Genomic DNA, 52,867 nt, shown 5'->3' with positions numbered 1-52,867 from the left:
CGGCACCAGCGCCCGCCAGCGCGCATAGCCATCGCGGCGCAGCGCCTTCACCTTGGCCGGGGTGACCCGCAGCTTGCCGGCGACGATGAAATTGGACTCCGCGCGATCGATGGCGCCGTCGCGTTCCAGCAGCACGAAGATCAGCAGTTCCAGGTCCCGCTTGGTCAGCGACTGGAATCCCTGCAGCAGGGTCAGGCGCAGGAATTCGTTGCCGAACGCGGCGGGATCCTTCAGTTCGATGGGCAGCATGGGAGGGGCTCCGGGTCAGGGAAGCATCTTGCCATGCGGGCATGTCACCGCCTGAGACCCCATGCGGCGGCGCTCACAGAACCCGAATCCGGCTCCCGCTTCGGCAGGTCAGCGCCCGTGTTCACGCCCGGGCCGCGCGCTCCGGAACACCTCGACCGCGCCGCGGTCCTGCAGGGTCACGTAGACGGTGCGGCCGTCCTCGCCGCCGAAGGCGACGTTGGTGGGCTTCTCGCCCTTCAGTCGCACTTCGCGCAGCAGGCGGCCCTCCGGCGAGACCACGGCCACCGTGCGAGCGCCGTAGCGGGCGATATGGAGATTGCCGTCCACGTCGGTGCGCATGCCGTCCAGGCCATGATCCGGGAAGCTCATCAGCAGGCGCTTGTTGGAGACGTTGCCGCTGCCGTCCAGGTCGTACGCCCACAGGTTTCGCTGCACGCTTTCGTTGACGTACAGGTGTTTGCCATCCGGGCTTACCTCCACGCCGTTGGTGGTACCCATGCCGGTTTCCAGCAGGTGGACGCTGCCGTCGCGATCGATGCGCCACAACTGGCCGCCGCCGTTCTTCCAGTCCGGGTCGCTGGCGTACAGGCGTCCGTCCGGGGCCAGCGCGATGTCGTTGGGCTGGTGCATGCGCGGATCGTGCGCGAACACTTCCACGCTGCCTTCGGCATCGATGCGCAAAACGTTGTGGCCGCTGTAGTCGGCCACGTACATCGCGCCGTTCGGCGCGAAGCGGATGCCATTGCCGGTGCTGCCGGCCGGCAGTTCGACGAACAGTTCGGCCTTGCCGCTGCCATCGGCCTGCGCGCGCACGCGGCCGATGGTGCCGTCGCGTCCGAAACTGACCAGGTAGAGATGACCATCGGGACCGACGGCCGGGCCTTCGATGCCCCGCGAGAAGACGCCGTCGCCGACGTAATCGCGGGCGACGTATTCGGGTTCGGCGGCGTCGCTGGCGGAAGCGGTCGAGGCGAGGATGGCGGCGAACAGGCAGTGGCGCAGATTCATCGATGGGTTCCTCAGCGGCCCAGGGCGTACAGCGCGGTGGCGAAGGCCAGCGCCGCCACCGTGGTGGCGATCGCGGCCAGGCGGTTGGCGCGATGCAATTGGTGTTCCATGCGATCGGCACCGACCTGCAACACCTCGATGGTCTTCTGCATGTCGGTGGCGAGCCGGCTGATCGAATCGGCATTGCGGGTCGCGGCGGCCTGAAGCTCGGCAATCTGCTCGTCGATGATCGCCAGTCGCTGCACCTGGGTGGTATCGATAGGGGGCGTGCGGGTGAACAAGGGCCTGGCAAGCCGGATGATTTCCGGCAGCGAGGACGCGGCGATGGTGATCCAGGTGGCGGCCATGTGACTCCTGCGCACGCCAGGAGGACGTGCCTGATGAACTGGCACCGATACTAACCCGCGGGTGGCGGACGTGCGGTCGATCAGGAATGCCGCGTAGCGAACACCGTGATCTCTTCGCGGTCGTGATAGAGCTGGCGCGCACGTACCGTCAGTGGCCGCGATGCCTGCTCGGCGAACAGATCCAGGCACAGCCGGGTTTCGTCCCAGCGCTTCTTCATCGGCAGCTTGAGGTTGAAGATGGCATGCCGGCACCAGCCTTCGCGGAACCATGTCGCCATCCGTTCGGCGACCCGGCGCGGCTGCTCGACCATGTCGCAGACCATCCAGTCCAGCGATTGCGCGGGCTTCCAGTGGAAGCCGTCCGCGCGCAGGTGCTCTACCAGGCCGGTGTCCAGCACATGCTGGCGCAACGGGCCGTTGTCGACGCTGGTGACACGCAGGTGCTGGCGGGTCAGCACCCAGGTCCAGCCACCCGGCGCCGCACCCAGATCGGCGGCGGTCATGCCCGGTTTCAGCAGGCGAGCGCGCTCGTCCGCGTCCAGCAGGACCAGCAGCGCTTCCTCCAGCTTCAGCGCCGAGCGCGAGGGCGCGTCCGGCAGCAATTTCAGGCGCGGGATGCCTAGCGGCCAGGGCGAGGCATCACGCGGCTGGCTGCGGGCGAGAAAGGCGTGATCGCCCTGCACGAACACCACGTGCAGCCGTGGCAGGCGCGTGTCGTCCTGGGCGCTCAGCACGCCGGCCTTGCGCAACGCCGGCCGCAGCGCGTTGCCGAAGCTGCGCGCCAGTCCGGCCAGCGGCTTGGCACTATCGGAATCGGGATGTTCGACCCACAGATCGCCGAAGCGCTGGCCCTCCAGCGCGGCCAGCATCGGGCTGATGCGGTCGCGTGGATCCAGCCCGCGCAGTTCGGCGAGCACGCGCAGTTTCTGCCGCGCGAATACCAGATCCCGCGACGGCAGGGCGCGGTCCAGCGCGTCGGCCTCGTCGCTGGCGAACAGCACGTAGCCGTCATTGCGCTGCGCGCGCGCGTAACCGGCGATGCCGGCCATCGCCGCGCGTTCGGTCAGTTCGGCGGCCAGCTCCGGCTCGAAGCCCTGGCGGCAGAAACCGAGCAGGCCGCTCATCGCCGCGCTCCGCGAGCAACGCCGGCGTCAGTACTTGTCGCCACCGGATTCGCCGTAATGCTTCAACACCGCACGCGCATCGTCGCGGCACAGGTCGCGCGCCACTTCGATGCCGCGCTTGTTCAACTCACCGACCCAGTCGGCCGGCAGCGGGCCTTCGTCGAACTCGGTCAGTTCCATCACGTCCTCGGCGCGCGCGCCGATCAGCAGGCGATCGATGCCGGCCCAGACGGTGGCGCCATAGCACTGGCAGCAGGGCTGCGAGGAGGTGGCCAGGGTGATCGGGCCGACCCGCTCGTTCAGGCGCGGCGTCTGCAGGCGCTGCTGCGCCAGCATGTAGGCCATGTTCTCGGCATGCGCCAGCGAGCAGGTATGCGGCATCACCCGATTCACGCCGACCGCGATGACGCGGTGATCCGGGCCGAACACCACCGCGCCGAACGGGCCGCCGCTGTTGGCTTCCACGTTCCGGCGCGACAGCGCGATCGCCAGGCCGACCTTGTCCTCGTCGCCCGGGTACACCGCGGCGCTGTCGATAGCGTCGTGCACCCATGCCGGCAGGGTCAGGTGGACCTGGGCGTACAGCATGCTCATGCCTTGGCCCAGGTGTCGCGCAGGGTCACGCTGCGGTTGAACACCGGATTGCCGGCGGTGTGGTCATAGCGGTCGGCAACGAAGTAGCCGATGCGTTCGAACTGGAACGCCTGTTCCGGCGCGGCAGATGCGGCGGCCGGCTCCACGTAGCCCTGCACGGTCCGGCGCGAGTCCGGATTCAGGTGGTCGCGGTAGGTCTTGCCTTCGGATTCGTCATCCGGGTCGGCCACGGTGAACAGGCGGTCGTACAGGCGGATTTCCGCCGGCACCGCGTGGCGCGCGCTGACCCAGTGGATGGTGCCCTTGATCTTGCGGTCCGCGCCGACCATGCCGGGACGCGATTCCGGATCCAGCTCACCGCGGATTTCGATGACCTGGCCGTCGGCGTCCTTGATCACTTCGTCGCAGCGGAAGATACCGGCGCCGCGCAGGCGCACTTCACCGCCGGGGATCAGCCGCTTGAAGCCTTTCGGGGGCACTTCGGCGAAGTCCTCGCGCTCGATCCACAGTTGATTGGAGAACGGCACTTCGCGCGAACCGAAGCCCTCGTCCTTGGGATGGTTCGGGAACACCAGCGATTCGCCGTGGCTGTCCGGCAGGTTGGTGATGACCAACTTCAGCGGATCGATGACCGCCATCCGGCGCGGCGCCGCCGCGTCCAGGTCGTCGCGCAGCGCGCCTTCCAGCACGCTGTAGTCGATCAGCGAGTTCTGCTTGCTGATGCCCACGCGATCCACCATCAGGCGCAGCGCGGCCGGGGTATAGCCACGGCGGCGGATGCCCTGCAGGGTCGGCATGCGCGGATCGTCCCAGCCATCCACCAGGCCGTCGTTGACCAGCGCGAGCAGCTTGCGCTTGCTCATCACCAGGTAGTTGAAGTTCAGCCGCGAGAATTCGATCTGGCGCGGCTTGCCGGCTTCGCGCGGCAGGCCCTTGTCCAGCAACGGCGCCAGCAGTTCCGGATGGTTGGCCAGATCGACCTTGTCCACGCACCAGTCGTACAGCGGGCGGTGATCCTCGAACTCCAGCGTGCACAGCGAGTGGGTGATGCCTTCCACTGCGTCGCCGAGCGAGTGCGCGTAGTCGTACATCGGATAGATCGGCCAGGCGTTGCCGGTGTTCTGGTGCTCGACGTGCTTGATCCGGTACAGCGCCGGGTCGCGCAGGTTGATGTTGCCGCTGGCCATGTCGATCCTGGCGCGCAGGGTGCGCGCACCGTCGGCGAATTCGCCCGCGCGCATGCGCCGGAACAGGTCCAGGTTCTCTTCCACGGAACGGTCGCGCCAGGGCGAATTGCGGCCGGGCTCGGTCAGGCTGCCGCGGTATTCGCGGACCTGTTCGGCGGTCAGGTCGCAGACGAAGGCGTCGCCCTGCCGAATCAGTTTCTCGGCGGCCAGGTAATACACCTCGAAGTAGTCCGAGGCGTGGCGCAGGTCGTGCCAGTCGAAGCCCAGCCAGCGCACGTCGTCCTGGATCGCGGCGACGTACTCGGGGTCTTCCTTGGCCGGATTGGTGTCGTCCAGGCGCAGGTTGCAGACGCCGCCGAACTCGGCGGCGATGCCGAAGTCCAGGCAGATCGCCTTGGCGTGGCCGATGTGCAGGTAGCCGTTGGGTTCCGGCGGGAACCGGGTCTTGATGGCGTGGTGGCGGCCGCTGGACAGGTCCTCGCGCACGATCTGGCGGATGAAGTCCCGCTTCTCGGGGGCGGTGTTCTCCGGCGTGGCGGCGGCGGGGGCGGGGGTCTCGGACATGCGGGGCAGGGTGGTTCGGGGCAAACGGGGAGTTTAGCCGGTCCGGTCCCCGCCCGCGTCGCGCCGGGCCTATCCTGTACGCCCTTTTCCGCACCGGAACCCGTGCATGAGCCGCCCCATCCTGATCATCGGCAACAAGAACTACTCGTCCTGGTCGCTCCGGCCGTGGCTGCTGCTGCGGCAGTTCGGGGTCGAGTTCGACGAGATCCGGCTGCCGCTGGACACGCCGGAGTTCTTCGCCGAGGTCAAGCGTTACTCACCGACCGGCAAGGTGCCCGCCCTGTGGGATGGGGATTTGCACCTGTGGGATTCGCTGGGCATCTGCGAGTACGTCAACGAACGCTGGCTGGACGGCGCCGGCTGGCCGCGCGAGCGAACCGCGCGGGCGCTGGCGCGGGTGGCCGCCGCCGAGATGCATTCGGGGTTCGCCGGCCTGCGCACCCAGTTGCCGATGAACAGCCGCCGCCAGCCTGACGCCTACCGCTGGGACGGGGCGGCCCAGCGCGACATCGACAGGGTGCTGGCGCTGTGGTCGGAGCTGCGCGCCCGTTTCGGCCAGGGCGGCGACTTCCTGTGCGGCGGCTTCGGCATCGTCGACGCGATGTTCGCGCCGGTGGCGATTCGCTTCGACGGCTACGGCGTGCCGGTGGACGGCGTGGCGAAGGACTACATGCAGGCGCTGTTCGCGTTGCCGGCGATGCGGGAGTGGCGCGAGGCGGGGGCGCAGGAGACCGAATCCGTGCCCGGCACCGAGGCGTTCCGCAAGGCGCCGTAAAGCCCGGACGGTGTAGCCTGCGGGCGATTGCTGGAGATGTGCCGATGCGAGTGGTCTACCTGGCCGACAACCTCTTCGATGCCCACATGGTCAAGCACGCGCTGGAGGACGCCGGCTTGCCGGCGTTCGTGTTCGGCGAATCGCTGATGGGCGGCATGGGCGAACTGCCGCTGTTCGGCGTGTTGCGGGTCTGCGTGCCGGACCCGGCCTGGCCAGAGGCGCAGGACGTGGTGGCGAGGCTGCCGTTGGCGAAGCCACCGGAAGGGGACGAGCCCGCGACGGATTCGCCGGAAGGAAGCCCGCTGCCGGCCTGACGGGCCGCGAGGCCGTGGCGGGGGCGTGCCGTGTGGTTGCTCCTGCTTTCTTTGACCTGTGCTGGTACTGCGAGGTCAACGCCCCGACAAACCGAGGATCAGCCCCGTTGACCAGCCGAATGGCTGGTCAACGGGGAGGCAAAGGCAGGCATCCGGAGGCATGCTGCTGGAGCGTCAGCGCACGCAGGTGGTGTCGTCTTCGGTGAAGTAACCGTTGACCGTCGCGATATGGCGCGCCTGGCAGGCGCCCGCGCTGTCGGTCATGCGGAAATCCTGGCGGGAATGGCCGGTCGCGCGGCGTTGTTCGCGCGGCACTTTCTGGGTATAGGCGGCCTCGCCCTCGAAGCGGTTTTCCACCTTGGTCCAACTGGCGGCCGCATCACCCTGCCGGCGCTGGTTCGTTTCGTCCGCCTGAATAACCAGATCGGTGGTCAAACGCGGATTGCCGGCTTCTGCCACGGTGCGGATACCGCCGTCCAGGCTGAAGGCCAGCGCTTTTTCCTCGATGACGGCGGATTGGCCCGCAGCCTGCGTCGAGATGCGCTGCGAATCGGTCCATTCCGCCTTGAGGCGGTCGTCATTCTCGTCCTTGTCCCAGTCGTGCCGGCTCTGCATGCCGACACGATAGGCCACCTCGATGTCGCGCCGGCCCTCTGAGGTCTCGATCCAGCCGGTCAGTTTCAGCTCGCCGGCGCCGGAAGCGCGCAGCACCGTGCGGCCGTTCTCTTCGCTGAAGGCATCGTTCCGCGCGGGCTTGCCCAGCACGTGCGAGGTCAGTTCGCCGCGCGTCCGCACGCCCTTCGGATCCCGCCAGATCTGCAGGTGGGGCAGCAGCGTCCAGCCGGTCGCGTCGTGGGCCAGCCCGACCACGCGCACCCGCAGTTCGTGCGGCTTGCCGTCGTTGAGCAGGCCGATGAAGGGCGTGAGTTCGAAGCGCTGCGGATGCAGGTCGAAGGTATGCGGCGCCGGGATCGCGTACCACAGGAATGGATTGGACCAGCCGCCGGTGTAGATGTGCGGGTACGGCGCCGCCAGGCCAGCGACCTTGCCGTCGATCAGCACCTGCAGTTCGCGATAGGGACCATGCTCGCTCGCGCAGGAATACTCCTTGCGCGCCACGCTCAGGTACCAGAACTCCTCGCAACCGCCGCCGGAACCATTGGCATAGACCTCGGCCACCAGCCGGCGGGTGTCGGCGGGCAGGGTGAAGCCGCCGACCAGATCCGCGCCGGCGCGGTGGGCCTCATCCAGCGGGACGATCCGTTCGGCGGTGGCGGCCGGCGCGTGCGCCGCGTCGGCGGGGTAGAAAGTGAGCGTGGCGCGGATGTCGAACACGCCGGTGTAGGTTTCGTTGACCAGATTGCCCAGCTCCATCACCACCGGCTGCTCGCGGGTGAACAACGGCGCATAGGCGCTCACGTCCTTCTCGACCTGCCAGCGGATGCCTTCGCGGGACGGTTCGGGCGTGCTGGTGCGCAGGAGGGTCACGCCGCCGACGCTGATCTGGCCCATGCGGTCGTACTGGCGGCCCTTCACGCTGCCCTCCATGTCCAGCACCACCTTGTGCCACGGGCCGGGACAGTCGGCCGGCGGGGTGAATGCCTGACGGTAGGGCTCGAAGTCGGCGAAGCCGTGGCGGACGATTTCCACCGTGCAGTGGCGGATGTCCGGGCGGACCACCTTCGGCTCGGCGGTGCGCGGGTCGTCCCAGTCGGCGCCGAATTCGGCGGGCGGACGGGTGTCGGCGGCGAACGCCGGGGTAGCCGCCGTGGCGGCGCACAGGAGCAGGGCGTAGCGGGAAATCATCGGTTTGTATCGATCCAATTCGTGGCGCGGAAAATGCCGGGTAGGGCGCGGGCAGTGGGGGATGGCGCAGCCTACACCGGCGCTCCCCGGCGCGACAGTCCGTTGCGCTTGAAAGCGGACCGGGCGCGCCCAGATCCGGAGACATCCATCATCTGCGGGGTGTCCCATGCTCGGAATCGGTGCCCACAAACAGCGCATGCCGCGCCCGGAGGAAATCCTGCCCGGCCGCGCCCACCCGCTGCCGCTCAACAACACCCACTTCGTCCACGGCCGGCCGCTGCGCGCGGAGGCCACCGGCCTGCTGCAGGCGGAATTCGGCATGGGCTGTTTCTGGGGGGCGGAGCGCAAGTTCTGGAGCCTGCCGGGGGTGTACAGCACGTCGGTCGGCTACGCCGGCGGCGGAACGCCCAACCCGACCTACGAGGAAGTGTGTTCCGGGCTGACCGGGCACAACGAAGTCGTGCGGGTGATCTACGACCCCAAGCGGATTGGATTCGAGGAATTGCTGCGGGTGTTCTGGGAAAACCACGACCCGACCCAGGGCATGCGCCAGGGCAATGATCTTGGTACCCAGTACCGCTCGGCGATCCTGTGCCATTCGCAGGCGCAGTACGACGCCGCGCTCGCCAGTCGCGAGGCCTACCAGCAGCGCCTGCGCGCGGCCGGCCATGGCGACATCACCACCGAGATCCTGTATCCGCCACCGGAGTTCTACTACGCCGAGGACTACCACCAGCAGTACCTGGCCAAGAACCCGAATGGCTACTGCGGACTGGGCGGTACCGGCGTGAGCTGCGCGATCGGCCTGGATGCCTAGTACGCGTCACCTGTAGGAGCGACATCAGCCGCGACCGTGCCAAGAGGTCGTCCGTCAACCCGCACCAGGCGACAAGGATCGTCCGCGAACGTACCCGTGTTTCCGTGGCGTTGACAGGTCGCGACTCACGTCGCCGTGCAGGCGAGGCGTTCGCGATCGGTTGCGAGCCTCGAATTTGCCGGTCGCCCTTTTTTTGTCATGCGGGAGCGACGTGAGTCGCGATGGGCCGCGCGACTTTCTTCCTGAGAGAGAGACGTGGCTCGTCTCCCTCCCAGTCGTCCGGGTTCAGTGCGGCTGCGGGGATTCGCGACTCACGTCGCTCCCACAAGGGGAGGTGCGCGGATTGCAGCCACGTCACCACGCGGATGCCGGACGACCTGGAACCACCGACCGGCCGGCGAGGCCGGCCAGCAGTCCCGGAATCAGCAAGTGCGCAGGCTCAGGCGGTGGCTTCGGCCAGGCGCTGGGCGATGGTGTCGCGCAGGGCGACCAGATCCTTGGCGAAGATCTCGATGCCGGTGGCGAGCTTTTCCTTGGCCATCGGATCGGCTTCGATCGCGGCGGCGAAACTCTGCGCGTTGATCGGCGCGGTGGTCACCGGCCCGGCCGCGACGGGTTCGAGCTTGCGCGGCAGCGCGCCGTGATCCTGATCCAGCTTCTCCAGCAGATCCGGCGAGATGGTCAGGCGATCGCAACCGGCCAGCGCCTCGATCTGCGCAGTAGAGCGGAACGAAGCGCCCATCACCACGGTCGGCGAACCGCGCCGCTTGAACTCGGCGTAGACGCCGCGTACGAACACCACGCCCGGATCCTCGTCAATGCTGGCGGGCGCCTGGCCCTGGGCGACATACCAGTCGAGGATGCGGCCGACGAAGGGCGAGATCAGGAACGCGCCGGCTTCGGCACAGGCAATCGCCTGGACCTGGTTGAAAATCAGGGTCAGGTTGCAGTCGATGCCTTCGGCCTGCAGTTGGCGCGCGGCCTCGACGCCTTCCCAGGTGGATGCCACCTTGATCAGGATGCGGTCGCGGCCGATGCCGCGCTCGGCGTACATGGTGACGAACTTGCGTGCCTTGGTCACGGTGGCGGCGGTGTCGTAGGCCAGATCCGCGTCCACCTCGGTGGAGACGCGACCGGGAATCAGCGCGCTCAGCATCGCGCCGACGCCGACCGTCAGGCGGTCGGCCACTTCGTTGACGATCGCCGCGCGATCGCCGTCCTGGCCACGCGCCCAGCCGAGTTCGCGCTCGATGAGGTCGGCATAGACCGGCAGGTCGAGCGCCTTCTTCACCAGCGTCGGGTTGGTCGTGCAATCCACCGGCTTCAGGCGCTTGATCGCCTCGTAGTCGCCGGTGTCGGCGACCACGACCGAAAGTTCACGCAACTGGGTCAGCTTGGACGGGGAAGCGGGGGAATTCATCGCAACACTCATGATGGCGAGAGGGGAGGCACAGTATGCCTCGCGCCGCCCGCCAGTTCAGCGATCAACGATGGAATTCGCCGTTTGCCTCGGGCTGGTAACGGATGCCGGTGACCTGCAGGCGCAGGTGGCGGCCGCCGGGCGCCTGCCAGTCGATGGTCTGGCCGAGCGACAGGCCCAGCAGGGCGCTGCCGACCGGGGCCAGCACCGAGACGTAGCCCTTGTCGACGTTGGCTTCGTTCGGATAGACCAGGGTCAGGTTGTGGTGCTCGCCGGTCAGCTCATCGATGCAGTCGATGGTGGAGTGCATGGTCACGACGCCTTCCGGAATCTGTTCCGGCGGCAGCACTTCGGCGCGATTGAGTTCATTCATCAGGGCCACCGCGGCCGGCAGGCGGCGCAGGGCGGGGGAATCGAGCAGGGCTTCCAGCCGGTTGAAGTCGCGGCTGGAAATGATCAGCGAAGGCGGCAGGCCGCTGGTATGCGCGGTACTCATCGTGTCCTCTTTTTTCGGGCGTTGAACAAGGAAAATGGGCGCCGCGTTTCCGCGTCGCCCATTCGTGGTTGGTTTGTGCGGCTTACCGTAGCCGTTTGCCGGCCACGGTTCAAGCCGGCGGCGTTCAGCCCGCGCGGAGTGCGCGCGGACCGCCGCCGCGCGTTGCGGCGGGATTCATGTCCTGTGCCGGATCGAACAGCGATTCGGGCAATTCCCGGAACACCCGGGCCAGTTCCTGCAGGAACGCGGCCATGGCCGAACTGCGGCGCCATACCATCGCGATCCGCCGGCTGGGGTGCGAGTCGGTGAAGCCCAGCAGGTGGATGCTGTCCGAACGTGCCACCGGTGGCTTCACCGCCAGGGTGGGCAGCAGGGTGATGCCGACATTGGCGGCGACCATCTGGCGCAGGGTTTCCAGGCTGGTGGCGCGGAACTCGGATTTCTCGTTGGCCCCCGAAATCCGGCACACATCCAGTGCCTGTTCGCGCAGGCAGTGGCCATCCTCCAGCAGCAGCAACTGCTGATCGGACAATTCGCGCAGCGACAGCGAATCGCGTGCCGCCAGCGGATGCGCTTCCGGTACGGCCAGCAGGAACGGTTCCTCGAACAGGAATTCGGTATGCAGCTGATCATCCTGCAGCGGCAGCGCCAGGATGCCCGCGTCCAGCTTGCCCTCGCGCAGGCGCGAAAGCAGGACGTCGCTCTTTTCCTCGATCAGCAGCAGTTCCAGTTGCGGGAAGCGCGTGCGGATGCGCGGCACCACGTGCGGCAGCAGATAGGGACCGAGGGTGGGGAAGATCCCCAGCCGCACCGTGCCCGCTTCCGGATCCTGGCTGCGGCGGGCGGCTTCCTTCATCTGCTCGACCTCGGCCACGATGCGGCGCGCGCGATCCGCGGCATCGCGTCCGGCCGGCGTCAGCATGACCTTGCGCGGGGCGCGTTCGACCAGCGGTACGCCCAATTCGTCCTCCAGCTTCTTGATCTGGGTGGACAGGGTGGGCTGGCTGACGAAACAGGCCGCGGCGGCATGGCCGAAGTGCTTGTGATCGGCCAGGGCCACCAGGTATTTCAGATCACGAAGATTCATCCGGGTGAGTCCGTTGGGAAGCCGGTGGCGGGGCCCATCCGAACCGGCGCTCGCGGCGCGGCGGGCTCGACCACCCCAGAGAGTACGCCGATTCCGGGAACGCGACGCGTCCCCGGCGCGGCCGGGCCGGCGGCCCGGTTCAGGCGGTGGCGGTTTCTTCCGGCGCCTCGACCGGGGCCGAGGTCCGGATCAGGTGGTCGAACGCGCTCAGCGCGGCCTTCGAACCTTCGCCCATGGCGATGACGATCTGCTTGTACGGGACGGTGGTCGCGTCGCCCGCGGCGAACACGCCCGGCACCGAGGTGCGGCCATGCGCGTCGACCTCGATCTCGCCACGCGGAGACAGCGCGAGCGTGCCCTTCAGCCATTCGGTGTTGGGCAACAGGCCGATCTGGACGAACACGCCTTCCAGTTCGATGCGGTGGCTGTCGCCACCGGCGCGGTCCTTGTACACCAGGCCGGTGACCTTGCTGCCGTCGCCCTGCACCTCGGTGGTTTGCGCGCTGGTGATGATGCGTACGTTCGGCAGGCTGCGCAGCTTGCGCTGCAGGACCTCGTCGGCGCGCAGCTTGTCGTCGAACTCGATCAGGGTCACGTGGTTGACGATGCCGGCGAGATCGATCGCCGCCTCGACGCCCGAGTTGCCGCCACCGATCACCGCCACCCGCTTGCCCTTGAACAGCGGACCGTCGCAATGCGGGCAGTACGCCACGCCCTTGTTGCGGTACTGGTCCTCGCCCGGGACATTCATCTGCCGCCAGCGGGCACCGGTGGAGAGAATCACGGTCTTCGCCTTCAGCGAGGCGCCGTTGGCCAACTGGATCTCGACCAAGTCCTTGCCGGGCACCAGCTTCTCGGCGCGCTGCAGGTTCATCACGTCGACGCTGTAGTCCTTGACGTGCTGTTCCAGCGCGGCCGCCAGCTTGGGGCCCTCGGTGTAGGGCACCGAAATGAAGTTCTCGATCGCCATGGTGTCCAGCACCTGGCCGCCGAAGCGTTCGGCCGCCACGCCGGTGCGGATGCCCTTGCGCGCGGCGTAGATGGCCGCCGCCGCGCCGGCCGGGCCGCCACCGATCACCAGGACCTCATACGGTGCCTTGGCCTTGAGCTTCTCGGCCTCGCGCGAGGCGGCGCCGGTGTCGAGCTTGGCGACGATCTCTTCCACGCCCATCCGGCCGGCGCCGAACACCTGCCCGTTGAGGAAGATGGTCGGGACCGACATCACTTCGCGCGCCTCGACTTCCTGCTGGAACAGCGCGCCGTCGATGGCGACGTGGCGGATGTTCGGATTCAGCACGCTCATCAGGTTCAGCGCCTGCACCACGTCCGGGCAGTTCTGGCACGACAGCGAGAAATAGGTCTCGAAAACGTACTCGCCATCCAGATCGCGGATCTGTTCGATCAGATCCTGGCCCAGCTTGGAGGGATGCCCGCCGACCTGCAGCAGCGCCAGCACCAGCGAGGTGAATTCGTGGCCCAGCGGCAGGCCGGCGAAGCGCAGGTGGATGTCCTGGCCCGGCGTGCCCAGCGCGAACGAGGGCTTGCGCTCGTTGTCATCGCGGGATTCGGTCACGCTGATCCGATCCGAGAGCGAAACCAGATCGGCCAGCAGCGCCTGCAGTTCCTTCGACGAATCGCTGTCGTCCAGCGACGCGGTGATCACGATCGGCCGGGTGACTTTTTCCAGGTAGGCCTTGAGCTGGGTCTTGAGGTTCGCGTCCAACATGCGGGGGCTCCTTGATGAAGGCGGAAGGAAGAACACGGGTGCGGTCGGGGAGACCGCAAGGGCGTTTGCAGTAGCGGCCTGGGCCGGAGGGAGGGAGCCAGGGGAGAGAGGACTGGCGCGGCGCAGGCCGCTGATGCAAACGTCCGTCTCGGGGGAAAGCGCCCGGGCGTGCCGCCCGGGCGCCGTTACAACGGGTATTGCGTGGAAATCAGATCTTGCCGACCAGGTCCAGCGACGGGGCGATGGTCTTGGCGCCTTCCTTCCACTTGGCCGGGCAGACCTGGCCGGGGTTGTTGGCGACGAACTGCGCGGCCTTCAGCTTGCGCAGGGTCTCGGTGACGTCGCGGGCGATCGCGTTGTCGTGGATTTCCAGGGTCTTGATCACGCCTTCCGGGTTGATGATGAAGGTGCCGCGCAGGGCCAGGCCTTCTTCCTCGATGTGCACGCCGAACGCGCGGGTCAGCTGGTGGGTCGGATCGCCGACCAGCGGGAACTGGGCCTTGCCCACCGCCGGGGAGGTCTCGTGCCACACCTTGTGCGAGAAATGGGTATCCGTGGTGACGATGTACACCTCGGCGCCAGCCTTCTGGAATTCGGCGTAGTTGTCGGCGGCGTCTTCCACTTCGGTCGGGCAATTGAAGGTGAAGGCGGCCGGCATGAAGATGAGCACGGACCACTTGCCCTTCAGGGTGGCGTCGGTGACTTCGACGAACTCGCCGGCGTGGAACGCGGTGGCCTTGAACGGCTGGACTTGGGTGTTGATCAGGGACATCAGGTTTCCTCTTGGTTCGGAGGGGACAGGGGTGAAGCAACGGAAGCAAGGTTAATAGGCGTAGCCTAATCAATCCAATGGATTGATAAGATTGTATCAATAGATTTTATCTATCGATTGCCGTGGTCAGCCTCCCGTTCGACATGGGGACTCGATGATTCCCGGCCAAGGTCACGGGCGATCGGTACTTTCGGCAGGGGGGTGCCGGTATCGGCCGGTCGTAAGTTCGAAGGCTTTCCACTGTGGGGTTCCGAGATGACCGTATTGCGTCGCAGCGCGTTGGCGTGTGCCTTGTTGCTGGCGGCCTCGCTGCCCGGGCAGGCGGCCGAGTCCGCCGCGGTTCCGAAGGGGCCGCTGCCCCGCACCGTGGTGCCGTCGCTGGTCAATCTCGAACTGAGGCTGGATCCGCGCCAGGAACGCTTCAGCGGCACCACCCGCATCGATGCCGAGGTCAAGGAAGCCACTTCCGTCCTGTGGATGCATGGACGCGATCTCGACATCCGCCAGGCCACCGCCCTCCTGGCCGACGGGCGCCGGGTCAAGCTGGCCGCCGAATCGGCCGACGTGTCCGGCGTGCTCAAGCTGACCGCTGCCGAATCGATTCCGGCCGGCAAGGCGGTCCTGGAAATCGTCTTCGAAGCGCCGTACGGGCAATTGCAGGGCGCCTATCGGGTCAAGCCGGACGGCCGCGACTACGTGGTCACCCAGATGGAGCCGCTCGGCGCGCGCAACACTTTCCCGGGTTTCGACGAACCCAGTTTCAAACAGCCCTGGGACATCACCCTGATCGTGCCCGAGCAGGACGTGGCGGTCGCCAACAGCCGCGAACTGAAAACCGAGTCGCTGGGAAATGGCTGGAAGAAGGTCACCTTCGCCCGCACCGAGGCGTTGCCCAGCTACCTGATCGCGTTCGCGGTCGGACCCTGGGACGTGCCGAAGGGGCCGGACATTCCGGCCACCGCCATCCGCAGCACCCCGATCGCGCTGCGCGGCGTCGCCGCGCACGGGCAGGGCGAGCGCATGCGTTACACGCTGGACAACACGCCGGTGATCGTCACCAAGCTGGAGGAATATTTCGGCACGCCGTATCCGTTCGACAAGCTCGACAACGTCGCCGCACCCGATTTCTGGGCTGGTGCGATGGAGAACGCGGGCTTGATCGTCTATCGCGACACCCTGATGTTCCCGGACGAGAAGTCCACTCCACGCGAACGCCAGGCGTACTGGGGCGTCAGCGCGCACGAACTGGCGCACCAGTGGTTCGGTGACCTGGTGACGATGAAGTGGTGGGACGATCTCTGGCTCAACGAGGCCTTCGCCACCTGGATGGGCACCAAGATCACCGGCCAGTTGCAGCCGGGCTTCCATGCCGATCGCGGCCTGCTGGAGGGCGCGCTGGAGGCGATGGGCGAGGACAGCCTGGTCAGCACCCGCCGGGTGCACGAGCCGATCAACGATTTCACCGAGATCCAGTCCGCCTTCGACGGCATCACCTACCAGAAGGGCGGCGCGGTGCTGTCGATGTTCGAGACCTATATCGGCGAGACGGCGTTCCGCGATGGCATCCGCAGCTACCTGAAGGCGCATGCGCGCGGCAACGCCACCAGCGGCGACCTGATTGCCGCGGTGGCGGCACAGAGCAAGGACCCGGCCGGTGTCGATCGCGCGTTCAAGAGCTTCATCGACCAGCCGGGCGTGCCTTACGTGAAGGTGGAAGTCGATTGCGACGGCAAGACGCCTTCGCTCAAGCTGCAGCAGCAGCGTTACCTGCCGCTGGGATCCGCCGCCAGCGCCAGCCAGACCTGGGGCATGCCGTTCTGCGTGCGCTACCAGGACGGCGATCAGGTGCGTTCCGAATGCAGCCTGGTCGAACAGGCCACCACGACCATGCCGCTGACCCAGGCCAAGAGCTGCCCGGCCTGGGTGATGCCGAACGCGCACGGCCACGGCTACTACCGGTTCGCGCTCGACGACAAGGCGGCCAAACAATTGGCGGGCGCATTCGCGCAACTGGACGAACGCGAGCAGCGCGTCTACGCGGATTCGCTGGAAGCGGCGTTCAAGGCCGGCAGCATCGACGCCGCCGGCTACCTGGCCGGCGTGCCGCAACTGGCCGCGGCCGAGGTGCGCCAGACCGCGACCGCGCCGATGGGACAACTGGCCTGGATGAAGGAGTACCTGGCCGCGGACGATGCGCAGAAGGCCGCCGTGGCCGCCTATGCGCGCAAGATCTACGGGCCACGCCTGCAGGCGCTCGGCCTGGAGCCCAAGCCGGGTGAAAGCGACGACACCCGCATCCTGCGCCGCACGCTGATCGGCTTCCTGTACCGCACCGGCGAAAGCCCGGAACTGGGCGAGGAACTGGTGCGCCGCGGCCGCGCGATCATCGGCCAGAAAGCGGACGGCAGCGCCGGCACGGGCAAGCTGGATCCGGAAGCGGTTCCGCGCGACCTGCGGGCGGTCTCGCTGGCCGCGGTCGCACGGGCCGGGGATGCGGCGACCTTCGATTTGCTGGAGAAGCACCTGCGGGCGACCCAGGATGCGGCGATCCGCACGGAACTGCTGGAGGCGCTGGGCAACATGAGCGACGCGCCGCAGGCCGAGCGCGCCCGCGGCTTCATCCTGGAAAAGGGGCTGCTGCGCCGGAACGAGCTGGCGCCGCTGCTGATGCCGCAGATGGAAGCGGAAGCAGCGCGTCCGCCCCTGCGCCAATGGGTCGATACCCACTTCAAGACCCTGGAGGCGTCGCTGGCGCCGGCGGGCGCGCGGCTGGTTTCGGTCTATGGCGCGGGCATGTGCAGCAAGCAGGAAGCGGCGGATCTGCTGTCCCGGTTCGGTGAACGCATGAAGACGGTCGAAGGCGGCCCGCGCGCGCTGAAGCAGGAAGCGGAGAACATCGGCCTGTGCGCCGACCTGCGCGACGCGCAGCGGGCCAAGGGCTTCGGCGGCGCTTTGCAGTAAGCTGCGCGCCCGCGCTGGGCGGGCCGCAGGTCGCGCGATGGGCAGTTCCGGACAACCCGATGTAAGCCAATGCCTGTCACGGGCGGTCGGCCGTCTTCCCGCCGGGGACGGCCGCCATGTCGCCGAGCATCTGCTCTCGCACGTGCTCGGACGGGATCGCGCCTGGCTGTTCGCGCACGCGCGGGATCCGCTGGGCGCGGATGAGATGGCGCGCTTCGAGGCGTTGCTGGAACGTCGCATCGCCGGCGAACCGGTCGCTTACCTGACCGGAAGGCGCGGTTTCTGGACATTGGACCTGGCGGTCGGCCCGGACACCCTGATTCCGCGCCCGGAAACCGAACTGCTGGTGGAACTGGCGCTGGCCCGCCTGCCGTTGGAAGGCGCGCCGGACGTGGCCGATCTCGGCACCGGCAGTGGCGCGATCGCGCTGGCCGTTGCCAGCGAGCGCCCGCAGGCACGGATCGTCGCCACCGACGCCAGCGCGGGCGCGCTGGCGATGGCCGGACGCAACGCGCGCGAACACGGCATCGGCAATGTCCGCTTCCTCCAGGGGGACTGGTGGCTGCCGCTGGCAGGCGAGCGCTTCGATCTGGTGGCGAGCAATCCGCCCTACATCGCCGAGGCCGATCCCCATCTGGAGCAGGGCGACCTGCGCCACGAACCGATGACCGCGCTGGCATCGGGCATCGATGGCCTGGACGCGATTCGCATCATTGTCGCTGGCGCCCCGCGTCATCTGCGCGCGGGTGGCTGGTTGCTGCTGGAACACGGCTGGGACCAGGGCGCCGCGATCCGCGAGCTGTTGCTGCAAGCGGGTCTGGCCGAAGTCGCCACCGAGCGGGATCTGGAAGCGCGCGATCGCGTCACGCTCGGGCGCTGGCCGGGCTGAGCCGACCCGGCGCGGCAGCGGGAAAAGGCCGCGCCGGCTAGAATGGGCGCCTGTTTTCCGCGGGAATCGCCATGCGCACGCTCTATCCGGACATCGAACCCTACGACACCGGCACGCTGGAGGTCGACGATCGCCACACGCTGTATTACGAGCAGTGCGGCAATCCGGACGGCAAGCCGGTGGTCCTGCTGCATGGCGGTCCCGGCGGCGGCTGCAGCCCGAAGATGCGTCGTTTCCACGACCCGGCGAAGTACCGGATCATCCTGTTCGATCAACGCGGTTCCGGGCGCTCGACGCCGCACGCGGACCTGGTCGACAACACCACCTGGGATCTGGTCGCCGACATCGAGAAACTGCGTGAGCGCCTGGGCGTCGCGCGCTGGCAGGTATTCGGTGGCAGCTGGGGTTCGACCCTGGCGCTGGCCTACGCCGAAGCGCACCCTCAGCGCGTCACCGAACTGGTCCTGCGCGGCATCTTCATGCTGCGTCGCTGGGAACTGGAGTGGTTCTACCAGGAAGGCGCCTCGCGCCTGTTCCCGGATGCCTGGGAGCACTACCTAGCGGCGATTCCGCCGGTCGAGCGTCACGACCTGATTTCGGCCTACCACCGTCGCCTGACCTCCGACGATCACGCGGTGCGGCTGGCGGCCGCGCGCGCGTGGAGCGTCTGGGAAGGCGCGACCAGCTTCCTGAGGGTCGACGCGGATTTCGTCAGCGGCCACGAGGATGCCGAATTCGCGCTGGCCTTCGCCCGCATCGAGAACCATTACTTCGTCAACGGTGGTTTCTTCGAGGTCGAGGATCAACTGCTGCGCGACGCATCGCGTATCGCCGACATTCCCGGCGTCATCGTGCATGGCCGCTACGACGTGGTGTGCCCGGTGGCCAATGCGTGGGAACTGCACAAGGCGTGGCCGAAGGGCCGGCTGGAGATCACGCCGACCTCGGGCCATTCCGCCTTCGAGGAAGAGAACATCGACGCGCTGGTGCGGGCCACCGACGCGTTCGCCTGAATTCTGCCCCACGGGGCGTTTTGCCGGCGGGCCGCGGCCCGCCTCATGGAGATGAAATGTCGGAAGAAGAAATCGTGGTCAAGGACAGCAATGGCACGGTGCTCGCCAATGGCGACTCGGTCACGCTGATCAAGGACCTGAAGGTGAAGGGCACCTCGGTGACGCTCAAGCGCGGCACCCTGGTCAAGAACATCCGCCTGACCGACGACGAGGAACTCATCGAGTGCAACGTCGACAAGGTCAAGGGCCTGGTGCTGCGCACCGAGTTCCTCAAGAAGGCCTGATCCGCAGGAAGCCATTTCTGCCGGTGGGCGCCCCCCTCGGTAGGAGCGCGGTCCCCGGCGCGAGCTCTTGGAGGACGGCGAAGCATGAAAAGCTCGCGGCCGGAGGCCGCTCCTACCTATCTGCGGGCGCGCGCTTACCGCGTCGGGTGGGCGGTTTCCAGGGACGCGGTAACGTCCTGACGCAGCCAGCGCTCACGCAGCACGTCGTAGGCCCAGTTGAAGCCCAGCGTGTAGGGCAGGAAGAACAGCAGCAGGCCGATATCGAGCACGAACGCCTGCACCAGCCCGATCGACAGCCACCAGGCGGCCAGCGGCACGGTCGCGACAATCAGACCCAGTTCGAACAGCAGCGCGTGGATGACGCGGACCTTGGGGGTCCGCTCGAAGCCCCAACGCTGCTGGGCGCGGTCGAAAGCCGCGGTGTAGGCCATGTTCCACAGCATCGCCAGGGTCGAAACCGCCAGGGTCAGCGCGCCGGTGTGCAGCAGCGACTTGCCCAGCAGCCAGGCCAGGGCCGGCGCGGACAGGGCAATGGCCAGACCTTCGAAGGCCAGCGCGTGGAGGACGCGTTCCTTGAGGCTCTTTTCGGGGGCGGCGTGATTCGGGTTCATGGCAAGCTCCTGCAAAACAACAGGCGAGCATTCTCATCGGCTGATAGGATGGATTGAAGTTGGAATCCATCGGGAAAGCCGATATATGAATCCCTCACCGGAATCCCTGCAGGCGTTTGCCCAGGCCGTCGCCCTGGGCTCGTTCAGCGCGGCCGCGCGCCGGCTGGGCAAAAGCCAGTCCACGGTCAGCGAAGCCATCGCCCGGCTGGAAATCGACCTGGGCGTCACCCTGTTCGACCGTTCCGGCCGGCAACCCCGGCTGACCGAGGCCGGGCAGGTGCTGGCGGGCCGGGTCGAGCAGGTGCTGGCCGCGTCCGATCGCCTGCAACGGGTGGCGGCGGAACTGGCGGGCGGGCGCGAGGCGCGGGTGACCCTGGGGCTGTCCGATGCCTACCAGTCGGCCGGTTACGAAGCACTGCTGGCGGAAATGGCCGAGCGTTACCCGGACCTGGAGTTCGAATGCCTGCTGGCCGAGCGCGAGGACCTGATCGAATTGGTGGATGAAGGCCGCGCCACCCTTGCCGTGCTGGCCGCCCGCGAGCACTACGCGCCGGAACTGGGCTGGGCGACGGTGGCCGAACGCGCCGAATTCGACCTGTTCGTCGCCCACGATCATCCGCTGGCGAAGTTGCCGCGGGTGCGGGTCGAGGATCTGGCGGGCTGGCGCCTGCTCGCATTGAGCACGGTGGGCCAGCCGGAGGCGCGGGACGACGCGCTGCCCGCGGGCGACGGCCGCTGGACCGCGCCGAACTACCTGCTGCTGCTGGAAATGGCGGTGCACGGCTTCGGCTGGGCCGAACTGCCGCGCTGGCTGGTCAACGGCTACGCCGGTGGCCGCCTGCGGGAACTGAAGGTGGCGGGCTGGCCGCGCAGCCAGGCGGTGGACATCATCTGGTCGCGGCGGCGGCCGCTGGGGCCCGCGGCCAGCTGGATGCTGGAACGCCTGCTGGCCGAACCGGCCTGAACGACCGCGGCTAGCCGCGCGGGGTGCCGTCCAGGTTGTGCTCGATCATCCACAGGCCGGCCCAGAGCTTGGCGTCCAGTTCGTAGCCCTCGCGCAACTTCGCGGTCAGCCAGGCCGCCGCCTGCGCGCGCGGGATTTCGTGGACGGTGATGTCCTCGTCGCCATCGCCGCCGCCCGGGCCGACCTTGCGCAGGCCGGTGGCACGCACGAAGGCGACCTTCTCGCTGCTGCTGCCGGAAGAGGTGGGACCGATCAACAGGACTTCCGCGTGCGCGGCGGTCCAGCCGGTCTCCTCTTCCAGTTCGCGGATGGCCGAGACCTCGATGGATTCGCCGGCATCGATGTCGCCGACCAGCCCGGCCGGCATCTCGATGGTGCTGGCCTGCAGCGGTACCCGGAACTGCTCGACGAACAACACCCGGTCGTCGGGAGTCACCGCGATGATGATCGCGGCCAACCCGCCGCTGTGGGTGCGCTCGGAATACTCCCAGGTACCGCGCTCGACCATCCGCAGGTAGCGGCCTTCGTAGACGGTGCGGGGTGCGGCGGTCTTGCGGTGTCGGGAAGCGTCATCCATGCGGCGATGCTAACGGCTGGCGATGACGTTTTGTAGGCGCCGGAGGGCGCCGCGCCGCGATCAGGCGACCGAAAGGCCCGCCGCTTCCAGCAGGCGCCGCCGGGTCATCGGCCCGAATCGCAGCGCTTCGGCCAGGGCGTGCAACACATCGCCGTCGGCGGCGGCGCGGCCGAACCCGGCTTCCTGCGTGCCCAGCGGCGCGTCCAGCGCGATGGTGGTCAGCTCGCGCCACAGCAGCGCGTGTTCGCGCTGTTCGCGCAGGCGCGCGGCGATGCCGGCGGCGCCACGCAGGCGCAGGAACGGCACCTCGTCGATGCGCGCGAGCAATGTGTCCAGGCTGCCGAAATGGGCCAGCAGCACCGCGGCGCTCTTGGCGCCGATGCCGCTGACGCCGGGAATGTTGTCGACCGCGTCGCCGGTCAGCGCCAGGTAATCGGCGATCTGCCGCGCTTCCACGCCGTGGCGCGCCTTGACCCCGGCCATGCCCCAGCGCTGGCCGCGGGCGAAATCCCACTGCTCGTCGTGTTCCCACAGCAACTGCGACAGATCCTTGTCGGCCGAGACGATCACCCCGCGGAAACCGGTGGGGCGCGCGCCGTGCAGCGCGCTGCCGATCAGATCGTCGGCCTCGTATTCGGCATGCGCCAGCACGCTCAAACCGAGCGCGGCGCACAACGCCTTGCAATGGCCGAACTGCCGGCGCAGTTCCTCGGGCGCCGGATCGCGATTGGCCTTGTAGGCCGGATAGATGCGGTTGCGGAAACAACTGTCGAGCGCTTCGTCGAAGGCGATGGCGATGTGCCGCGGACGTTCCTTCTCCAACAGTTCCAGCAGGAAGCGGGCGAAGCCGTGGACCGCGTTGGTGGGCCAGCCGTCGGCGTCGTGGAACTCGTCCGGCATCGAATGCCAGGCGCGGAACACGTACAGGCTGGCATCGACCAGGTAGAGCGGACGCGCCGGCGCGAGGTCGGCGTCAGCGGCCATCGGGCTGCCAATGGCTGAGCAGGTCGGCCGGATCCGGCCGTTCCCGCTCGGGCGCCTCCATCCGCGGTGTGCCGATATGGATGAAGCCGACGATGCGTTCGTTCGCGCCCAGGCCCAGCAGTGTGGCGACGGCTTCGTCGTAGGCCATCCAGCCGGTCAGCCACTGCGCGCCGAATCCCAGCGCCTGCGCGGCCTGCAGCAGGGCGAAGCAGACGCTGCCCGCGGTCAGCAACTGCTCCTGCTCGGGCACCTTGTGGCCGGGCGTGATCCGGGCGATCACGGTGACGATGTCGGGCGCATGGGAGAAGCGCGCGCGATCCTTCTCCACCGCCGCGGCCGGTGCCTCCGGATCGCGCGCCAGGGTGCGCTCGGCCAGCGCATCGCCCAGGGCGAGCCGGGCCGGACCCGAGATGTGCAGGAACCGGTACGGCACCAGCTTGCCGTGATCCGGCACGCGCACCGCGGACTGCAGCATGCGGCGCAGGGTGGCCGGGTCGGGTCCGGGTTCACCGAGCTGGCGGGACGGTACCGAGCGGCGATCGTCGAGGAACTGGAGGGGGGAGGCGGCAGACATGCCGGCAAGTTTAACTTGTCATTCCCGTTGCACCGCGCCAAAGTGCCGATCTGGTCACGCCAGGTTCGCACTGGATTTCCTACGATGTGTGAGTCGCCTGACCTTAACGGGTCGTTTGCAACTTTCGCCTGCCAAGGCGGGGAACCTTGCGCATGACGAACAGCCCTCACGCCACTGCCAGCAGTGGACACGACCCGCGCCTGCTCGGCCAGGCGCGTGATGCCGTGCTGCCGCCGTTGGCGGATGCGTTCATCCAGGCGCTGGGCCGTTTCGACGACGCGCTGTTCGATCGCGCCGAGCGCGCCGGTCCCTCGCAGATGGCCTTCCTCGACGCGATGCGCGAACTGCGCCGCCGGCGCGAGGAAATCATCGGGCGTTTCCGCAATGCCCTGCTCGAAGCCTGGCGTTCGCTGGAAGCCGGCCAACCGCTGTCCGCGGAGGAGATCCTGATACGCGGCGACAGTTCCGGACTGAGCCTGGTCACCGAGCAGGAACTGGAATCGCGCCTGGCCGCGCGCAATCTGGCGGCGGTGCTGGCGCGTGACTGCAAGCCGGTGCTGAGCCGGCTGGAGCGTCGGCTGTCGGTGCTCGCCAGCGTCAAGCTGGACGGCGAACACAATCCCATCGGCGCCGAGCACATCGGCGCGGCCATCCACACCGCCTTCGGCACCAGCGATCTGGCGCTGGAGGTCCGGCTGGTGGTGGTCAAGCTGTGCGAACGCGAACTGGTGCCGCTGGTAGCCCGCATCTACGAGGCGCTCGACCAGCGCCTGGTCCGGGTTGGGGTGGCGCCGGACCTGCCGGCGGGCCCGAAACCGGCCCCGACGCCGGTCCCGCGTCCGGAAACCTTCGACAGCGAGCCGCTGATCCAGGACGAGGAGATGCACGCGCCCGCCTGGGCCGCGCGTTTCGTCAACCGGATGGCCGGCTTCCGCGAAATGCACGGCGGCTCGGGCGGCCGTGCCGAAACCGAAGAGGGCAGCTACGGGCAGGCGCCCGGCACCCAGACCGTGCTGCTGGAAGCGTTGCACCACCTGCTGCAGGAGTCCCGCAGCCAGCGTGGTCCGGAGTCGGCGCGTGGCGCGCTCGGAACCCGCGATCTGTCGCAGCGGGAAATGCTGTCGGTCCTGTCGCTGCTGCAGTCCACCCCGAGCGCGACCCTGCGGGCCGCGATTGGCGACACCGGCGAATCGCTGGCGCAGCGGCTGAAGAACGAAGTACTCAGCAGCGCCACCCAACTGGGCGTGGATCCGTCCACCGCCCGGCTGGCCCCGGTCGACGAGGACGCCATCGATCTGGTCGGCATGCTGTTCGACGTCATGCTGGACGAGCGTGATCTGGAAGGGCGGCCGCGCGAACTGATCGGCCGGCTGGTGGTGCCGTTCGTGAAGGTGGCGCTGCTGGACCGGCGCATGTTCGTACAGAAGACCCACCCCGCCCGCCGCCTGCTCAATGCGCTGGCCGAGGCCTGCGAAGGCAACAACGGCGAGAGCGCGGCCGAGCGCACCCTGCTGACCAAGGTCGAGGAAGTGGTGGATCGGCTGGTGGCCGAGTTCAACGAGAACCTGGCCATCTTCCTGACCCTGGAAGAAGAATTCCGCGCGTTCCTGGACCAGCATCGCCGCCGCATCGAGATCGCCGAGCGCCGGGCCGCCGAGATCCAGCGTGGCCAGGAGCGCCTGGAAACCGCGCGCACGCGCATGAACGCCGAGCTGTCGGCCCGCGTCGATGGCCGCGAGTTGCCGGGCGCGATCGAGGAGTTCCTGCGCCAGCCGTGGGCCCACCACGTCACCATGACGCTGCTGCGCGAAGGCGAGGACAGCAACGCATTGCGCGACGCGCTGACGCTGGCCGACGGCATCCTCGAGGAACTGACCGAGGCCCAGCGCCAGATCATCGGCAAGCCCTGGCTGCAGGCCTGGCGTCCCGGACTGGTGCAGGTGTTCGCCAGTGTCGGCATGAATGCCGATGCCGCCCACGGCGCCGTGGACGCGCTGCACGACACCCTGCAGGCGATCGCCGCATCGCGCCCGGACCTGCAGAAATCGCTGCCGGAACTGCCGCAGGTCATCCTGCCCAAGCCGGCGGAGGACGAGAACACGCCGATCCAGATCGTCGGCGGGATCGACACGCTCGAATTCGATCATACCGACGCCGATCATTTCCGCCTGCTTGCCATCGGCACGTGGCTGGATTTCATCGACAAGGACAACAAGGTGCAGCCGGGCAAGCTTTCGTGGGTGAGTCCGATTTCCTCGCGCCTGCTGTTCGTCAATCGCCGTGGCGTGCGCTTCTGCGTGGCCTCGCCGGAAGAACTGGCGGCAATGGTGCGCCTGGGCCGGCTGCGCCGGCACATCGAGGAAGATGCGTTCGACAGCGCCATGCAGGGCGTGATCGATCGGCTGGAGCCGGCCGCCACTCGCCCCGGCGGCACGCCCTGATCCCGCGCCGCCCGGCGGCGCGCCGCATTTGCTAGCATCGGCTCCGACACAAACGGCACCGGAGTACGCATGGCGGTCGAGGTTCTGGTCCTGAAGGAAACCGCAGCGGGTGAACGGCGCGTGGCCGCCACCCCGGAAACGGTCAAGAAAATGGTCGCCGCGGGCGCCCAGGTGCGGTTCGACCCCGGTGCCGGACGCTCGGCCGGTTTCCTCGACGAGGCCTACGCCGGCGCGGGTGCGCGTCCGGCCGATGGCGATACCCTGGCCAATGCCGACGTGGTGCTGTGCGTGCAGCCGCCCGCACCGGACACGCTGGCCCGGTTGAAGACCGGCGCGGCGCTGATCGGCATGCTGCATCCGCAGGCCGATGCCGCGCGTGCCGAAGCCATCCAGGCGCGCGGCCTGCTGGCCTTCCCGCTGGAGCGCCTGCCGCGCACCACCCGTGCGCAGGCCATGGATGTGCTCAGTTCGCAGGCAGGCATGGCCGGCTACAAGGCCGTGCTCATCGCCGCCCAGCTCGCCCCGCGCTTCTTTCCGATGCTGACCACCGCGGCCGGCACCATCCGTCCGTCGAAGGTGCTGATCGTCGGCGCCGGCGTGGCGGGCCTGCAGGGCGTCGCCACCGCCAAGCGCCTGGGCGCGCAGGTGGAGGGCTTCGATGTGCGCCCGGAGACCCGCGAGCAGATCGAATCGCTGGGCGGCCGCTTCCTGGATCTGGGTGTGAGCGCGGCCGGCGAGGGTGGTTACGCGCGCCAGCTGACCGACGACGAGCGCCGCGAACAGCAGCGCCGGCTGGCGGAACATCTCAAGGGCGTGGATGTCATCGTCTGCACCGCCGCGGTGCCGGGGAGGCCGGCGCCGAAGATCATCACCACCGCGATGGTCGAGGGAATGAAGCCGGGCAGCGTGATCGTGGATCTGGCCGCGGAGACCGGCGGCAACTGCGAGGCCACCCGGCCCGGCGAAACGATCGAGCACCAGGGCGTCACCGTCGCCGGACCGCTCAATCTCGCCAGCATGGGCGCGGTGCACGCCAGCGAGATGTACGCGCGCAACGTGCTGAACTTCGTCTCGCTGTTCCTCAAGGACGGGGCGATCAGCTTCGATTGGCAGGACGAACTGCTGGCGAAGACCCGCTGGCCCGAACCGGCGGCCTGAGGCCGCCGGCGAGGCGTCGCCGCCGGTTCAGGGGCGCGCGGTCTCGTCCTTGGGACGATGCTGTTCCAGCCAGGCGCGGCGCTGCTCCGGGGTCATTTTCTTCCAGTCCTCGCGCAGCTTCTCGCGCTGCTCCGGCGGCATCTCGCGCATGCGCAGGAACAGGGCCCGCGCGCGATCGCGCTGCTCGGGATTCATGTGTTCGAAACGACGCATGCCGCGGCGTGCCTGCGTGCGCTGTTCGGGGGTCATCTGCTGCCAGCGGCGTCCGTGCTCCATCATCCGCGAGCGGCCCTGGGGATCGGCGTTCCAGCGATCCCGCAGCGGCGCGATCAGGGTTTCACGCTGCTGCGGCGTCAGCTTCTCCCATTCCGGCAGCGGCGCGGGCGCCGGGACCGCCTGCTGCGCCAGCGCCTGGCCGGTCCACAGCAACGACAGGCCCAGCAGCGACAACAGGGAACAACGCAGGGTTCGGGTCTTCATCGGTTCACTCCATCGCCAGCGGCGGCGCCTCGGAGGAGGCCAGCCACAGGTACAGATCGGGATTTTCGTCGAGCAGGGTGTTGGCGGGAAGCGCCGCGTCCGGCGTGGCCGCGGTGATCGCCGGTTCCGGGGATTCCGGCGCCGGCGCGGGGGACGACGGCAGCCATTGCAGGCCGATCATCACCGCCAGCACCGCGCTGAACGCGGTGGCGGTCAGCCACGGCCAGGCGCGCCGCTGCGACGCCGGCGCCGAGTGGCGGGCCGCGCGCAGGCGTGCCAGGGTCCGCGGGGACACCTGCGCGAGCGCCGCGGCATGCGCCTGGCGCGCGCGGGCGTCGAAATCATGTTCGTGGGCGGGGTTCATCGGAATTCCTCCAGTTGCTTCTGCAGCGCATCCCGCGCGCGCGACAGATGGGTCTTCACCGAGCCTTCCGAACAGCCCATCGCGCGGGCGGTGTCGGCGACATCGAGTTCTTCCAGCACGCGCAGGGTGAAAGCTTCGCGCTGGCGGGCGGGCAGGCCGCGCAGGGCCTGCACCAGCCGCGCGTAGGCCTCACGCTGTTCGTGCGACTGCGACGGTCCGTGCGCGGCATCGGCCCAGTCCAGCGAGGCCTCGCCTTCACCCTCTGCCTCCGGCCGCAACCAGCGCAGGCGGAAGCGCTGCCGGCGCTGCACGTCGACGATCTTCCGCCGCAGGATGCTCCAGAACAGCGGTGTCCACTCGGCGGCGGGCCGCTCGCGGTAGCCGAGCATCTTCATCATCGCGTCCTGCACCGCGTCCAGCGCGTCGTCGCGGCTGCGCAATCCGGCCTCGGCGAAACGGAACGCGCGGGTGCCCAGTCCGGCCAGGAACTGATCAAGCGACATTGCCGGCGACGCCGCCACTGGCGGCGTCGCGACATCGGTTTCTTGTCCGGGGCCGGTACTCACCAGCACAGCTTAGCTCCGGCGGTCCCAGCGGCGCTCGATCCGGTCGCCGCGGCGGTCCAGGCGCGCCTCGATGCGATCGCCCCGACCGTCCAACTGGCGGTCGATGCGCTCGCCGCGCGCGTCCAGGCGGGCGGCGGCGCGCGGGTGGCCGTGCGCGGCGGCCCGATCTGCGCGGCGATCGAAGTGCCGCTCGATGCGATCGCCGCGGACATCGAGGCGATGTTCGATGCGCTCGCCACGCACATCGAGGCGGTGGTTGGCCTGATCGCCGGGATCGGCGGCGAAGGCCGGGGTGGCGATGGCGGACAGCAGTACGGCCAGGCACAGCGGGATGCGGTGGTTCATGGCGGTTGCCTCGTGGCGGGTGGTGGGAACGGCGATGCTTGCGACAGGGGAAACGCCCCGCCGGCGCGTGCGTTGACAGGCGCGCGGCGGGGTTCCGCCGGGTTCAGGTGCGGTTATGATGCGGAAACGCCGCGGCGCGACCCGTCGGCGCAACGACAATCTGGGAGTGCGTGGATGAACGACGGTTTCGTGGCCTTGTACATCTTCATGCTGGCGGCCATCGCCGGGCATGTGATCATTTCCCGGGTGCCGGTCATCCTGCATACGCCGCTGATGTCCGGCTCCAACTTCATCCACGGCATCGTGCTGATCGGCGCGATGGTGGTGCTGGGGCACGCGGACACCACCCTGGAGAAGGTCATCGGCTTCATCGCCGTGCTGCTGGGCGCGGGCAACGCCGCCGGCGGCTACGTGGTGACCGAGCGCATGCTGGAGATGTTCAAGTCCAGCAAGCCGCAGCCGGGCAAGGAGGGCAAGTGATGAGCTGGACCCTGCCCGAACTGCTGTCCTTCCTGGTCAAGGCCAGCTATCTGGTCGCCGCGACCCTGTTCCTGCTCGGCCTGCAACGCATGGCCTCGCCGCTGACCGCGCGCAGCGGCATCCGCTGGGCCGGGCTGGGCATGCTGATCGCCACGGTGGCGACGTTCTTCCTGCCGGACCTGCACAACATCCCGCTGATCATCGCGGCGGTGGCGATCGGCAGCGCGGTGGCCTGGGTATCCGGCAAGCAGGTGCCGATTACCGACATGCCGCAGATGGTCGCGCTCTACAACGGCATGGGCGGCGGTTCGGCGGCGGCGATCGGCGCGGTTGAACTGCTGCGTTTCTCCTTCCTGGTCCATCGCGACACCACGCACTGGAGCGAGTCGGCGATCGCCGCGCTGGCCGCGCGTCAGCCGGATGCGACGACCCTCGCGCTGGCGGTGATCGGTTCGGCGATCGGCGCGGTGTCGCTGTCCGGTTCGGTCATCGCCTGGGCCAAGCTCGACGGACGGCTGGACAAGCGGGTGGTGTTCCCCGGCCAGCAGGCGTTCAACCTGCTGGTGTTCATCGCGATGCTGGCGCTCGGTGGCTGGGCGGCCTATACCTTGTCGGTCCCGTACATCATCGCGTTCTTCGTGGTGGCGCTGGCGCTGGGCGTGCTGATGACCCTGCCGATCGGCGGCGCCGACATGCCGGTGGTGATCTCGCTGTACAACGCCTTCACCGGCCTGGCCGTCGCGTTCGAGGGTTACGTGCTGGGCAACGAGGCGCTGATCATCGCCGGCATGATGGTCGGCGCGGCGGGCATCCTGCTGACCCGGCTGATGGCCAAGGCGATGAACCGGCCGATCCGCAACGTGCTGTTCTCCAATTTCGGCGGTGGCGGGCAGGCGCAGGAGATCTCCGGTTCGCAGAAGCCGATCGAGGCCGGCGACGTCGCCGCGATGATGGCCTTCGCCGAGCGCGTGGTGATCGTGCCCGGCTACGGCATGGCGGTGGCGCAGGCGCAGCACAAGATCTGGGAACTGGCGCAGAAGCTGATCGATCGCGGGGTGAAGGTGAAGTTCGCCATCCATCCGGTCGCCGGCCGCATGCCCGGGCACATGAACGTGCTGCTGGCCGAAGCCGGCGTGCCCTACGATCTGATCGCGGACATGGACGACATCAACCCGGAGTTCGCCAACACCGACGTGTCGCTGGTGATTGGCGCCAATGACGTGGTCAACCCGGTGGCGAAGACCGACCCCGCCAGCCCCATCTACGGCATGCCGATCCTCGACGTGGTCAACAGCAGGAACACCATCGTCATCAAGCGCGGCAAGGGCACCGGTTTCGCCGGCATCGAGAATGCGCTGTTCTACGCCGACAACACCCGCATGCTGTACGGCGACGGCGCGGAGATGGCCAGTGCACTGGTCAGCGAGCTGAAGGCACTGGACGGCGGCGGCCACTGAGCCGCCGCCCTTTCGCACGGGGCTTCAGCGCAGGACACGCCGCGTGATCCCGTCCGGGGCGCGCGCTACTTCGCCAGCCAGGCCGCCAACAGCGGAGACACCAGCAGGCACGCCCAATCCAGTGTGCCGTTGGCGAGCTGGGCCAGGGTCCAGGCATGGGAGAGCCCCAGCCGCAGCGCCGATTCCCAGGGCAGCAGGCCGAGCACGAAGCCGAGCTGGCTGGCGATGATGAACCAGTTCGCCAGCACCGCCATCGCCACCGTCGCCAGCGCGGCCACCAGTGCGCGGCAGCCACCCGGGCGCACGCCGGCAAAGCGCAGGAGCACGGCCGCGTCCAGCGCCGCCAGCAGCGCCATCCAGCCGGACTGTCGTCCCAGGTAGAGCGCCAGCAGCACCCAGATCAGGCTGAAGCACAGGCCACCGAGCAGCAGGATGATCGGGGCCAGCCAGCGGGAGGATGGCGTGGAAGGGACGGCGGGCGGCATGAAGGCTCCGGCAGGGGGCCGCCAAGGATAAGGCCTGCCGGCCCCGCCCGGGCTGCCGCGATACAATGTCGGCCTTGCGCGCCCCCCACGCGCCCCCATGTGAACGGCATGTATTCCCGCAGCAGCGAACCCGTCCAATTCGAGCGTGACTGTCCCGCGGTGCTGGTACCGCAGGGCGAGAGCGTGACCCTGCCGGCAGGCACCTACGGCTACATCACCCAGGCGCTGGGTGGCAGTTACACGGTCTTCGTGGAAGGCAACCTGTTCCGCATCGCCGGCAAGGATGCCGATGCGATTGGCAAGGAGCCGACCGAGCCGCTCAGCCTGCCGGACAACGCCAGCGACGACGAAGTCGAGCAGATGGTGTGGCAACAGCTGCGCACCTGCTTCGATCCGGAAATCCCGTTCAACATCGTCGATCTGGGCCTGGTCTACGAGGCCCGGCTCAACCATCGCGACGATGGCCAGCGCGAGGTCGAGGTGAAGATGACCCTGACCGCGCCCGGCTGCGGCATGGGCGAGATCCTGGTCGACGACGTACGCAGCAAGCTGGAGATGATTCCCACCATCGCCGAGGCGGACGTGGAACTGGTGTTCGACCCGCCGTGGGGCCGCCACATGATGTCGGAAGCCGCCAAGCTGGAAACCGGCATGCTCTGAGCGCCTGCGCGCTTTTCCCTTTTTTCGCAGTGGAATACAGGAAGCAAGTGATGAACGTCGCCAACGCCGCCCCCCTGGTCTACCGGGTCGAACGCTCCGCCCAGGCCCGCAGCACCGCCGAGCGCGAGAAGATCCTCGCCGCGCCGGGTTTCGGCCTGCATTTCACCGACCACATGGTCGCCATCGAGTGGGACAAGGCGCAGGGCTGGCATGACGCGCAGGTGCGTCCCTACGGTCCGCTGGCGCTGGATCCGGCCGCGTCCGTGCTGCACTACGGCCAGGAAATCTTCGAGGGCATCAAGGCCTATCGCCACGACGACGGCTCGATCTGGACCTTCCGCCCCGACGCCAACGGCGCGCGCCTGCAACGTTCCGCACGCCGCCTGGCGATGCCGGAACTGCCGGTGGCCGAGTTCACCGAATCGTTGCGCCAGCTGATCGCCGTGGACGCCGACTGGGTGCCGGACGCGCCGGAGACCAGCCTGTACTTCCGTCCCTTCATGATCGGCACCGAAGCCTTCCTCGGCGTGCGCGCCGCGCAGAAGGCCGGCTACTACGTCATCGCCAGCCCGGCCGGCGCGTACTTCGCCAAGGGCGTGGCGCCGGTGTCGATCTGGCTGTCCACCGATTACGCGCGCGCCGCCAAGGGCGGCACCGGCGCGGCCAAGTGCGGCGGCAACTACGCCGCCTCGCTGCTGCCGCAGCAGGAAGCGCAGGCGCAGGGCTGTTCGCAGGTGCTGTTCCTGGATCCGGTCGAGGGCAAGTACCTGGAAGAACTGGGCGGCATGAACGTGTTCCTGGTCTACAAGGACGGCACGATCGTGACCCCGGAGCTGTCCGGCAGCATCCTGGAAGGCGTGACCCGCTCCAGCATCCTGCAACTGGCGCGCGATCGCGGCCACAAGGTCGAGGAGCGCAAGGTGTCCATCGACGAATGGAAGCAGGGCGTGGCGTCGGGCGAGATCGCCGAAGTGTTCGCCTGCGGCACCGCCGCGGTGATCACCCCGATCGGCGAGCTGAAGGGCCGCGATTTCTCGGTCGGCGACGCGAGCGCGCCGGCCGGTGAAGTGACCATGGCCATCCGCAAGGAACTGACCGACATCCAGTACGGCAAGATTCCGGATCGACACGGCTGGCTGGTCAAGCTGCGCGACTGAGGCGCGGCGCCAGCGACATGACGAAAAGGCCGGGCATCGCCCGGCCTTTTTCGTTTGCTGGAATCGCCATGGCGGTCAGGTCGCGAACTTCTTCGCGCCCGCCACGCAGGCGACCACGCCCAGGGTTACCGCGAGCATCGTCCAGCTTACCGCTTCGCCGAGCAGCAGCGCGGCCAGGGCGAGCCCGAAGAACGGCTGCAGCAGTTGCAGCTGCCCGACCGCGGCGATGCCGCCCTGCACCAGCCCGCGATACCAGAACACGAAGCCGATCAGCATGCTGAAGAGCGAAACGTAGGCCAGCCCGATCCAGGCCGGCGTACCCACCGGGGCAAAGGAATCCGGTCGCGACGCGAACGTGATGGGCAGAACCACCGGCAGCGACAAAGCCAGCGCCCAGCAGATCACCTGCCAGCCGCCGAGCCGGCGGGACAGCCGCGCGCCCTCGGCATAGCCCAGGCCGCAGACGAGAATCGCGGCCACCATCAGCAGATCGCCGGCCCAAGAGGCTTCCGCATCGTGCATGAGCGCATAGCCGGCCACGCACAGACTGCCCAGCACCGAGAACAGCCAGAACACCGGTCGCGGACGCTCGCCGCCGCGGATCACCCCGAAGATCGCGGTGCTCAGCGGCAACAGGCCGACGAACACGATCGTGTGCGCCGAAGACACGTGTTGCAGGGCGAGCGCGCTCAGCAGCGGATAGCCGACCACCACGCCCAGCACCACCACCGCCAGCGAGGGCAGGTCGGTCCGATCCGGGCGCGGCTGGCGGAACGCCCGCAGCAGCAGCAGCGCGAGCAGGCCGGCGATCGCGGCGCGGGCGGCGGTCAGGAACACCGGATCCAGATCCAGCACCGCCACCCGGGTGGCCGGCAGCGAGCCGGCGAAGATCACCACGCCGATGAAACCGTTGATCCAGCCGCTGCTCGCCTTGTCCATTGCCTGACTCTCGGGGAATGCGGCCAGTGGACCATGCCGGCGCCGTCATCCCCAGATACAATCCAGTACAGTTGCAAGTAACTGTTATGCCTTGTTGGGCCGTACGGTTGAGAGGAGGGAGCGCGATGGGCCGGCAGTCGGGCAGTACCCGCATCGATCAGGTGATGGCGGCCATTCGGGCGCGGATCGCCGCGCGCGCCTATGGGCCTGGCACGCGGTTGCCTTCGGTGCGCGCGCAGGCGAAGGCGATGCAGGTCTCGGTGTCCACCGTGGTGGAAGCCTACGAGCGCTTGGCCGCCGAGGGCGTCATCGGTTCGCGGCCGGGTTCGGGCTTTTATGTCGCCGGACCCGTCGCGCCGCTGGCGCTGGCGCGGATGGGGCCGCGGCTCGACCGGGAAGTGGATCCGATGTGGATTTCGCGTCAGTCGCTGGAAACCGACGCGGCGATGCTCAAGCCTGGCTGCGGCTGGCTGCCGGCGGCGTGGATGTACGAATCGGGCATGCGCCGCGCGCTGCGCGCGGTAGCGCGGGCCGACACGGTGTCGCTGGCCGACTACGCCACCCCGCTCGGTGCGCCGGCACTGCGGCAACTGCTGGCGCGGCGACTGGCGGGCAACGGGGTGGAGGCGTCACCGGATCAGATCATGCTGACCGATTCGGGCACCCATGCCATCGATCTGATTGCGCGCTTCCTGCTCGAACCCGGCGACACCGTGCTGGTCGACGATCCCTGCTACTTCAATTTCCACGCGTTGCTGAAGGCGCACCGGGTCAAGGTGGTCGGCGTGCCATACACGCCCGCCGGGCCGGATCTGGAAGCATTCGCCACCGCCCTGCAGGCGCAGGCGCCCCGGCTCTACATCACCAATTCGGGACTGCACAACCCGACCGGCGCGGTGCTGTCGCCGGTGGTCGCGCACCGATTGCTGAAGCTGGCGGAGATGTCGAACCTGGTGATCGTCGAGGACGACATCTTCGCCGATTTCGAAACCGCTCCGGCGCCGCGGCTGGCCGCGTTCGACGGCCTGTCGCGGGTGATCCAGATCGGCAGCTTCTCCAAGACCCTTTCGGCGTCGCTGCGCTGCGGCTTCATCGCCGCGCGCCCGGACTGGCTCGACGCGCTGGCCGACCTCAAGCTCGCCACCGGTTTCGGCGGCAGCCGGCTGGCCGCCGATGTCCTGCTGGCGGCGCTGACCGACAGCGGCTATCGCCGGCACATGGAGGGCGTGCGGTTGCGCCTGGCCGATGCGCGCGGGCGGATCATCGCGAAGCTGGGTGAAGTCGGCATCACGCCGTGGCTGACGCCGCAGGCCGGCATGTTCCTGTGGTGCCGGCTGCCGGCCGGCGTCGATGCGGCGCAACTGGCCCGCGACTGCCTGAAGGACGGCATGGTGCTGGCGCCCGGCAATGCCTTCAGCCAGTCGCCGGAGGCGGGGCGCTTCATGCGCTTCAACGCCGCGCAGTCGCTGGACCCGCGGATCCATGCCGCGCTGAAGCGCGCGCTGGCAGGCTAGCGGTGCGTTGCCACGCGGCCCCGATCAGGCCGCTTCGAAACGGTTGGCGGCGACGTTCTTGCGGACTTTGGCCGGATCCCAGATGCGGCCGTTCATGGCGATGTAGACGCCCGGCGGCAGCGACTGCACCGCGCCGACCGCGCAGCCGATGTTGAACTCCGCGTCCGAGCCGCGAAAGCGGGCCGGATTGAGCGCGCCGGTCATCACGATGGTCTTGTCCGGAATGGACTTGAGCACATGGCCGGTCTGCACCATCGAGTCGGTGCCGTGGGTGATCAGCACGTGGCGGGCCGGCTGCGCGGCGACGGTGGCGCGGATCAGTTCGCGGTCCTCGTCGGTGATGTGCAGCGAGTCCTTGCGGATGATCGGGATGACGGTGAAGCGGAACGCCACCCCGAGTTCCTTCAGGATCTGGCCGATCTGTGGATCGCCGATCTGGTAATCGGACTTGTCGTCGAAATAGATCTTGTCGATCGTGCCGCCGGTGGTGACGATCAGAAGTTCTTCCATCTCAGGGCTCCTGCGCGGTCGCGGCTTCCGCGGCGCGCGCTTCTTCGGGGGTGACCAGGTGGTAGTCGTCGCCGTACACCTCGCACAGCGCCAGCCACGCCGCGCCCGGGGGCGCGACAACCCGCCAATTATCGCCGTTCCTGCGGCTGAAGGTGCAGCGGGCGGGCGCATCCCCGTCCTCGCTCGCGATATCGGCGCCAATGGTGATCATCAGCGCCATGTTGTCGTAGTCGCGCAGGCGCGGCGGACCGCCCAGCGGCCAGGCGTGGTATTCCCAGGCGCAGCAGCTGGCGCGCCCGGATTCGACCAGGTGGCCGTCGAGTACGCGCAGGTCCGCGTAGCCGCCGCTGAAGAAATGGAAGAGTTTGCCGGTCGCCGGATCCTGGCGATAGAGATCGCCCAGGCAGTTCGGGCCGGCTCCACACATGCCGCGTGCTTCCACTTCGAAGAAGCCGTCCTGATCGATGTCGATCAGGTCGACGTCGCGCAGGGGTTCTTCCATGGCGTCGGTTCCCAGCGTCAGCGCCGGCTGGAACCGCGAGCCGCCCGGAGCGGCAATCGCCACCTCGTAGCGGGCCGGCGACACCGTGCCATCGGCACCAGCCGCATCGCATCGAACCGCCAGGCGCAGGCGCGAGCCGTCCGCCTGGGTGACACCCTGTTCGCGAGGTCGGCATTCGTTGCCGTCTTCATCGGCGAGCGCGGGCGAGGCCGCGCACAGCGGCAGCAGAAACAACGCCGCCCAGCGCAGCAGGCCGCCTTGTCCGCCGCGCGTGATCACGGCGCGGCCCTGCGGCCGAAGCGGGCGCGCAGCGCCGGCCAGCTGGTGGCCAGCACGATGCCCACCGACAACACGATGCCGCCCCACGCATAACCCGCCTCGGCCGGCCGCGACCACGCGACCATGACCGCATGGGCGAACCAGAACAGGGCGAACACCCCCGCCCAGAACGGCGCCCGCGGCCGGCGCAGGAAATGCCCCAGCGACAGCAGGAACGGCGGCAGGCAGAACACCAGCAGCACCGCCTGATAGTGGCGGTCACCGCGGAACCACAGTGCGTACAGCGCCGACAGTGCCAGCAGCATCAGCGCGGACGGGATGCGCGGACGCGTCATCGCTGGCCCTCCAGCCGGCGTGCGACATCGGCCACGCGACGGCCGAGCGCGCGCGCCAGCGCGGCTTCATCGTCGCTGAGCACGGGGTCGTCGCTGCCGCCGGCCACGTGGCTGGCGCCGTAGGGCGAACCGCCGGTGCGGGTGGTGCTCAGCAATGTCTCGGTGAACGGAATCCCGACCAGCACGCAGCCATGGTGCAGCAGCGGCAACTGCATCGACAGCAGGGTCGATTCCTGGCCGCCGTGCTGGGTGGCGGTGGAAGTGAACACCGCGGCGGGTTTGTCGACGAGGGTGCCGCTGGCCCATTCCGCGCCCAGGCCGTCGATGAAATGCTTGAGCGGGGCGGCCATGTTGCCGAAGCGGGTGGGGCTGCCGAGGATGAGGCCGGCGCATTCGGCCAGGTCGCGCGCTTCCACGTAGGGCGCGCCTTCCTCGGGGACCGGAGGCGCGGCCTGCTGGGTCACCGGCGCCACGGGCGGCACCGTGCGCAGGCGCGCCGCCATGCCCTCGACCTCGCCGATGCCGCGCGCGATCTGCCGGGCCAGGCGGGCCACCGATCCGCCGCGGCTGTAGTAGAGCACCAGGATCTCGGCCATGCATCGGTCCATTCGCGTCAGGGCCGCCTAGTATCCCCCGGGGAACGCGGCGATGTCGCGTCGCGGACGCATCGGTTACCCTTTCGGCGTCATGGAGCCACTGGATTCCGTCAATCGCTGGACCGACCGCCTGCGCGACCGCGCGCGCGCCGGTACCTTCTTCCGTTTCTTGGCCAAGCGTTTCCTCGACGATCGGCTGTTCCAGGCGGCGGCATCGCTGGCCTACACCACCCTGTTCGCGCTGGTGCCGCTGGCGATGGTGGTGTTCGGGGTGCTGTCGGCCTTCCCGGTGTTCGATCGCTGGAGCGACCAGCTCAGCGACTACATCTTCTCCAACTTCGTGCCCAATGCGGCGCGTTCGGCGGAGATCTACATCAAGCAGTTCTCCGCCAGCGCGGGCCAGCTCACCGCGGTCGGCGTGATCGTGCTGGTGATTTCACTGCTGATCACGCTCAACAGCGTCGAGGCGACCTTCAACCGGATCTGGCGGGTGGCCTCGTCGCGGCCGAAGTTCGGCCGTTTCCTGGTGTACTGGACGGTGCTGACCCTGGGCGCACTGGTGGCGGCGGCGTCGCTGGCGATGTCGGCCCGCTTCTTCGCCCTGCCGCTGTTCGCGACCAGCGAGGGCCAGGTGCTGCGCACCTTCGTGCTGACGCTGGCGCCGCTGCTGATCGAGTTCGCCGCCATCACCATGATCTACCGCGTGGTGCCGCACCGGACCATCAAGCTGCGCTATGCGATGGCCGGCGCTTTGCTCGCCACCGTCCTGCTGGAACTGGTGAAGTGGGGCCTGGGCCTGTACCTGGGCAGCTTCAATACCTATCAGAAGATCTACAGCACGTTCGCCGCGGTACCGATCCTGCTGATGTGGATCTACCTGTGCTGGGTGGCGATCCTGATGGGGGCGTCGCTGGCGTCGGCGATGGCGGCCTTCCGCTACCAGCCGGTATCGATGCGGCTGCCGCTCGGCTACGAAATCTATGGGCTGCTGCGCATGCTGGGCCGCTTCAACGAAGCCCGCGCGCAGGGCCAGGGCCTGCACAGCGACCAGATCCTGGCGCTGGAGCCGATGCTGACCGATTCGCTGATCCAGCAGATGCTCGGCCAGTTGGCCGACATCAACCTGCTGCGGCGGGCGGAGGAGGGCGAATGGTTGCTGGCGCGGGATCTGGACGACATGACCCTGGCCGAGCTCTACGAGGCGTGCCAGTTGCGCATTCCGATCGCCGAGGCGCACCTGCCGTGTCGCGACGATTCGCTCGGCATCGCCGCGCGCCGCACGCTGGACGAATTGCGGGTGCCGCTGCGCGAACTGCTCAAGCGCCGGGTCAGCGACATCTATCTGGATTCCAACGAGGACAATCGATGAGAGTGGTGCTGACAATCCTGCTGGCGGGCACGCTGGCGCTGGCCGGCTGCAAGCCTTCGACGCCGGCCGCCCCCGCTGCGACCGGTGAACCAAAACCGGCCGCGGAAGCGCCCGCGGCCGATGCCGGCAACGGCATGCAGATCCGGGAAACCACCGCCGATCTGCCGACACTGGCGGTCGATACCATCGATGGCGGACGGTTCGAACTGTCCGCGCAGCGCGGCAAATGGGTGGTGGTCAACTTCTGGGCCACCTGGTGCGCGCCCTGCCTGAAGGAGATGCCGGAACTGTCGGCGCTGGATGCGATGCGCGAGGACGTGCAGGTCATCGGCCTGGCCTACGAGGACATCACCCCCGCCGACATGCAGGCGTTCCTGAAGGAACACCCGGTGGTCTATCCGATCGCCATACTCGACGTGATGGCGCCGCCGGCCGATTTCGCGACACCGCGCGGCTTGCCCACCACCTATTTGATCTCGCCCGAAGGCAAGGTGGCCAAGGCGTTCGCCGGCCCGGTCACCGCGCGTGATCTGGAAGCCCTGATGGCGCAGTCGGCGGGCAAGCCGGGCTGATGGACGCGGTCCGCTTCCTGATCGAAGGCAAGGTGCAGGGCGTGTTCTTCCGCGCCTCCACCCGCGAACAGGCACGCCGGCTGGGTCTGGCGGGGATGGCGCGGAACCTGCCGGACGGGCGCGTGGAAGTGATCGTGGCCGGCGAGCCGGAGGCCATCGAAACGCTGGCGGGTTGGCTGCACCATGGCCCACCGCAGGCACGGGTCGAGCGGGTGGAACGCTCGCCGTGGACTGCGCCGGTGCCGCCGGGATTCGAAGTCGGCTGAAGCGCGTCCCGCAAACAAACGCGTTCGCAAACAAAAAAGAGGCGGCCAGGTGGCCGCCTCTTTCGTTTGCGTCGGTTCGGTCCGGCTTACTTCTTGCCCTGGCCGTTGCCCTTGTCCTTGCCACCCTGTCCTTGTCCCTTGCCCTTGCCGCCGCCGCCCTGCGCCGGAGGACCGTGTTCGCCGCCGCGTCCCTTGTCGGAGGCCGCGTGGCCGTTGCCCTGCGCCGGACGCGAGCTCTTGCCGCCGCCGTTGCCGTTGCCGGCATTCGCCGGCTTGCCCTTGCCCGGACCATGCTTGGACCAGTCGACATGCACGTTGCGATCCACCGCGACCGGATAGCCCCAGCGGTCATAGGTGCGCGAGAAGCCGTTCTTCAGCGCATGGAACTGCGACGAGCCGGGCTTGATGCCCATGCGCTTGGCGATGGCGCCCCAGCCCTGGCCGGGATTGCGCTCGTACTCATGGACGACATCGATGCAGGGCAGGCGCAGGATGTGCGCGATGGCGCAGGCGTAGTAGATGTCGCCCGCCGACCAGCGCCGGCCGAACAGGTCCGTCACCAGCGAGCGCGGTGCACCGTAGTAGCCGGTCATCTCGTCGATGAAGGGCTCGCGGTAGCGCGAACCGTAGTCGTTGATCTCGATCAGGCGGGTGTCGACCCACGCATCGCCCGTGCGGAAGTTGTAGCCGACCACCTGCGCATTCGCGGCCGAAGCGGTGGCGAGCAGTAGGCCGGCGCACAGCGCCAGCAGCGGTCTGGAATGGCGGATGGTGTTCATGGGGCACTCCATTGGCGGATGTGATTCAGGTGCGGCGAGTCTTGGGAGAACGGACTGAATCGGCAGTGAAACAGGTCACGTAACTCACATTCCACATGGGAAACGTTCAGCCGCGCGGAACGAGCGCGCGGATCAGATCGGAAACGGCGCGATCGGCTTGAGCACGCCGTACTTCTCTTTCTGCGGTTTGCCCTTCAACGGCGGAAGGCCGAAGGTCTCCAGCGGCACCTGGGTGTCTGGCAGGCGATCCAGCAGATCCCGGATCAGGGTCAGCCGTCCGCGTCGCTGATCGTTGAAGTCGACCAGCGTCCACGGCGCGTCGGTGGTGTGCGTGGCTTTGAGCATCGCTTCGCGGGCGGCGGTGTAGTCGGCGTATTTCTCGCGCGCCTTCAGATCGATGGGCGAGAGCTTCCAGCTCTTGAGCGGTTCCTCGGCGCGTTCGGCGAAGCGCTCCTCCTGGCGCGACTGATCCACCGCCAGCCAGTACTTGAACAACAGGATGCCGTCGTCCACCAGCAGCTTCTCGAAGATCGGGACCTGGGCCAGGAACCGGCGGTATTCGGTGGCGGTGCAGAAGCCCATCACCTTTTCCACCCCGGCGCGGTTGTACCAGCTGCGATCGAACAGCACGATTTCACCCGCCGCCGGCAGGTGTGCGATGTAACGTTGCAGGTACCACTGGGTACTTTCGCGTTCACCGGGTTTGGGCAGTGCGGCCACATGGCACTGGCGCGGATTGAGGTGTTCGCGGATGGCGTTGATGGCACCGCCCTTGCCGGCGGTATCGCGGCCTTCCATCAGCACCACGATGCGCGCGCCCGCGTGCGCGGCCCAGCGTGCCATCGCCGCCAGTTCCAGTTGCAACGGCTTGAGCAACTGTTCGTATTCCTTGCGCTTGAGTTCTTTCATGGGGCCTTCTTCCGGCGGTTCTGGCGGGACGTGCCGGCCATGCCGCGCGCCACTTCCAGCAGCGCGCCCTGCTGGCGGGAATTCAGTTCGCGGTACGCGGCCAGGAGATCGTGTTCGCCGCGCGTGCGCGCCGGATCCAGCTGGGTGGCCAGTTCCGCCAGCAACGCGCCCGCCGGCACGCCGAACGTGCGGGCGAGGGCGGCCAGCTGATCCTTGCCGGGCAGCTTGTCGCCGCTCATCCACGATCGGACGGTCGCGGCGCCGACCCGGGGAATGGCGGTGGCGATGTCGGCGGCGCTGAGTCCGCTGGCCTTGGCGAGCATGCGCAGGGTGGCGTCGATGGACATGGCCGTTCCTGTAGTCATTCCTTGAGGCGGGGCCGCAGGGTGGCGAGGTTGCAGGGCCGGGTGCGGGCGTCGAGTTGCGCGGAGATGATGCGTTCCCAGGCCGTGCGGCAGGCCGAGGTGGAGCCGGGCAGGCAGAACAGGAAGGTGCCGTTGGCCAATCCGGCGAAGGCGCGCGACTGCAACGAGGAGGTCCCGATTTCCTCGAAGCTGATCGCGCGGAACAACTCGCCGAAGCCCGGCATCTCCTTGTCGAGCAGCGGCAGCAGGGCTTCCGGCGTGGAATCGCGGCCGGTGAAGCCGGTGCCGCCGGTGACGAGGATGCCGTCCACCTCCGGATCCGCGATCCAGCGCGAAACCAGTGCACGCAGCTGGTAGCGGTCGTCCGGAAGCAGGCTGCGCTCGGCGATCCGGTGGCCGGCGTCGGTGGCGGCGTTGGCGAGGTAGTCGCCGCTGCCGTCCTCGGCCAGGGTACGGCTGTCGGAGACGGTCAGCAGGGCAAGGCGCAGGGGCAGGAAGTCGTTGGCATGGCTCATGCCGGCAGCGTAAGGGCTGGCCGGCGCGGCTTTCAATGGTGCCCGTTCACGACCGGCACGCGCCCCCCGCCATCGCGGCGGTATCCGCGCCGCAAAAGGCCTCAGGCATCCAGCGGAAGGCGGAACCGCAGGGTGCCGTCGTACGGCTCCCAACCCAGGTGCCGGTACAGCGCCTGGGCGGTGCGGTTGTCATGATCGGTTTCCAGCTCCAGGCGCGCGGCACCCGAATCCCGGCCGAATGCCGCCGCAGCGTCCAGCAACGCCCGCGCCACGCCCTGGCGGCGGGCCTCGCGGACGACGTAAAGGTCGTTGAGCACCCAGACGCGTACCGCGCGCACGGAGGAGAACGAAGGAAACAACTGGGTGAATCCGCGCAGGCGTCCGCCGTCCTCGGCGACGAAGATCACCGACTCCTCTCGCGCCAGCCGCTCGTGGATGAACGTCGACGCCAGCGTGGCGTCCGGGGCCTGCTCGTAGAACTGCCGGTACAGATCGAACAGTGGCGCGATCGCGCCCGCGTCGGCCAGGGTCGCGCGTCGTACCGTGATGCTCATGCCGCCTCCGTCAGTCGGGCCAGTTCGTCGGCCTGGTATTCGCGGGTCAGGCGATCCACCAGCGGATCCAGATCGCCTTCCATGATGTTGGGCAGATCGTACAGGGTCAGGCCCTCGACCCGGTGATCGGTGATCCGGCCCTGCGGGAAATTGTAGGTGCGGATGCGCTGGCTGCGGTCGCCGCTGCCGACCTGCAACCGCCGCGAGGCGGCCTGGGCGGCCTGCTGCTTGCTGCGCTCGGCGTCGAGCAGTTGCGCCTTCAGCCGCTTCATCGCCTTGTCGCGGTTGGCGTGCTGGCTGCGCTCGGTCTGGCACTCGACCACCACGCCGGAAGGCACGTGGGTGATGCGGATGGCCGATTCGGTCTTGTTGACGTGCTGGCCGCCGGCGCCGGAAGAGCGGAAGGTGTCGATCCGCAGATCCGCCGGATTGATCGCGATGTCCTCGACCTCGTCCACGTCGGGGATGATCGCCACGGTGGCCGCCGAGGTATGGATGCGGCCCTGCGATTCGGTTTCGGGCACGCGCTGCACGCGATGGGTGCCGGATTCGAACTTGAGCCGCGAGAACGCGCCGCGCCCGCTGACCTTGGCCACGATTTCCTTGTAGCCGCCATGCTCGCCGGGATTGTCGGACTCGATCTCCACCCGCCAGCCCTGGCGCTCGGCGTAGCGCGCGTACATGCGGAACAGATCGCCGGCGAAGATCGCCGCCTCGTCGCCGCCGGTACCGGCGCGCACTTCCAGGAACAGGTTGCCGTCGTCGCGGTTGTCGCGCGGCACCAGCAGCAGCGACAGTTCGTCTTCCAGCTCGGCCAGGCGCGCGCGCGCGACGGCGATTTCCTCTTCCGCCAGATCGCCCAGGTCCGGATCCCCGCGCATCGCCTCGGCCGAGGCCAGGTCGCGCTTGGCCTTGGCTTCCTCCGCCAGCGCCAGCGCCACCGGTTCCAGTTGTGCGAACTCGCGCGAATAGTTGCGGAAGCGATCGTTGTCGCCGGCCACGCCGGGGTCGGCCAGCAGGCGTTCCAGTTCCTCGCGGCGTTCGGCCAGCGCTTCGAGTTTACGGCGCAGCGTCGGCGTCATCGGGTTTCTTGGGATGGGAGTAGGGCGCCTTTTCCGGGAACAGGCGATCGGCGGCGCGCGCCAACTCGGCGTCGCCGGTCAGCGCGGCCTCGCGTAGCGCGGCGGTCGGCGGATGCAACAGCCGGTTGGTCAGCGAGTGGGCCAGGAATTCCAGCACCGCGTCCGGATCGCGACCGTTGGAGAGTTGCTGGCGGGCCTTGGCCAGCACGTCGTCGCGTGCCTGCTCGCCATGCGCGCGCAGGCGCTTGAGCGGCTCCTGGCGGCTGCTGGCATGCAGGGTTTCCACGAAGCGGGCGACCTGCAGTTCGATGATCGCCTCGGCGGCGTCGGCGGCCTCGCGGCGGCTGCGGCGGTTGTCTTCCACCGCGCGCTCCAGATCGTCGACCGTGTACAGGTAGGCGTCGTTGAGCTCGGCCACGTCGGCGGCGATGTCGCGCGGGACCGCCAGATCGAACAGCAGCATCGGCTTGTGCCGGCGGCGCGCGAGCGCCTGTTCAACATGCGCGCGGAGCAGGATTGGCTCGCGCGCGGCGGTCGCCGAAAACACCACGTCGGCCTCGGCCAGGTGGCGTTCCAGTTCGCCCAGCGGCAGGGCGTAGCCGCCGTGCCGGCTGGCCAGTTCCTGCGCGTGGGCAAGCGTCCGGTTGGCGATCAGCAGCCGCCGCACCCGGCCTTCACTGAGGTGCTTGGCCGCCAGCTCGATGGTTTCGCCGGCGCCGACCAGCAGCACGGTCGAGTCGCTGAGGCGGGCGAACGAATCCTGCGCCAGGCGCACCGCGGTGGAGGCTACCGACACCGGATTGGCGCCCACGCGGGTGTCGGTGCGGGCGCGCTTGGCCACCGCGAAGGTTTGCTGGAACAGCCGGTCCAGGCGACTGCCCAGCGCGCCGTGCTCGCGCGCGTTGGCCCAGGCGTCCTTCACCTGGCCGAGGATCTGCGGTTCACCGAGCACCATCGAGTCCAGCCCGGTCGCGACCCGGAACAGGTGGCGCACGGCGTCGGCGTCGCGATGGCGGTAGAGATAGGCTTCCAGCCCGTCGGCATGGGTCGCCAGCCAGTTCGCCAGCACCTGCCCGTCATGGGCCACCGCGTACAGCTCGGTGCGGTTGCAGGTGGACAGCAGCGCGGCTTCCTCGACCTGCGGCAGGGCGCGCAACGCGGACAGCGCCGACGGCAACGCGCCAGCGTCGAACGCCACGCGTTCGCGCAGTTCGACCGGCGCGGTCTGGTGATTCAGTCCGAGGACCCACAACGTCATCGTTCAGGTGCTTGCGCTAAGCTGCTGGCTGGTAAGTGGCCGCTATTTTACGGCCCACGTGAGTCTCATGCCCGCAATATTGCGTCTCAGCCTGGTGCTTTCCTTGCTGTTGGCCCTGTCCGGCCCCGCGTTGGCCTCGCGCAAGGCGCCGCCGGCGCGGGACGATGCCCTCACCACGGTGATGGCGGGCGAGTTCGCGCTCCAGACCGGGCAGCTGTCGGAAGCCTCCCGCTGGTACCTGGAAGCGGCCCGCGCCACCGAGGATGCCGGGCTGGCCGAGCGTGCCACCCGCATCGCCCTGCTTTCCAACGACGACGCCGGCGCCACCGAGGCGCTCAAGCTGTGGCGCGCCCGCGCGCCGAAGTCGCTGGCCATGCGCGGTGCCGAAGCCACCCTGGCGCTGCGCCGGGGCGACGCCCGCGCAGCCCGCCGGGAACTGGGCACGCTGATGGCCTCGCCCGACGAGATGGGCTGGCGCTACGCGCTGACCGCGCTGGGCAGCGGCGGCAAGGATCCGGAGCTGCCGGCGAAACTGCTGGGCGAACTGGTCGACGGCAACACCATTCCCGCCCAGTTGCAGGCCTGGCTGGCGTTCGCCGGATTGGCCCAGCAGCTGGAGCAGCCGGAACTGTCGCGCCGGATCGTCGGCAGCGTGGTGGACCGCTTCCCGCAGGAGCCGCGCGTGGTGCTGCTGCACGCGGCCCAGCTGCGGCGGTCCGGTGACGAAGCCGAGGCGCGCAAGGTGCTGGGCGGGCTGGGACCGGACGTACTGGAAAAGCCCGAACTGCGATTGGCAGTGGCGGCCGAGTACGAGGCGCTGGGGGATTCGGTGGCCGCGGCGGCCACCCTGGCGAAGGGGCCGCAGGACGATCAGAGCTACGCGCTGCGGGCCTCCCTGCTGGCCAAGGCCGACAACACCACCGCGCTGACCGCGCTGTACGACGAACTGCGCCGCGAGGCCAGCCAGCCCGACGGCGGCCGGCGGTTGCTGCTGGGACAGATGGCCGAGTTCCTCAAGCGTCCGCAGGAAGCGCTGGACTGGTACCGCAGCGTGCCGGCCGGCAGCGCCCGTTCCGAGGCGCGCCTGCGCGCCGCCAACACCCTCTACGAACTGGACGACAAGGCCCAGGCGTTCCAGGAACTGCGCACCCTGCAGGGCGACGCCTCGGCCGACGACGACGCCCGCCGCAATGCCTATCTGCTGGAAGCCGAGCTGCGCCAGAAGAACGGGGACGACAACGGCGAGCTGGATGTGTTCGCGCGCGGCCTGGCGGCCTATCCGGACGACATCGAGGTCCTCTATGCGCGCGGCCTGGCCTGGGAACGGCGGGATCGGATCGATCGCGCAGAGGCCGATTTCCGCAAGATCCTGGTCATCGATCCGGAGAACACCGCCACCCTCAACGCACTCGGCTACACCCTGGCCGATCGCACCCAGCGCTACCGGGAAGCGCTGGAGCTGATTGATCGCGCGCGCGTGGCCGAGCCGGAGAACGCCGCCATCATCGACAGCTATGGCTGGGTGCTGTACCGGCTGGGACGGTTGCCGGAAGCGCTGGTGCAACTGCGCCGTGCCTTCACCCTGCAGAAGGATCCCGAGATCGCCGCGCACGTCGGCGAAGTGCTGTGGGTGATGGGGCAGAAGGACGAGGCGCGCAAGTATTTCGACGAGGCGCGCAAGCTCGACCCTGAAAACCGCTCGCTGCAGCGGGCGCTGGAGAAGACCGGAGCATGAAGTGGAACTGGCGTGGCCCGCTGCTGGCGGCCTGTGTGTTGATGCTGGCCGCCTGCGCCAGCGGGGGTGGTCGCAAATCCGCGCCGCCACCACTGGATGATCCCGAGGACGTGGCCGCCGCGCAGGCGCGCCAGGCCACCCGCGAAGCGTGGTTGCGCGGGCAACCGGAATGGGGATTCGAGGCGCGGGTGGCGGTCAGCCAGGCCGGCAAGGGCGGCAGCGGCCGGCTCGACTGGCGCCAGCAGGGCGCGCAGTACACCGCTTCGTTGAGCGCCCCGGTCACCCGCCAGAGCTGGCGCCTCAGCGCCGACGCCGACGGCGCGCGGCTGGAAGGGCTGGAAGGCGGCCCCCGCCAGGGCGAAGACGCCGATCTGCTGCTGCGCGAAGCCACCGGCTGGGACATTCCGGTGCAGACCCTCTCGGAATGGGCGCGCGGCCTGAGCGGGCAGGGCAGCCCGGAGTTCGGTCCCGAGGGCCAGCTGCAGGCGTTGCGCCAGGCTGGCTGGACCATCCGCTACACCGACTGGCTGCCGGCCGCCGGCGCTCAGCCCGCGATGCCCCGGCGAATCGAGGCCGAGCGCGGCCAGGCCCGGGTCCGCCTGATCGTGGATCGCTGGGATCTCGGGGCCGCGCCGTGACGGCATCCTCTCCGGAGGACGGCTGGTCGGCCTGGCCCGCACCGGCCAAGCTGAACCTGTTCCTCCACATCACCGGCCGCCGACCGGACGGCTATCACCTGCTGCAGTCGGTGTTCCGGATCCTGGATTGGGGCGACACCGTGCACCTGCGGGTGCGGCCGGATGGCGCGATCCGCCGGGTGGGAGCTTCCGTTCCCGGCGTGGCCGAGGCCGATGACCTGTTGGTGCGCGCGGCTAACTTGCTAAAAGAAGAGGCCAATTGCGCGCAAGGAGCGGACATCTCCGTTGAAAAGCGCATTCCAGCCGGCGGTGGCTTTGGCGGCGGCTCGTCCGACGCGGCGACGGTGCTGGTCGTGCTCAACCGGCTCTGGGGTACCGGCCTGCCGGTGGAGCGACTGGCGGCGCTGGGCCTGCGGCTGGGCGCGGACGTACCGGTGTTCGTCCGCGGGCACAACGCCTGGGCCGAGGGCGTCGGTGAACAGCTCACCCCCATCGCCCTGCCTCCGGCCTGGTACGTGCTGGCCGACCCCGGCGTCCATGTCCCCACCGCGGCACTTTTCCAGGCCCCTGATTTGACGCGAAACGCGCCACCCGCGAAAATGTCGGACTTCGTTTCGGGACACCTGCTCGGCAATGCGTTCGAGCCGGTACTGCGCCGCCGGGAACCCGCCATCGAGGCCGTGTTCCAGGCCTTGGCGCGTATCGGCACGCCGCGGCTGACCGGATCCGGCAGCGGTTGCTTCGTCGAGTTCGCCCAGCGGACCCAGGCGGAAGCGGCGCTGGCGGAACTGTCCGGCCTGCGGGCCTGGCTGGCGCCGGGCGCGCCGCGCTCGCCGCTGCAGGATGCGCTCGAATCGGAAACCTAACGCCTAGGGGCGTCGCCAAGTGGTTAAGGCACCGGGTTTTGATCCCGGCATTCGTAGGTTCGAATCCTTCCGCCCCTGCCAATCCGCGGTTTTCCTGCAGCGCCCGCGAGGGACTGCGCCGCGACTTCCCGCCGCCGCCAGAAGCCACGCCGAGAGAGAAAAATGCAAGACGACCGCAACCTGCTTGTCTTCTCCGGCAACGCCAACAAGCCGCTGGCCGACAGCATCTGCCGCGAACTGGGCGTGCGTCCGGGCAAGGCGCTGGTGTCGCGCTTCTCCGACGGCGAAGTGCAGGTGGAAATCGAGGAGAACGTCCGCCGGCAGGAAGTGTTCGTGGTCCAGCCCACCTGCGCCCCGGCCGCGGAAAACCTGATGGAACTGCTGGTGCTGATCGACGCGCTCAAGCGCGCCTCGGCCGCCAGCGTCACCGCGGTGGTGCCGTACTTCGGCTACTCGCGCCAGGATCGCCGCCTGCGTTCCTCGCGCGTGCCGATCACCGCCAAGGTGGCGGCCAAGATGTTCAGCGCGGTCGGTACCGATCGGGTGCTGACGGTGGACCTGCACGCCGACCAGATCCAGGGCTTCTTCGATATCCCGGTCGACAACGTGTACGCCTCGCCGCTGCTGCTGGCCGACATCTGGCGCGCCTACGGCACCGACAACCTGATCGTGGTCTCGCCCGACGTGGGCGGCGTGGTGCGCGCGCGCGCCGTCGCCAAGCGCCTGGACGATGCCGACCTGGCCATCATCGACAAGCGCCGTCCGCGCGCCAATGTCGCCACCGTGATGAACATCATCGGTGACGTGGACGGCAAGGACTGCGTGCTGGTGGACGACATCGTCGACACCGCCGGCACCCTGTGCGCCGCTGCCGCAGCGCTGAAGTCGCGAGGCGCCAAGAAGGTGGCCGCGTACTGCACCCACGCCGTGCTCTCGGGCCCGGCGGTGGACAACCTGAACAAGTCGGTGCTGGACGAACTGGTCGTCACCGACACCATCCCGCTTTCGCCGGAAGCGAAGGCGTGCGGCCGCATCCGCCAGCTCAGCGTGGCGGAACTGCTGGCCGAAACGGTCCGCCGCATCGCCTTTGGCGAGTCGGTGAGCTCGCTGTATGTGGATTGACGGCCGGGATTCGTGATTGGGGATTCGGGATTGGCGTTTGCGAATCCCGAATCCCGAATGCCAAATCCCGGCATTCAAACGGCTCTCCTGGTCGCGGGGGAGTCTTCAAGGCCGCCGCGAGGCGGTTCATCAACCTAGGTAGTTAGCAAACATGGCAAAGACACACGAAATCAAGGTCCAGCGCCGCGAAGACGAGGGTAAGGGTGCGAGCCGCCGCCTGCGTCACGCCGGCAACGTTCCCGCCATCGTCTACGGTGGCGAACTCAAGCCGGTCAGCATCCAGCTGAACCACAACGAAGTCTGGCTGGCCAGCCAGCACGACTGGTTCTATTCCTCGATCCTGGACCTGAGCCTCAATGGCGACATCCAGAAGGTGCTGCTGCGTGACATGCAGCGTCACCCGTACAAGCAGCAGATCATGCACCTGGACTTCCAGCGCGTGAACGAGAACGAGACCCTGCGCACCGCGGTGCCGCTGCACTTCATCAACCAGGACACCTCGCCCGCCGGCAAGTCGGCCGACGTGGTCGTGACCCACGAACTGAACGAAGTCGTGGTCGAGTGCCTGCCGAAGGATCTGCCGGAGTTCATCGAGCTCGACCTGTCGAACCTGGCCGTGGGCGCCGTCGTGCACCTGTCGGAGATCAAGCTGCCGGCCGGCGTGGAAATCCCGGAACTGAAGCTGGGCAAGGAACACGACGTCGCTGTCGTGATCGCCAAGCACGGCAAGGAAGAAGCCGAGGCTCCGGCCGAAGGCGCCGAGAAGGAAGAGAAGTAATCTTGCGCCACGGTGCGTCCGCGTCAGCGGGCGCACCGGCGTGAGGCACTGCGATGACAGGTCTTCGTCTCATCGTCGGACTGGGCAATCCCGGTGCCGAGCACGCCAGAACCCGGCACAACGCCGGGTTCCGTTTTGTCGACACCCTGGCCGAGGCACAGGGCGTGCGGTTCGGCCTGGAAAGCAAGCTGTTCGGTGAAACCGCCAAGGTCGTGGTCGCCGGCCAGCCAGTCTGGCTGCTCAAGCCGGCCACCTACATGAACCTGAGCGGCAAATCGGTGACCGCCGCCCTGCGCTATTGGAAGATTGCGCCGGAAGAGGCGCTGCTGGCCCACGACGAACTGGACCTGGCGCCCGGCGTGGCGCGGCTGAAGTTCGATGGCGGCCACGGCGGCCAGAACGGCCTGCGCGACACCCTCCAGTTGCTGGGGCACGGCAAGTTCCACCGCCTGCGCATCGGCATCGGCCATCCCGGCCACAAGGACAAGGTGACCGGCTGGGTGCTGGGCAAGCCGGGCAAGGACGACGAAATCCTGATCGGCCGCGCCATCGACGACGCCATCGACGTACTCCCGCTGGCCGTGCAGGGCGATTTCAACGAGGCCATGAAGCGGCTGCACACGAGCAGGGATTAGGCATTGGGGATTCGGGATTCGGAAAAGCGCTTTTCGAATCCCGAATCCCGAATTCCCAATCCCGGATATTTATGGGCATCAAATGCGGCATCGTCGGCCTGCCCAACGTGGGCAAGTCGACCCTGTTCAACGCGCTGACCAAGGCGGGCATCGCCGCGGCCAATTTTCCGTTCTGCACCATCGAGCCGAATGTCGGCGTGGTGCCGGTACCGGATCCGCGACTGAACCAGCTGGCCGAAATCGTCAAGCCGCAGAAAGTGCTGCCGACCGCGGTCGAGTTCGTCGACATCGCCGGGCTGGTGGCCGGCGCGGCTAGCGGCGAGGGCCTGGGCAACAAGTTCCTGGCCCACATCCGCGAGGTGGACGCGATCACCCACGTGGTGCGTTGCTTCGAGCACGGCGACATCGTCCATGTGTCCGGCAAGGTGGATCCCATCGCCGATATCGAGACCATCGACACCGAACTGGCGCTGGCCGACCTGGATAGCGTCGAAAAAGCGCTCAACCGCGCCGAACGTTCGGCCAAGGCCGGCGAAAAGGATGCCATCGCCCGCAAACCGGTCCTGCAGAAGCTGCATGCCGGCCTGAGTGAAGGCCAGCCGGGCCGCGCGCTGGGCCTGGACGAGGAGGAGCGGGCGCTGGTCCGCGACCTGTTCCTGCTGACCCTCAAGCCGGTGATGTACGTGGCCAACGTGCTGGAGGACGGCTTCGAGAACAACCCGCACCTGGAGGCCGTGCGTGCCCGCGCCGCCACCGAGGGCGCCGAGGTGGTGCCGGTCTCGGCCGCCATCGAGGAAGAGCTGGCCCAACTGGACAACGCCGATCGCGACACCTTCCTGGCCGACCTCGGTCTGGACGAACCAGGCCTCAACCGGGTGATCCGCGCGGCCTACAAGCTGCTCGGCCTGCAGACCTACTTCACCGCCGGGGTCAAGGAAGTCCGGGCCTGGACGGTCAAGGCCGGGGCCACCGCGCCCCAGGCGGCGGCGGTCATCCATACCGATTTCGAGAAGGGCTTCATCCGCGCCGAGACCATCGCCTTCGACGATTTCATCAAGTACAAGGGTGAGGCGGGCGCGCGCGACGCCGGCCGGCTGCGCCTGGAAGGCAAGGAATACCGGGTGCAGGAAGGCGACGTGCTGCACTTCCGCTTCAACGTCTGATAAAAAAGTTGGCGTTTCGCGTTGACAGCCAGTCTGCTTCAGGCCAAAATCGCTGGCTGTTTCACCCCGGTTTGATTTGGCCCCTCCGGCCGGCTCTTCCGGGTGGCTACGGAGGGATACCCAAGCGGCCAACGGGGGCAGACTGTAAATCTGCTGGCTTACGCCTTCGGTGGTTCGAATCCACCTCCCTCCACCAAAATTTGAGTTGTTTTGTGTTGTAGTGGTCTCCCGGCGCGGGAGTAGTTCAACGGTAGAACCTCAGCCTTCCAAGCTGATGGTGCGGGTTCGATTCCCGTCTCCCGCTCCACTTGAACGCCCAGCGCGGGACCTGCGGTAACCGAAGCGACAAACAGTTTCACGCTCACGTAGCTCAGTCGGTAGAGCACCTCCTTGGTAAGGAGGAGGTCGATGGTTCGATTCCATTCGTGAGCACCACCTTTCCAACTCCATTTCAACGATCCACCTCGAGAAGAAGCAGCCATGGCAAAGGGTAAATTCGAACGCACCAAGCCGCACGTGAACGTGGGCACGATTGGTCACGTTGACCACGGCAAGACGACGCTGACGGCGGCGCTGACGAAGGTGGGTGCCGAGCGCTTTGGCGGCGAGTTCAAGGCGTACGACGCGATTGACGCGGCGCCGGAAGAGAAGGCTCGCGGCATCACGATTTCGACGGCGCACGTGGAATACGAAAGCCCGACGCGCCACTACGCGCACGTGGATTGCCCGGGTCACGCGGACTACGTGAAGAACATGATTACCGGTGCGGCGCAGATGGACGGCGCGATTCTGGTGTGCTCGGCCGCGGACGGCCCGATGCCGCAGACGCGCGAGCACATCCTGCTGTCGC

General features: G+C 68.2%; 58 protein-coding genes, 4 tRNA genes and 1 pseudogene (1 of these 63 cut by a window edge). 30 read left to right on the top strand and 33 right to left on the bottom strand.

Annotation, left to right across the window (positions count from 1 at the left end):
- The 6 genes from IB228_RS06225 to IB228_RS06200 all read right to left on the bottom strand — a co-directional run.
- Window positions 1-249, bottom strand: the start of a protein-coding gene (locus IB228_RS06225; RefSeq protein WP_192197905.1) for a hypothetical protein. The gene continues 474 nt to the left of window position 1, outside the view; 249 of the gene's 723 nt are visible here — the first part of the coding sequence; its start codon is at window positions 247-249; its stop codon lies beyond the left edge, outside the window.
- A gap of 108 nt (window positions 250-357) precedes the next feature.
- The gene (locus IB228_RS06220; protein ID WP_192197904.1) at window positions 358-1,257 is read right to left on the bottom strand and encodes an SMP-30/gluconolactonase/LRE family protein; all 900 of its coding nucleotides are present in this window, start codon (window positions 1,255-1,257) and stop codon (window positions 358-360) included.
- 11 nt (window positions 1,258-1,268) lie between these two features.
- Window positions 1,269-1,604: a hypothetical protein gene (locus IB228_RS06215; protein ID WP_192197903.1), complete on the bottom strand. Its 336-nt coding sequence runs from the start codon at window positions 1,602-1,604 to the stop codon at window positions 1,269-1,271.
- A gap of 80 nt (window positions 1,605-1,684) precedes the next feature.
- Window positions 1,685-2,728, bottom strand: coding sequence for a 23S rRNA (cytidine(2498)-2'-O)-methyltransferase RlmM (gene rlmM, locus IB228_RS06210; protein ID WP_183638795.1), 1,044 nt, complete (start codon window positions 2,726-2,728; stop codon window positions 1,685-1,687).
- Between the two features lie 27 nt (window positions 2,729-2,755).
- Window positions 2,756-3,316, bottom strand: a complete 561-nt coding sequence (locus tag IB228_RS06205; protein ID WP_183641167.1) for a nucleoside deaminase — start codon at window positions 3,314-3,316, stop codon at window positions 2,756-2,758.
- A gap of 2 nt (window positions 3,317-3,318) precedes the next feature.
- Complete coding sequence (locus tag IB228_RS06200) at window positions 3,319-5,073, bottom strand: glutamine--tRNA ligase/YqeY domain fusion protein (protein WP_192197902.1); 1,755 nt, start codon at window positions 5,071-5,073, stop codon at window positions 3,319-3,321.
- A 106-nt stretch (window positions 5,074-5,179) separates the two neighbouring features.
- On the opposite strand from IB228_RS06200, the gene IB228_RS06195 reads away from it, so the two are divergent.
- Window positions 5,180-5,848: a glutathione S-transferase family protein gene (locus tag IB228_RS06195; RefSeq protein WP_183638791.1), complete on the top strand. Its 669-nt coding sequence runs from the start codon at window positions 5,180-5,182 to the stop codon at window positions 5,846-5,848.
- A gap of 44 nt (window positions 5,849-5,892) precedes the next feature.
- Window positions 5,893-6,162, top strand: coding sequence for a DUF2007 domain-containing protein (locus tag IB228_RS06190; RefSeq protein WP_183638789.1), 270 nt, complete (start codon window positions 5,893-5,895; stop codon window positions 6,160-6,162).
- A gap of 174 nt (window positions 6,163-6,336) precedes the next feature.
- Here IB228_RS06190 and IB228_RS06185 read toward each other — a convergent pair whose 3' ends face one another.
- Complete coding sequence (locus IB228_RS06185) at window positions 6,337-7,968, bottom strand: peptide-N4-asparagine amidase (protein WP_192197901.1); 1,632 nt, start codon at window positions 7,966-7,968, stop codon at window positions 6,337-6,339.
- A gap of 166 nt (window positions 7,969-8,134) precedes the next feature.
- Between IB228_RS06185 and msrA the strand changes: the two genes are divergently transcribed.
- On the top strand, window positions 8,135-8,785 hold the full coding sequence (gene msrA, locus IB228_RS06180; RefSeq protein ID WP_183638785.1) for a peptide-methionine (S)-S-oxide reductase MsrA: 651 nt from the start codon (window positions 8,135-8,137) through the stop codon (window positions 8,783-8,785).
- Window positions 8,786-9,224: 439 nt separating this feature from the next.
- Here the strand turns inward: msrA and IB228_RS06175 are convergent, their stop codons facing one another.
- From IB228_RS06175 to ahpC, 5 genes are all read right to left on the bottom strand, one after another.
- The gene (locus IB228_RS06175; RefSeq protein ID WP_192197900.1) at window positions 9,225-10,205 is read right to left on the bottom strand and encodes a transaldolase; all 981 of its coding nucleotides are present in this window, start codon (window positions 10,203-10,205) and stop codon (window positions 9,225-9,227) included.
- Window positions 10,206-10,269: 64 nt separating this feature from the next.
- Window positions 10,270-10,701 carry a nucleoside diphosphate kinase regulator gene (rnk, locus tag IB228_RS06170; protein ID WP_141455823.1) on the bottom strand — a complete coding sequence of 144 codons (432 nt, stop codon included), beginning with the start codon at window positions 10,699-10,701 and terminating at the stop codon, window positions 10,270-10,272.
- 124 nt (window positions 10,702-10,825) lie between these two features.
- Entirely contained in the window at window positions 10,826-11,788 is a 963-nt protein-coding gene (gene oxyR / locus IB228_RS06165) for a DNA-binding transcriptional regulator OxyR (protein ID WP_183638781.1), read from the bottom strand.
- Window positions 11,789-11,927: 139 nt separating this feature from the next.
- Window positions 11,928-13,514, bottom strand: coding sequence for an alkyl hydroperoxide reductase subunit F (gene ahpF / locus IB228_RS06160; protein WP_183638779.1), 1,587 nt, complete (start codon window positions 13,512-13,514; stop codon window positions 11,928-11,930).
- Window positions 13,515-13,722: 208 nt separating this feature from the next.
- Complete coding sequence (gene ahpC, locus IB228_RS06155; protein ID WP_141455826.1) at window positions 13,723-14,286, bottom strand: alkyl hydroperoxide reductase subunit C; 564 nt, start codon at window positions 14,284-14,286, stop codon at window positions 13,723-13,725.
- Between the two features lie 255 nt (window positions 14,287-14,541).
- Here ahpC and IB228_RS06150 point away from each other — a divergent pair, with 255 nt between their 5' ends.
- The 4 genes and pseudogenes from IB228_RS06150 to IB228_RS06135 all read left to right on the top strand — a co-directional run.
- A complete protein-coding gene (locus tag IB228_RS06150; RefSeq protein ID WP_192197899.1) occupies window positions 14,542-17,247 on the top strand; it encodes a M1 family metallopeptidase in 2,706 nt (901 codons plus the stop codon).
- 37 nt (window positions 17,248-17,284) lie between these two features.
- Complete coding sequence (prmC, locus tag IB228_RS06145) at window positions 17,285-18,136, top strand: peptide chain release factor N(5)-glutamine methyltransferase (protein ID WP_192197898.1); 852 nt, start codon at window positions 17,285-17,287, stop codon at window positions 18,134-18,136.
- A gap of 71 nt (window positions 18,137-18,207) precedes the next feature.
- Window positions 18,208-19,149, top strand: coding sequence for a prolyl aminopeptidase (pip, locus tag IB228_RS06140; protein WP_192197897.1), 942 nt, complete (start codon window positions 18,208-18,210; stop codon window positions 19,147-19,149).
- Window positions 19,150-19,223: 74 nt separating this feature from the next.
- A pseudogene (locus IB228_RS06135) lies at window positions 19,224-19,433 on the top strand (alkylphosphonate utilization protein); the annotation flags it as partial.
- Between the two features lie 134 nt (window positions 19,434-19,567).
- On the opposite strand, the gene IB228_RS06130 reads toward IB228_RS06135, so the two are convergent.
- Entirely contained in the window at window positions 19,568-20,044 is a 477-nt protein-coding gene (locus IB228_RS06130; RefSeq protein ID WP_192197896.1) for a multidrug/biocide efflux PACE transporter, read from the bottom strand.
- A gap of 85 nt (window positions 20,045-20,129) precedes the next feature.
- On the opposite strand from IB228_RS06130, the gene IB228_RS06125 reads away from it, so the two are divergent.
- On the top strand, window positions 20,130-21,008 hold the full coding sequence (locus IB228_RS06125; RefSeq protein WP_192197895.1) for a LysR family transcriptional regulator: 879 nt from the start codon (window positions 20,130-20,132) through the stop codon (window positions 21,006-21,008).
- A gap of 10 nt (window positions 21,009-21,018) precedes the next feature.
- On the opposite strand, the gene IB228_RS06120 is transcribed toward IB228_RS06125, so the two are convergent.
- Genes IB228_RS06120 through IB228_RS06110 form a run of 3 tightly spaced genes read right to left on the bottom strand, consistent with a single transcriptional unit; the run spans window position 21,019 to window position 23,143 of the window.
- Window positions 21,019-21,585 carry an NUDIX hydrolase gene (locus IB228_RS06120; RefSeq protein WP_192197894.1) on the bottom strand — a complete coding sequence of 189 codons (567 nt, stop codon included), beginning with the start codon at window positions 21,583-21,585 and terminating at the stop codon, window positions 21,019-21,021.
- A gap of 60 nt (window positions 21,586-21,645) precedes the next feature.
- Window positions 21,646-22,569: a 5'-3' exonuclease H3TH domain-containing protein gene (locus IB228_RS06115; RefSeq protein ID WP_183638762.1), complete on the bottom strand. Its 924-nt coding sequence runs from the start codon at window positions 22,567-22,569 to the stop codon at window positions 21,646-21,648.
- Window positions 22,559-23,143: a nitroreductase gene (locus IB228_RS06110; RefSeq protein WP_183638760.1), complete on the bottom strand. Its 585-nt coding sequence runs from the start codon at window positions 23,141-23,143 to the stop codon at window positions 22,559-22,561. The genes IB228_RS06115 and IB228_RS06110 overlap by 11 nt, the downstream gene beginning before the upstream one ends.
- A 152-nt stretch (window positions 23,144-23,295) precedes the next feature.
- On the opposite strand from IB228_RS06110, the gene IB228_RS06105 reads away from it, so the two are divergent.
- Both IB228_RS06105 and IB228_RS06100 read left to right on the top strand, forming a co-directional pair.
- Complete coding sequence (locus IB228_RS06105; RefSeq protein WP_192197893.1) at window positions 23,296-25,584, top strand: DUF1631 domain-containing protein; 2,289 nt, start codon at window positions 23,296-23,298, stop codon at window positions 25,582-25,584.
- A 69-nt stretch (window positions 25,585-25,653) separates the two neighbouring features.
- Window positions 25,654-26,742, top strand: a complete 1,089-nt coding sequence (locus IB228_RS06100; protein WP_192197892.1) for an NAD(P) transhydrogenase subunit alpha — start codon at window positions 25,654-25,656, stop codon at window positions 26,740-26,742.
- A 27-nt stretch (window positions 26,743-26,769) separates the two neighbouring features.
- Here the strand turns inward: IB228_RS06100 and IB228_RS06095 are convergent, their stop codons facing one another.
- The 4 genes from IB228_RS06095 to IB228_RS06080 form a co-directional block, all read right to left on the bottom strand.
- Entirely contained in the window at window positions 26,770-27,222 is a 453-nt protein-coding gene (locus IB228_RS06095; RefSeq protein ID WP_183638754.1) for a DUF3106 domain-containing protein, read from the bottom strand.
- Between the two features lie 4 nt (window positions 27,223-27,226).
- Window positions 27,227-27,586 carry a hypothetical protein gene (locus IB228_RS06090; RefSeq protein ID WP_183638752.1) on the bottom strand — a complete coding sequence of 120 codons (360 nt, stop codon included), beginning with the start codon at window positions 27,584-27,586 and terminating at the stop codon, window positions 27,227-27,229.
- Complete coding sequence (locus IB228_RS06085; protein ID WP_183638750.1) at window positions 27,583-28,089, bottom strand: RNA polymerase sigma factor; 507 nt, start codon at window positions 28,087-28,089, stop codon at window positions 27,583-27,585. Before IB228_RS06085 ends, IB228_RS06090 begins: the two co-directional genes overlap by 4 nt.
- Before the next feature lie 72 nt (window positions 28,090-28,161).
- Window positions 28,162-28,497, bottom strand: a complete 336-nt coding sequence (locus tag IB228_RS06080) for a hypothetical protein (RefSeq protein WP_192197891.1) — start codon at window positions 28,495-28,497, stop codon at window positions 28,162-28,164.
- Window positions 28,498-28,671: 174 nt separating this feature from the next.
- On the opposite strand from IB228_RS06080, the gene IB228_RS06075 reads away from it, so the two are divergent.
- Both IB228_RS06075 and IB228_RS06070 read left to right on the top strand, forming a co-directional pair.
- Window positions 28,672-28,977, top strand: coding sequence for an NAD(P) transhydrogenase subunit alpha (locus IB228_RS06075; RefSeq protein ID WP_141455841.1), 306 nt, complete (start codon window positions 28,672-28,674; stop codon window positions 28,975-28,977).
- A complete protein-coding gene (locus IB228_RS06070; RefSeq protein WP_183638746.1) occupies window positions 28,977-30,434 on the top strand; it encodes an NAD(P)(+) transhydrogenase (Re/Si-specific) subunit beta in 1,458 nt (485 codons plus the stop codon). Before IB228_RS06075 ends, IB228_RS06070 begins: the two co-directional genes overlap by 1 nt.
- A 65-nt stretch (window positions 30,435-30,499) precedes the next feature.
- On the opposite strand, the gene IB228_RS06065 is transcribed toward IB228_RS06070, so the two are convergent.
- Window positions 30,500-30,919, bottom strand: a complete 420-nt coding sequence (locus IB228_RS06065; protein WP_192197890.1) for a hypothetical protein — start codon at window positions 30,917-30,919, stop codon at window positions 30,500-30,502.
- A 108-nt stretch (window positions 30,920-31,027) separates the two neighbouring features.
- Between IB228_RS06065 and sufT the strand changes: the two genes are divergently transcribed.
- Together sufT and IB228_RS06055 are read left to right on the top strand one after the other, a co-directional pair.
- Window positions 31,028-31,579, top strand: a complete 552-nt coding sequence (gene sufT / locus IB228_RS06060; protein ID WP_141455844.1) for a putative Fe-S cluster assembly protein SufT — start codon at window positions 31,028-31,030, stop codon at window positions 31,577-31,579.
- 50 nt (window positions 31,580-31,629) lie between these two features.
- Window positions 31,630-32,736, top strand: coding sequence for a branched-chain amino acid aminotransferase (locus tag IB228_RS06055; RefSeq protein WP_192197889.1), 1,107 nt, complete (start codon window positions 31,630-31,632; stop codon window positions 32,734-32,736).
- 75 nt (window positions 32,737-32,811) lie between these two features.
- Here the strand turns inward: IB228_RS06055 and IB228_RS06050 are convergent, their stop codons facing one another.
- Entirely contained in the window at window positions 32,812-33,675 is an 864-nt protein-coding gene (locus IB228_RS06050; RefSeq protein ID WP_192197888.1) for a DMT family transporter, read from the bottom strand.
- A 125-nt stretch (window positions 33,676-33,800) separates the two neighbouring features.
- Between IB228_RS06050 and IB228_RS06045 the strand changes: the two genes are divergently transcribed.
- Window positions 33,801-35,189: a PLP-dependent aminotransferase family protein gene (locus IB228_RS06045; RefSeq protein ID WP_183638738.1), complete on the top strand. Its 1,389-nt coding sequence runs from the start codon at window positions 33,801-33,803 to the stop codon at window positions 35,187-35,189.
- A 24-nt stretch (window positions 35,190-35,213) separates the two neighbouring features.
- On the opposite strand, the gene IB228_RS06040 is transcribed toward IB228_RS06045, so the two are convergent.
- The 4 genes from IB228_RS06040 to wrbA are packed head-to-tail and all read right to left on the bottom strand — an operon-like array spanning window position 35,214 to window position 37,411.
- Entirely contained in the window at window positions 35,214-35,699 is a 486-nt protein-coding gene (locus tag IB228_RS06040; RefSeq protein WP_183638736.1) for an asparaginase domain-containing protein, read from the bottom strand.
- Between the two features lies 1 nt (window position 35,700).
- Complete coding sequence (locus IB228_RS06035) at window positions 35,701-36,480, bottom strand: hypothetical protein (protein ID WP_192197887.1); 780 nt, start codon at window positions 36,478-36,480, stop codon at window positions 35,701-35,703.
- Entirely contained in the window at window positions 36,477-36,815 is a 339-nt protein-coding gene (locus tag IB228_RS06030; protein ID WP_192197886.1) for a DUF2069 domain-containing protein, read from the bottom strand. The genes IB228_RS06035 and IB228_RS06030 overlap by 4 nt, the downstream gene beginning before the upstream one ends.
- Window positions 36,812-37,411: an NAD(P)H:quinone oxidoreductase gene (wrbA, locus tag IB228_RS06025; protein ID WP_183638729.1), complete on the bottom strand. Its 600-nt coding sequence runs from the start codon at window positions 37,409-37,411 to the stop codon at window positions 36,812-36,814. Before wrbA ends, IB228_RS06030 begins: the two co-directional genes overlap by 4 nt.
- A 91-nt stretch (window positions 37,412-37,502) precedes the next feature.
- Here wrbA and IB228_RS06020 point away from each other — a divergent pair, with 91 nt between their 5' ends.
- From IB228_RS06020 to IB228_RS06010, 3 genes are read left to right on the top strand one after another with little or no spacing between them, the layout of a single operon-like run.
- Entirely contained in the window at window positions 37,503-38,780 is a 1,278-nt protein-coding gene (locus IB228_RS06020) for a YihY family inner membrane protein (protein WP_183641165.1), read from the top strand.
- On the top strand, window positions 38,777-39,352 hold the full coding sequence (locus tag IB228_RS06015; protein ID WP_192197885.1) for a TlpA disulfide reductase family protein: 576 nt from the start codon (window positions 38,777-38,779) through the stop codon (window positions 39,350-39,352). The genes IB228_RS06020 and IB228_RS06015 overlap by 4 nt, the downstream gene beginning before the upstream one ends.
- On the top strand, window positions 39,352-39,618 hold the full coding sequence (locus tag IB228_RS06010; protein ID WP_192197884.1) for an acylphosphatase: 267 nt from the start codon (window positions 39,352-39,354) through the stop codon (window positions 39,616-39,618). Before IB228_RS06015 ends, IB228_RS06010 begins: the two co-directional genes overlap by 1 nt.
- 86 nt (window positions 39,619-39,704) lie before the next feature.
- On the opposite strand, the gene IB228_RS06005 is transcribed toward IB228_RS06010, so the two are convergent.
- The 7 genes from IB228_RS06005 to hemA form a co-directional block, all read right to left on the bottom strand.
- Window positions 39,705-40,397 (bottom strand): hypothetical protein, encoded by a 693-nt coding sequence (locus IB228_RS06005; protein ID WP_192197883.1) that lies wholly within the window; start codon window positions 40,395-40,397, stop codon window positions 39,705-39,707.
- A 132-nt stretch (window positions 40,398-40,529) separates the two neighbouring features.
- Window positions 40,530-41,306: a polyphosphate kinase 2 gene (ppk2, locus tag IB228_RS06000; protein ID WP_192197882.1), complete on the bottom strand. Its 777-nt coding sequence runs from the start codon at window positions 41,304-41,306 to the stop codon at window positions 40,530-40,532.
- Window positions 41,303-41,653: a helix-turn-helix domain-containing protein gene (locus IB228_RS05995; protein WP_183638720.1), complete on the bottom strand. Its 351-nt coding sequence runs from the start codon at window positions 41,651-41,653 to the stop codon at window positions 41,303-41,305. The genes ppk2 and IB228_RS05995 overlap by 4 nt, the downstream gene beginning before the upstream one ends.
- 14 nt (window positions 41,654-41,667) lie before the next feature.
- Window positions 41,668-42,186 carry a molybdenum cofactor biosynthesis protein B gene (moaB, locus tag IB228_RS05990; protein WP_183638718.1) on the bottom strand — a complete coding sequence of 173 codons (519 nt, stop codon included), beginning with the start codon at window positions 42,184-42,186 and terminating at the stop codon, window positions 41,668-41,670.
- Window positions 42,187-42,287: 101 nt separating this feature from the next.
- Window positions 42,288-42,740, bottom strand: a complete 453-nt coding sequence (locus IB228_RS05985) for a GNAT family N-acetyltransferase (RefSeq protein ID WP_192197881.1) — start codon at window positions 42,738-42,740, stop codon at window positions 42,288-42,290.
- Window positions 42,737-43,822 carry a peptide chain release factor 1 gene (prfA, locus tag IB228_RS05980; RefSeq protein ID WP_192197880.1) on the bottom strand — a complete coding sequence of 362 codons (1,086 nt, stop codon included), beginning with the start codon at window positions 43,820-43,822 and terminating at the stop codon, window positions 42,737-42,739. Before prfA ends, IB228_RS05985 begins: the two co-directional genes overlap by 4 nt.
- Window positions 43,800-45,080 carry a glutamyl-tRNA reductase gene (gene hemA / locus IB228_RS05975; protein ID WP_183638712.1) on the bottom strand — a complete coding sequence of 427 codons (1,281 nt, stop codon included), beginning with the start codon at window positions 45,078-45,080 and terminating at the stop codon, window positions 43,800-43,802. Before hemA ends, prfA begins: the two co-directional genes overlap by 23 nt.
- Before the next feature lie 67 nt (window positions 45,081-45,147).
- On the opposite strand from hemA, the gene IB228_RS05970 reads away from it, so the two are divergent.
- From IB228_RS05970 to IB228_RS05915, 12 genes are all read left to right on the top strand, one after another.
- Complete coding sequence (locus IB228_RS05970; RefSeq protein ID WP_192197879.1) at window positions 45,148-46,815, top strand: tetratricopeptide repeat protein; 1,668 nt, start codon at window positions 45,148-45,150, stop codon at window positions 46,813-46,815.
- Window positions 46,812-47,453, top strand: a complete 642-nt coding sequence (lolB, locus tag IB228_RS05965; RefSeq protein ID WP_192197878.1) for a lipoprotein insertase outer membrane protein LolB — start codon at window positions 46,812-46,814, stop codon at window positions 47,451-47,453. Before IB228_RS05970 ends, lolB begins: the two co-directional genes overlap by 4 nt.
- Complete coding sequence (ispE, locus tag IB228_RS05960; RefSeq protein ID WP_192197877.1) at window positions 47,450-48,319, top strand: 4-(cytidine 5'-diphospho)-2-C-methyl-D-erythritol kinase; 870 nt, start codon at window positions 47,450-47,452, stop codon at window positions 48,317-48,319. The genes lolB and ispE overlap by 4 nt, the downstream gene beginning before the upstream one ends.
- A 5-nt stretch (window positions 48,320-48,324) precedes the next feature.
- Window positions 48,325-48,400 (top strand) — tRNA-Gln (locus tag IB228_RS05955).
- Window positions 48,401-48,481: 81 nt separating this feature from the next.
- The gene (locus tag IB228_RS05950; protein ID WP_141455864.1) at window positions 48,482-49,441 is read left to right on the top strand and encodes a ribose-phosphate diphosphokinase; all 960 of its coding nucleotides are present in this window, start codon (window positions 48,482-48,484) and stop codon (window positions 49,439-49,441) included.
- 151 nt (window positions 49,442-49,592) lie between these two features.
- Window positions 49,593-50,219: a 50S ribosomal protein L25/general stress protein Ctc gene (locus IB228_RS05945; RefSeq protein WP_183638704.1), complete on the top strand. Its 627-nt coding sequence runs from the start codon at window positions 49,593-49,595 to the stop codon at window positions 50,217-50,219.
- A gap of 53 nt (window positions 50,220-50,272) precedes the next feature.
- Entirely contained in the window at window positions 50,273-50,854 is a 582-nt protein-coding gene (pth, locus tag IB228_RS05940; RefSeq protein ID WP_192197876.1) for an aminoacyl-tRNA hydrolase, read from the top strand.
- A gap of 71 nt (window positions 50,855-50,925) precedes the next feature.
- The gene (gene ychF, locus IB228_RS05935) at window positions 50,926-52,017 is read left to right on the top strand and encodes a redox-regulated ATPase YchF (RefSeq protein WP_192197875.1); all 1,092 of its coding nucleotides are present in this window, start codon (window positions 50,926-50,928) and stop codon (window positions 52,015-52,017) included.
- Window positions 52,018-52,127: 110 nt separating this feature from the next.
- Window positions 52,128-52,213, top strand: a tRNA-Tyr gene (locus tag IB228_RS05930).
- 37 nt (window positions 52,214-52,250) lie between these two features.
- Window positions 52,251-52,324, top strand: a tRNA-Gly gene (locus IB228_RS05925).
- Between the two features lie 52 nt (window positions 52,325-52,376).
- Window positions 52,377-52,452 (top strand) — tRNA-Thr (locus IB228_RS05920).
- 45 nt (window positions 52,453-52,497) lie between these two features.
- On the top strand, window positions 52,498-52,867 hold a 370-nt coding region (locus IB228_RS05915; protein WP_192197874.1), incomplete at its 3' end, for a GTP-binding protein.

Source organism: Pseudoxanthomonas sp. PXM04 (assembly GCF_014851695.1).
GTDB lineage: Bacteria > Pseudomonadota > Gammaproteobacteria > Xanthomonadales > Xanthomonadaceae > Pseudoxanthomonas_A > Pseudoxanthomonas_A beigongshangi.
This window is presented reverse-complemented; position numbering and strand designations above follow the sequence as displayed.

Excerpts from the sequence above, each read along its gene's own strand:
- IB228_RS06080 (WP_192197891.1), bottom strand. The coding sequence starts at position 28,497 with ATGAACCACCGCATCCCGCTGTGCCTGGCCGTACTGCTGTCCGCCATC.
- IB228_RS06130 (WP_192197896.1), bottom strand. The coding sequence starts at position 20,044 with ATGAACCCGAATCACGCCGCCCCCGAAAAGAGCCTCAAGGAACGCGTC.
- lolB (WP_192197878.1), top strand. The coding sequence starts at position 46,812 with ATGAAGTGGAACTGGCGTGGCCCGCTGCTGGCGGCCTGTGTGTTGATG.
- IB228_RS06190 (WP_183638789.1), top strand. The coding sequence starts at position 5,893 with ATGCGAGTGGTCTACCTGGCCGACAACCTCTTCGATGCCCACATGGTC.
- prmC (WP_192197898.1), top strand. The coding sequence starts at position 17,285 with ATGGGCAGTTCCGGACAACCCGATGTAAGCCAATGCCTGTCACGGGCG.
- IB228_RS06040 (WP_183638736.1), bottom strand. The coding sequence starts at position 35,699 with ATGGAAGAACTTCTGATCGTCACCACCGGCGGCACGATCGACAAGATC.
- wrbA (WP_183638729.1), bottom strand. The coding sequence starts at position 37,411 with ATGGCCGAGATCCTGGTGCTCTACTACAGCCGCGGCGGATCGGTGGCC.
- IB228_RS06005 (WP_192197883.1), bottom strand. The coding sequence starts at position 40,397 with ATGAACACCATCCGCCATTCCAGACCGCTGCTGGCGCTGTGCGCCGGC.
- IB228_RS06070 (WP_183638746.1), top strand. The coding sequence starts at position 28,977 with ATGAGCTGGACCCTGCCCGAACTGCTGTCCTTCCTGGTCAAGGCCAGC.
- msrA (WP_183638785.1), top strand. The coding sequence starts at position 8,135 with ATGCTCGGAATCGGTGCCCACAAACAGCGCATGCCGCGCCCGGAGGAA.
- IB228_RS06150 (WP_192197899.1), top strand. The coding sequence starts at position 14,542 with ATGACCGTATTGCGTCGCAGCGCGTTGGCGTGTGCCTTGTTGCTGGCG.
- IB228_RS06030 (WP_192197886.1), bottom strand. The coding sequence starts at position 36,815 with ATGACGCGTCCGCGCATCCCGTCCGCGCTGATGCTGCTGGCACTGTCG.
- ychF (WP_192197875.1), top strand. The coding sequence starts at position 50,926 with ATGGGCATCAAATGCGGCATCGTCGGCCTGCCCAACGTGGGCAAGTCG.
- IB228_RS06175 (WP_192197900.1), bottom strand. The coding sequence starts at position 10,205 with ATGAATTCCCCCGCTTCCCCGTCCAAGCTGACCCAGTTGCGTGAACTT.
- oxyR (WP_183638781.1), bottom strand. The coding sequence starts at position 11,788 with ATGAATCTTCGTGATCTGAAATACCTGGTGGCCCTGGCCGATCACAAG.
- IB228_RS06020 (WP_183641165.1), top strand. The coding sequence starts at position 37,503 with ATGGAGCCACTGGATTCCGTCAATCGCTGGACCGACCGCCTGCGCGAC.
- IB228_RS06015 (WP_192197885.1), top strand. The coding sequence starts at position 38,777 with ATGAGAGTGGTGCTGACAATCCTGCTGGCGGGCACGCTGGCGCTGGCC.
- pth (WP_192197876.1), top strand. The coding sequence starts at position 50,273 with ATGACAGGTCTTCGTCTCATCGTCGGACTGGGCAATCCCGGTGCCGAG.
- IB228_RS06095 (WP_183638754.1), bottom strand. The coding sequence starts at position 27,222 with ATGAAGACCCGAACCCTGCGTTGTTCCCTGTTGTCGCTGCTGGGCCTG.
- IB228_RS06100 (WP_192197892.1), top strand. The coding sequence starts at position 25,654 with ATGGCGGTCGAGGTTCTGGTCCTGAAGGAAACCGCAGCGGGTGAACGG.
- IB228_RS06045 (WP_183638738.1), top strand. The coding sequence starts at position 33,801 with ATGGGCCGGCAGTCGGGCAGTACCCGCATCGATCAGGTGATGGCGGCC.
- IB228_RS06075 (WP_141455841.1), top strand. The coding sequence starts at position 28,672 with ATGAACGACGGTTTCGTGGCCTTGTACATCTTCATGCTGGCGGCCATC.
- IB228_RS06215 (WP_192197903.1), bottom strand. The coding sequence starts at position 1,604 with ATGGCCGCCACCTGGATCACCATCGCCGCGTCCTCGCTGCCGGAAATC.
- IB228_RS05970 (WP_192197879.1), top strand. The coding sequence starts at position 45,148 with ATGCCCGCAATATTGCGTCTCAGCCTGGTGCTTTCCTTGCTGTTGGCC.
- IB228_RS06090 (WP_183638752.1), bottom strand. The coding sequence starts at position 27,586 with ATGAACCCCGCCCACGAACATGATTTCGACGCCCGCGCGCGCCAGGCG.
- IB228_RS06010 (WP_192197884.1), top strand. The coding sequence starts at position 39,352 with ATGGACGCGGTCCGCTTCCTGATCGAAGGCAAGGTGCAGGGCGTGTTC.
- hemA (WP_183638712.1), bottom strand. The coding sequence starts at position 45,080 with ATGACGTTGTGGGTCCTCGGACTGAATCACCAGACCGCGCCGGTCGAA.
- IB228_RS06200 (WP_192197902.1), bottom strand. The coding sequence starts at position 5,073 with ATGTCCGAGACCCCCGCCCCCGCCGCCGCCACGCCGGAGAACACCGCC.
- IB228_RS05995 (WP_183638720.1), bottom strand. The coding sequence starts at position 41,653 with ATGTCCATCGACGCCACCCTGCGCATGCTCGCCAAGGCCAGCGGACTC.
- ahpC (WP_141455826.1), bottom strand. The coding sequence starts at position 14,286 with ATGTCCCTGATCAACACCCAAGTCCAGCCGTTCAAGGCCACCGCGTTC.
- IB228_RS06205 (WP_183641167.1), bottom strand. The coding sequence starts at position 3,316 with ATGCTGTACGCCCAGGTCCACCTGACCCTGCCGGCATGGGTGCACGAC.
- IB228_RS06120 (WP_192197894.1), bottom strand. The coding sequence starts at position 21,585 with ATGGATGACGCTTCCCGACACCGCAAGACCGCCGCACCCCGCACCGTC.
- IB228_RS05950 (WP_141455864.1), top strand. The coding sequence starts at position 48,482 with ATGCAAGACGACCGCAACCTGCTTGTCTTCTCCGGCAACGCCAACAAG.
- IB228_RS06195 (WP_183638791.1), top strand. The coding sequence starts at position 5,180 with ATGAGCCGCCCCATCCTGATCATCGGCAACAAGAACTACTCGTCCTGG.
- sufT (WP_141455844.1), top strand. The coding sequence starts at position 31,028 with ATGTATTCCCGCAGCAGCGAACCCGTCCAATTCGAGCGTGACTGTCCC.
- prfA (WP_192197880.1), bottom strand. The coding sequence starts at position 43,822 with ATGACGCCGACGCTGCGCCGTAAACTCGAAGCGCTGGCCGAACGCCGC.
- ahpF (WP_183638779.1), bottom strand. The coding sequence starts at position 13,514 with ATGTTGGACGCGAACCTCAAGACCCAGCTCAAGGCCTACCTGGAAAAA.
- IB228_RS06220 (WP_192197904.1), bottom strand. The coding sequence starts at position 1,257 with ATGAATCTGCGCCACTGCCTGTTCGCCGCCATCCTCGCCTCGACCGCT.
- moaB (WP_183638718.1), bottom strand. The coding sequence starts at position 42,186 with ATGAGCCATGCCAACGACTTCCTGCCCCTGCGCCTTGCCCTGCTGACC.
- IB228_RS06055 (WP_192197889.1), top strand. The coding sequence starts at position 31,630 with ATGAACGTCGCCAACGCCGCCCCCCTGGTCTACCGGGTCGAACGCTCC.
- rlmM (WP_183638795.1), bottom strand. The coding sequence starts at position 2,728 with ATGAGCGGCCTGCTCGGTTTCTGCCGCCAGGGCTTCGAGCCGGAGCTG.
- ppk2 (WP_192197882.1), bottom strand. The coding sequence starts at position 41,306 with ATGAAAGAACTCAAGCGCAAGGAATACGAACAGTTGCTCAAGCCGTTG.
- IB228_RS06050 (WP_192197888.1), bottom strand. The coding sequence starts at position 33,675 with ATGGACAAGGCGAGCAGCGGCTGGATCAACGGTTTCATCGGCGTGGTG.
- IB228_RS06085 (WP_183638750.1), bottom strand. The coding sequence starts at position 28,089 with ATGTCGCTTGATCAGTTCCTGGCCGGACTGGGCACCCGCGCGTTCCGT.
- IB228_RS06065 (WP_192197890.1), bottom strand. The coding sequence starts at position 30,919 with ATGCCGCCCGCCGTCCCTTCCACGCCATCCTCCCGCTGGCTGGCCCCG.
- IB228_RS06115 (WP_183638762.1), bottom strand. The coding sequence starts at position 22,569 with ATGGCCGCTGACGCCGACCTCGCGCCGGCGCGTCCGCTCTACCTGGTC.
- IB228_RS05985 (WP_192197881.1), bottom strand. The coding sequence starts at position 42,740 with ATGAGCATCACGGTACGACGCGCGACCCTGGCCGACGCGGGCGCGATC.
- IB228_RS06125 (WP_192197895.1), top strand. The coding sequence starts at position 20,130 with ATGAATCCCTCACCGGAATCCCTGCAGGCGTTTGCCCAGGCCGTCGCC.
- IB228_RS05945 (WP_183638704.1), top strand. The coding sequence starts at position 49,593 with ATGGCAAAGACACACGAAATCAAGGTCCAGCGCCGCGAAGACGAGGGT.
- IB228_RS06110 (WP_183638760.1), bottom strand. The coding sequence starts at position 23,143 with ATGTCTGCCGCCTCCCCCCTCCAGTTCCTCGACGATCGCCGCTCGGTA.
- IB228_RS06105 (WP_192197893.1), top strand. The coding sequence starts at position 23,296 with ATGACGAACAGCCCTCACGCCACTGCCAGCAGTGGACACGACCCGCGC.
- IB228_RS06185 (WP_192197901.1), bottom strand. The coding sequence starts at position 7,968 with ATGATTTCCCGCTACGCCCTGCTCCTGTGCGCCGCCACGGCGGCTACC.
- rnk (WP_141455823.1), bottom strand. The coding sequence starts at position 10,701 with ATGAGTACCGCGCATACCAGCGGCCTGCCGCCTTCGCTGATCATTTCC.
- pip (WP_192197897.1), top strand. The coding sequence starts at position 18,208 with ATGCGCACGCTCTATCCGGACATCGAACCCTACGACACCGGCACGCTG.